51 protein-coding genes (2 of these 51 only partly in view) are annotated in these 57,671 nt (G+C 63.0%); 22 read left to right on the top strand and 29 right to left on the bottom strand.

Translation table 11 applies throughout. The features are described 5' to 3' along the window. On the bottom strand, positions 1-664 hold the 5' portion of the coding sequence (locus ASD99_RS20075; RefSeq protein WP_056594799.1) for a sugar phosphate isomerase/epimerase family protein. The gene continues 224 nt to the left of window position 1, outside the view; 664 of the gene's 888 nt are visible here — the first part of the coding sequence; the start codon lies at positions 662-664; the stop codon falls past the left edge of the window. 399 nt (positions 665-1,063) lie between these two features. Here ASD99_RS20075 and ASD99_RS20070 point away from each other — a divergent pair, with 399 nt between their 5' ends. The 3 genes from ASD99_RS20070 (at position 1,064) to ASD99_RS20060 (ending at position 4,344) form a co-directional block, all read left to right on the top strand. Next, positions 1,064-2,119 (top strand): sugar phosphate isomerase/epimerase family protein, encoded by a 1,056-nt coding sequence (locus tag ASD99_RS20070; protein ID WP_056594805.1) that lies wholly within the window; start codon positions 1,064-1,066, stop codon positions 2,117-2,119. Positions 2,120-2,268: 149 nt separating this feature from the next. Next, positions 2,269-3,456 carry a Gfo/Idh/MocA family protein gene (locus ASD99_RS20065; RefSeq protein WP_056594807.1) on the top strand — a complete coding sequence of 396 codons (1,188 nt, stop codon included), beginning with the start codon at positions 2,269-2,271 and terminating at the stop codon, positions 3,454-3,456. A gap of 33 nt (positions 3,457-3,489) precedes the next feature. Continuing rightward, positions 3,490-4,344 (top strand): sugar phosphate isomerase/epimerase family protein, encoded by an 855-nt coding sequence (locus ASD99_RS20060; protein WP_056594809.1) that lies wholly within the window; start codon positions 3,490-3,492, stop codon positions 4,342-4,344. Between the two features lie 71 nt (positions 4,345-4,415). Here ASD99_RS20060 and phnE (ASD99_RS20055) read toward each other — a convergent pair whose 3' ends face one another. From phnE (ASD99_RS20055) to phnG, 13 genes are all read right to left on the bottom strand, one after another. Further along, positions 4,416-5,957, bottom strand: coding sequence for a phosphonate ABC transporter, permease protein PhnE (gene phnE, locus ASD99_RS20055; protein WP_056594812.1), 1,542 nt, complete (start codon positions 5,955-5,957; stop codon positions 4,416-4,418). A gap of 4 nt (positions 5,958-5,961) precedes the next feature. Next, a complete protein-coding gene (gene phnE / locus ASD99_RS20050) occupies positions 5,962-6,936 on the bottom strand; it encodes a phosphonate ABC transporter, permease protein PhnE (RefSeq protein ID WP_057144672.1) in 975 nt (324 codons plus the stop codon). Between the two features lie 75 nt (positions 6,937-7,011). Further along, positions 7,012-7,920, bottom strand: coding sequence for a phosphonate ABC transporter substrate-binding protein (phnD, locus tag ASD99_RS20045; RefSeq protein ID WP_056594816.1), 909 nt, complete (start codon positions 7,918-7,920; stop codon positions 7,012-7,014). Positions 7,921-8,004: 84 nt separating this feature from the next. Continuing rightward, positions 8,005-8,862 carry a phosphonate ABC transporter ATP-binding protein gene (phnC, locus tag ASD99_RS20040; RefSeq protein ID WP_057144671.1) on the bottom strand — a complete coding sequence of 286 codons (858 nt, stop codon included), beginning with the start codon at positions 8,860-8,862 and terminating at the stop codon, positions 8,005-8,007. A 111-nt stretch (positions 8,863-8,973) separates the two neighbouring features. Continuing rightward, complete coding sequence (locus ASD99_RS20035; RefSeq protein WP_057144670.1) at positions 8,974-9,690, bottom strand: DUF1868 domain-containing protein; 717 nt, start codon at positions 9,688-9,690, stop codon at positions 8,974-8,976. A gap of 86 nt (positions 9,691-9,776) precedes the next feature. Then, positions 9,777-10,394, bottom strand: a complete 618-nt coding sequence (locus ASD99_RS20030; RefSeq protein ID WP_057144669.1) for a DapH/DapD/GlmU-related protein — start codon at positions 10,392-10,394, stop codon at positions 9,777-9,779. Next, positions 10,391-11,098, bottom strand: coding sequence for a phosphonate C-P lyase system protein PhnL (gene phnL / locus ASD99_RS20025; RefSeq protein WP_056594831.1), 708 nt, complete (start codon positions 11,096-11,098; stop codon positions 10,391-10,393). The genes ASD99_RS20030 and phnL overlap by 4 nt, the downstream gene beginning before the upstream one ends. A 2-nt stretch (positions 11,099-11,100) precedes the next feature. Further along, positions 11,101-11,877, bottom strand: a complete 777-nt coding sequence (phnK, locus tag ASD99_RS20020) for a phosphonate C-P lyase system protein PhnK (RefSeq protein WP_057144668.1) — start codon at positions 11,875-11,877, stop codon at positions 11,101-11,103. Beyond that, positions 11,874-12,755: an alpha-D-ribose 1-methylphosphonate 5-phosphate C-P-lyase PhnJ gene (locus ASD99_RS20015; RefSeq protein WP_057144904.1), complete on the bottom strand. Its 882-nt coding sequence runs from the start codon at positions 12,753-12,755 to the stop codon at positions 11,874-11,876. Before ASD99_RS20015 ends, phnK begins: the two co-directional genes overlap by 4 nt. 5 nt (positions 12,756-12,760) lie before the next feature. Further along, positions 12,761-13,024, bottom strand: a complete 264-nt coding sequence (locus ASD99_RS33535; RefSeq protein ID WP_162256713.1) for a hypothetical protein — start codon at positions 13,022-13,024, stop codon at positions 12,761-12,763. Next, positions 13,021-14,133 (bottom strand): carbon-phosphorus lyase complex subunit PhnI, encoded by a 1,113-nt coding sequence (locus ASD99_RS20005; RefSeq protein WP_057144666.1) that lies wholly within the window; start codon positions 14,131-14,133, stop codon positions 13,021-13,023. The genes ASD99_RS33535 and ASD99_RS20005 overlap by 4 nt, the downstream gene beginning before the upstream one ends. Before the next feature lies 1 nt (position 14,134). After that, positions 14,135-14,746, bottom strand: coding sequence for a phosphonate C-P lyase system protein PhnH (phnH, locus tag ASD99_RS20000; protein ID WP_057144665.1), 612 nt, complete (start codon positions 14,744-14,746; stop codon positions 14,135-14,137). Continuing rightward, positions 14,746-15,207, bottom strand: coding sequence for a phosphonate C-P lyase system protein PhnG (gene phnG / locus ASD99_RS19995; protein WP_057144664.1), 462 nt, complete (start codon positions 15,205-15,207; stop codon positions 14,746-14,748). Before phnG ends, phnH begins: the two co-directional genes overlap by 1 nt. Positions 15,208-15,339: 132 nt before the next feature. Here phnG and phnF point away from each other — a divergent pair, with 132 nt between their 5' ends. Further along, entirely contained in the window at positions 15,340-16,089 is a 750-nt protein-coding gene (gene phnF, locus ASD99_RS19990; RefSeq protein WP_056594846.1) for a phosphonate metabolism transcriptional regulator PhnF, read from the top strand. 154 nt (positions 16,090-16,243) lie between these two features. On the opposite strand, the gene ASD99_RS19985 is transcribed toward phnF, so the two are convergent. From ASD99_RS19985 to ASD99_RS19960, 6 genes are all read right to left on the bottom strand, one after another. Next, positions 16,244-17,263 carry a zinc-binding alcohol dehydrogenase family protein gene (locus ASD99_RS19985; protein ID WP_056594848.1) on the bottom strand — a complete coding sequence of 340 codons (1,020 nt, stop codon included), beginning with the start codon at positions 17,261-17,263 and terminating at the stop codon, positions 16,244-16,246. Positions 17,264-17,337: 74 nt separating this feature from the next. Then, positions 17,338-18,303 (bottom strand): ABC transporter permease, encoded by a 966-nt coding sequence (locus ASD99_RS19980; RefSeq protein WP_056594850.1) that lies wholly within the window; start codon positions 18,301-18,303, stop codon positions 17,338-17,340. Then, positions 18,300-19,853, bottom strand: a complete 1,554-nt coding sequence (locus ASD99_RS19975; RefSeq protein WP_057144663.1) for a sugar ABC transporter ATP-binding protein — start codon at positions 19,851-19,853, stop codon at positions 18,300-18,302. Before ASD99_RS19975 ends, ASD99_RS19980 begins: the two co-directional genes overlap by 4 nt. Before the next feature lie 157 nt (positions 19,854-20,010). After that, the gene (locus ASD99_RS19970) at positions 20,011-21,003 is read right to left on the bottom strand and encodes an ABC transporter substrate-binding protein (protein ID WP_013529529.1); all 993 of its coding nucleotides are present in this window, start codon (positions 21,001-21,003) and stop codon (positions 20,011-20,013) included. A 338-nt stretch (positions 21,004-21,341) separates the two neighbouring features. Then, the gene (locus ASD99_RS19965; protein WP_057144662.1) at positions 21,342-22,340 is read right to left on the bottom strand and encodes an aldo/keto reductase; all 999 of its coding nucleotides are present in this window, start codon (positions 22,338-22,340) and stop codon (positions 21,342-21,344) included. Positions 22,341-22,400: 60 nt separating this feature from the next. Then, entirely contained in the window at positions 22,401-23,906 is a 1,506-nt protein-coding gene (locus tag ASD99_RS19960) for a UxaA family hydrolase (protein ID WP_056594861.1), read from the bottom strand. Between the two features lie 229 nt (positions 23,907-24,135). Here ASD99_RS19960 and ASD99_RS19955 point away from each other — a divergent pair, with 229 nt between their 5' ends. The 6 genes from ASD99_RS19955 to gndA all read left to right on the top strand — a co-directional run bounded on the left by ASD99_RS19955 (position 24,136) and on the right by gndA (position 30,055). Further along, entirely contained in the window at positions 24,136-25,038 is a 903-nt protein-coding gene (locus ASD99_RS19955) for a GntR family transcriptional regulator (protein ID WP_057144661.1), read from the top strand. A 193-nt stretch (positions 25,039-25,231) separates the two neighbouring features. Further along, positions 25,232-25,588, top strand: coding sequence for a DUF2946 family protein (locus ASD99_RS19950; protein ID WP_057144903.1), 357 nt, complete (start codon positions 25,232-25,234; stop codon positions 25,586-25,588). 97 nt (positions 25,589-25,685) lie between these two features. Next, positions 25,686-26,225 carry a copper chaperone PCu(A)C gene (locus ASD99_RS19945; protein WP_057144660.1) on the top strand — a complete coding sequence of 180 codons (540 nt, stop codon included), beginning with the start codon at positions 25,686-25,688 and terminating at the stop codon, positions 26,223-26,225. Positions 26,226-26,266: 41 nt separating this feature from the next. Beyond that, positions 26,267-26,785, top strand: a complete 519-nt coding sequence (locus tag ASD99_RS19940; protein WP_057144659.1) for a YcnI family protein — start codon at positions 26,267-26,269, stop codon at positions 26,783-26,785. 52 nt (positions 26,786-26,837) lie between these two features. Continuing rightward, positions 26,838-28,475 carry a copper resistance CopC/CopD family protein gene (locus ASD99_RS19935; RefSeq protein ID WP_057144658.1) on the top strand — a complete coding sequence of 546 codons (1,638 nt, stop codon included), beginning with the start codon at positions 26,838-26,840 and terminating at the stop codon, positions 28,473-28,475. A gap of 152 nt (positions 28,476-28,627) precedes the next feature. Further along, on the top strand, positions 28,628-30,055 hold the full coding sequence (gene gndA / locus ASD99_RS19930; protein ID WP_056594871.1) for an NADP-dependent phosphogluconate dehydrogenase: 1,428 nt from the start codon (positions 28,628-28,630) through the stop codon (positions 30,053-30,055). Positions 30,056-30,079: 24 nt separating this feature from the next. Here gndA and ASD99_RS19925 read toward each other — a convergent pair whose 3' ends face one another. Beyond that, the gene (locus ASD99_RS19925) at positions 30,080-31,135 is read right to left on the bottom strand and encodes a LacI family DNA-binding transcriptional regulator (RefSeq protein ID WP_057144657.1); all 1,056 of its coding nucleotides are present in this window, start codon (positions 31,133-31,135) and stop codon (positions 30,080-30,082) included. 395 nt (positions 31,136-31,530) lie between these two features. Between ASD99_RS19925 and ASD99_RS19920 the strand changes: the two genes are divergently transcribed. From ASD99_RS19920 to mgrA, 7 genes are all read left to right on the top strand, one after another. After that, a complete protein-coding gene (locus ASD99_RS19920) occupies positions 31,531-32,769 on the top strand; it encodes an ABC transporter substrate-binding protein (RefSeq protein ID WP_056594875.1) in 1,239 nt (412 codons plus the stop codon). A gap of 81 nt (positions 32,770-32,850) precedes the next feature. Next, positions 32,851-33,744, top strand: coding sequence for a carbohydrate ABC transporter permease (locus ASD99_RS19915; RefSeq protein ID WP_056595232.1), 894 nt, complete (start codon positions 32,851-32,853; stop codon positions 33,742-33,744). Continuing rightward, the gene (locus ASD99_RS19910; protein ID WP_056594877.1) at positions 33,737-34,666 is read left to right on the top strand and encodes a carbohydrate ABC transporter permease; all 930 of its coding nucleotides are present in this window, start codon (positions 33,737-33,739) and stop codon (positions 34,664-34,666) included. The genes ASD99_RS19915 and ASD99_RS19910 overlap by 8 nt, the downstream gene beginning before the upstream one ends. 5 nt (positions 34,667-34,671) lie before the next feature. Beyond that, entirely contained in the window at positions 34,672-35,772 is a 1,101-nt protein-coding gene (locus ASD99_RS19905) for an ABC transporter ATP-binding protein (RefSeq protein WP_082583388.1), read from the top strand. A gap of 53 nt (positions 35,773-35,825) precedes the next feature. Continuing rightward, positions 35,826-36,572 carry a sugar phosphate isomerase/epimerase family protein gene (locus tag ASD99_RS19900; protein WP_056594882.1) on the top strand — a complete coding sequence of 249 codons (747 nt, stop codon included), beginning with the start codon at positions 35,826-35,828 and terminating at the stop codon, positions 36,570-36,572. 11 nt (positions 36,573-36,583) lie between these two features. Beyond that, on the top strand, positions 36,584-37,726 hold the full coding sequence (locus tag ASD99_RS19895; RefSeq protein ID WP_056594884.1) for a Gfo/Idh/MocA family protein: 1,143 nt from the start codon (positions 36,584-36,586) through the stop codon (positions 37,724-37,726). Positions 37,727-37,835: 109 nt separating this feature from the next. Continuing rightward, entirely contained in the window at positions 37,836-38,882 is a 1,047-nt protein-coding gene (gene mgrA / locus ASD99_RS19890) for an L-glyceraldehyde 3-phosphate reductase (protein ID WP_056595234.1), read from the top strand. Between the two features lie 76 nt (positions 38,883-38,958). Here mgrA and ASD99_RS19885 read toward each other — a convergent pair whose 3' ends face one another. Together ASD99_RS19885 and ASD99_RS33940 are read right to left on the bottom strand one after the other, a co-directional pair. Next, positions 38,959-40,056, bottom strand: a complete 1,098-nt coding sequence (locus ASD99_RS19885) for a S1 family serine peptidase (protein ID WP_057144655.1) — start codon at positions 40,054-40,056, stop codon at positions 38,959-38,961. 114 nt (positions 40,057-40,170) lie between these two features. Then, complete coding sequence (locus tag ASD99_RS33940; RefSeq protein WP_162256712.1) at positions 40,171-40,521, bottom strand: hypothetical protein; 351 nt, start codon at positions 40,519-40,521, stop codon at positions 40,171-40,173. Here ASD99_RS33940 and ASD99_RS19880 point away from each other — a divergent pair. Continuing rightward, a complete protein-coding gene (locus tag ASD99_RS19880; protein ID WP_244497826.1) occupies positions 40,520-41,500 on the top strand; it encodes a trypsin-like serine peptidase in 981 nt (326 codons plus the stop codon). The genes ASD99_RS33940 and ASD99_RS19880 overlap by 2 nt on opposite strands. A gap of 149 nt (positions 41,501-41,649) precedes the next feature. Further along, on the top strand, positions 41,650-43,482 hold the full coding sequence (locus ASD99_RS19875) for an MORN repeat-containing protein (RefSeq protein ID WP_057144653.1): 1,833 nt from the start codon (positions 41,650-41,652) through the stop codon (positions 43,480-43,482). Between the two features lies 1 nt (position 43,483). Here ASD99_RS19875 and amrB read toward each other — a convergent pair whose 3' ends face one another. The 5 genes from amrB to ASD99_RS19850 all read right to left on the bottom strand — a co-directional run bounded on the left by amrB (position 43,484) and on the right by ASD99_RS19850 (position 51,627). Next, entirely contained in the window at positions 43,484-45,187 is a 1,704-nt protein-coding gene (gene amrB, locus ASD99_RS19870) for an AmmeMemoRadiSam system protein B (protein ID WP_244497823.1), read from the bottom strand. Continuing rightward, positions 45,184-48,162, bottom strand: coding sequence for a caspase family protein (locus tag ASD99_RS19865; RefSeq protein WP_082583387.1), 2,979 nt, complete (start codon positions 48,160-48,162; stop codon positions 45,184-45,186). The genes amrB and ASD99_RS19865 overlap by 4 nt, the downstream gene beginning before the upstream one ends. Positions 48,163-48,212: 50 nt before the next feature. Then, positions 48,213-48,920 (bottom strand): hypothetical protein, encoded by a 708-nt coding sequence (locus ASD99_RS19860; protein ID WP_056594894.1) that lies wholly within the window; start codon positions 48,918-48,920, stop codon positions 48,213-48,215. Beyond that, a complete protein-coding gene (locus ASD99_RS19855) occupies positions 48,917-49,297 on the bottom strand; it encodes a hypothetical protein (protein WP_056595238.1) in 381 nt (126 codons plus the stop codon). Before ASD99_RS19855 ends, ASD99_RS19860 begins: the two co-directional genes overlap by 4 nt. A gap of 125 nt (positions 49,298-49,422) precedes the next feature. Further along, positions 49,423-51,627 (bottom strand): caspase family protein, encoded by a 2,205-nt coding sequence (locus ASD99_RS19850; RefSeq protein WP_057144651.1) that lies wholly within the window; start codon positions 51,625-51,627, stop codon positions 49,423-49,425. Between the two features lie 246 nt (positions 51,628-51,873). On the opposite strand from ASD99_RS19850, the gene ASD99_RS19845 reads away from it, so the two are divergent. Together ASD99_RS19845 and ASD99_RS19840 are read left to right on the top strand one after the other, a co-directional pair. Further along, positions 51,874-52,278, top strand: coding sequence for a Fur family transcriptional regulator (locus ASD99_RS19845; RefSeq protein ID WP_056594898.1), 405 nt, complete (start codon positions 51,874-51,876; stop codon positions 52,276-52,278). Between the two features lie 272 nt (positions 52,279-52,550). After that, entirely contained in the window at positions 52,551-53,711 is a 1,161-nt protein-coding gene (locus ASD99_RS19840; RefSeq protein WP_162256720.1) for an alpha/beta hydrolase family esterase, read from the top strand. 135 nt (positions 53,712-53,846) lie between these two features. Here the strand turns inward: ASD99_RS19840 and polA are convergent, their stop codons facing one another. Next, on the bottom strand, positions 53,847-56,804 hold the full coding sequence (gene polA / locus ASD99_RS19835; protein WP_057144649.1) for a DNA polymerase I: 2,958 nt from the start codon (positions 56,802-56,804) through the stop codon (positions 53,847-53,849). A gap of 421 nt (positions 56,805-57,225) precedes the next feature. Between polA and ASD99_RS19830 the strand changes: the two genes are divergently transcribed. Then, positions 57,226-57,671 carry the beginning of a dipeptidase gene (locus ASD99_RS19830; RefSeq protein ID WP_057144648.1) on the top strand. The gene runs 940 nt beyond the window's last position, so only the first 446 of its 1,386 coding nucleotides appear in the window; its start codon is at positions 57,226-57,228; its stop codon lies beyond the right edge, outside the window.

The raw sequence follows: 57,671 nt of genomic DNA, 5'->3' as shown, positions 1-57,671 counted from the left end.
ACGTAGCGACGATCTTAGGCCAGTCGATCTGGCCAAGGCCGGCGGCAAAGCGGTTATTGTCGGCGACGTGGAAGTCGAACAGGCGCTTTCCGACCTGCCGGATCGCATCATAGACGTTAAATTCTTCCATGTGGATGTGGTAGGCATCGAGGCAGACACCGCATTCGGGGCTGACCGCGTCGGCCAGTGCCAGGGCCTGGGCGCCGCGATTGAACAGGTAGGTTTCGAAGCGATTGAGCGGCTCGACGGCGATCTTGACACCGACCTTCTTGGCATGGGTGAAGCATTCACGCGTGGCGTCGACAACCCACTTCCATTCCTCTTCCTCGGTGCCGTCGGGCACCACCTTGCCGACCGTCGCGGGAACCAGCGTGATGATCTCGCCATCGAGTTCGCTGACCATGGTCAGCACGTCCTTGACATATTGCACGGAGCGTTCGCGCTGGCCCTGGTTCCTGGCGGCGAGGTTGCGCTCGCCCAACATAAGCGTCACCGCGCCCCAGCAGCGGATGCCATGCTCCTTCAGCAGCGCCCGCGTCTCCTTGGTCTTGTACTGCTCGGGCTCGCCGGAGATCTCAATCGACTCATAGCCGAATTTCTTGATGCGCTTGAGCGTCGTCTCCAAAGGTTCCGCGCGCATCCAGTTGTGCGTCGAAAGATGCATCGTCTGTCCTTCCCAATCGTCTCTATGGTTCGCCTGCGACATGCATCGCCAAAAGGCGACGCAACGGTTCCTCCCCAAGGCATCCCCAGCCTTTTCTCTCAAACTGGTTCGACCAATTGGGCCTGAAGGGAGGTCTACAGCAAATTCTGCGGGACGGCAAGAAGTGCGGGAATGCGACTTTGTGCACGAATTACTTCTTTGATTATATTGAGATATATATCCCTATCTCGTGTGATCGTGGGGCCTTGATGATGCATCGCCAGGCTTGACCAAATTCGCATATTTGGTAATACCAGAATAGTGGCGCCTGCAAGCGCCCATTGGGAAAAGACCAAAGTGGCTGGCCCTGCTTCCAATCGGCGCTATGCTCGGTCGCGAGAACAATGAGGGAGGATGCCGATGCCGACGACAATGAAGGGCCCTGGACTGTTTCTGGCGCAGTTCGCGGGCGACGCCGCGCCGTTCAACTCGCTGGAGTCGATCACGAAATGGGCTGCCGGTCTCGGCTACAAGGGCGTGCAGATCCCGACCTGGGACGCGCGGCTGTTCGATCTCGAGAAGGCAGCTTCTTCCAAGGCCTATTGCGACGAGGTAAAGGGCATCTGCGCTGACGCCGGCGTCGAGATCACCGAGCTGTCGACGCATCTGCAGGGGCAGTTGGTGGCGGTGCATCCGGCCTATGATGCGCAATTCGACGGCTTTGCGCCCGCTTCGGTGCACAACAATCCGAAAGCACGGCAGAAATGGGCGGTCGAACAGATGAAGTTCGCCGCCAAGGCGTCGAAGAACCTCGGCCTGAAGGCCTCGGTGAGCTTCTCCGGAGCGCTAGCCTTTCCCTATCTCTACCCGTGGCCACAGCGGCCGGCCGGGCTGATCGAGGAAGCCTTCGCCGAACTCGGCAAGCGCTGGAAGCCGATCCTCGACGTCTATGAAGACAATGGCGTCGACGTCGGCTACGAGATCCATCCCGGCGAGGACGTGTTCGACGGCGCGACCTTCGAGATGTTCCTCGATGCGGTCGGCGGCCACAAGCGCTGCAACATCAATTACGATCCGTCGCACTTCCTGTTGCAGCAGCTCGACTATCTCGAATTCATCGACATCTATCACGAGCGGATCAAGGCGTTCCACGTCAAGGACGCCGAGTTCAATCCGACCGGCCGGCAAGGCGTTTATTCCGGCTATCAGAACTGGACCAACCGCGCTGGCCGCTTCCGTTCGCTGGGCGACGGACAGGTGGATTTCGGCGGCATCTTTTCCAAGCTGACACAGTACAATTATGATTCCTGGGCGGTGCTGGAATGGGAGTGCTGCCTGAAGCATCCGGAGGATGGTGCGGCAGAGGGCGCACCGTTCATCGAGCACCACATCATCCGGGTGACCGAAAAGGCATTCGACGATTTTGCCGGTGGCGCTACGGACAAGAAAGTGCTGCGCGCCATGATGGGTATCTGACGCGGTCTTCCCTCCCCTCGAGGGGAGGGTGGCCCGAAGGGCCGGGCGGGGTCGGTTCACGCCGCGCTCTACGCCCGGCAACCCCACCCGATCCGCTGCGCGGATCGACCTCCTCTCAAGGGGGGTGAGCAACAACGAGGGAGAAAGACATGGTCGGCGCATCGAAGGCGGAAACGGGAGGCGGCCCGATCCGCTACGGCATGGTGGGCGGCGGGCAAGGCGCCTTCATCGGCGCGGTGCACCGGATCGCGGCGCGCCTGGACAATGACTTCGTGCTGGTCGCCGGCGCGCTGTCATCGGACCCCGCTCGTGCGAAGGCTTCAGCGGCCGAACTCGGCCTCGATCCGAGCCGCAGCTATGCGTCCTATGCCGAGATGGCCAAGGCCGAGGCCAAGCGCCCCGATGGCATCGAGGCGGTGGCCATCGTCACGCCCAACAATGTGCATGTACCGGCGGCAAAGGCTTTCCTCGAGGCCGGCATCCACGTCATCTGCGACAAGCCGCTGGCAACCACACTGGCCGAGGCGAAGAAGCTGGCCGCCGTGGTCGAAAGGACCGGCAAGGTGTTCGTGCTGACGCACAACTACACCGCCTATCCGATGGTGCGGCAGGCGCGGGAGATGGTCGCCAAGGGCGTGCTCGGCGACATCCGCATCGTGCAGTCGGAATATCCGCAGGACTGGCTGACCGAGGACCTGGCTGCTACCGGCCAGAAACAGGCCGCGTGGCGCGGCGATCCGAAACAGGCAGGAGCCGGCGGCGCGCTGGGCGATATCGGCACGCATGCCTACAACCTCGCCCGCTTTGTCTCCGGGCTGGAACTGGATTCCCTTTCAGCCGATCTCGACGCTTTCGTGCCGGGGCGCCTACTCGATGACAACGTCAACGTCATGCTGCGTTTCAAGCCTGCCGGCAAGACGCATCCCGCCAAGGGCATGATCTGGGCAAGCCAGGTGGCGCCGGGCCACGAGAACGGCCTGAAGCTGCGCATCTATGGCTCCAAGGGCGGGCTGGAATGGGTGCAGGCCGACCCGAACTATCTCTGGTACACGCCGTTCGGCCAGCCGAAGCAATTGATCACCCGCAATGGTGCCGGCGCGCTGCCAGTGGCGGGCCGTGTCAGCCGCGTGCCGTCGGGCCATCCCGAGGGCTATCTCGAAGGCTTCGCCAACATCTACCAGGAGGCCGCTCGGGCCATCCGGGCGGCGCGTCGCAAGGGCGGCAAGCCGGCCAAGGATGTTGTCTTCCCGACCATTCACGACGGCGTCGAAGGCATGGCCTTCATCGAGGCCTGCGTGAAGTCGTCGAAGAAGAATGGGGCGTGGACGAAACTCTAAAAATCCGGGGGGATCCAAGGGGAGGGGGCGTCGATGAAAATCGGCATGTGCATGTTCTTGTGGACGACGGCGGTGTCGAAGAAGCACGAGCCGTTGCTGCGCGACATCAAGACGACCGGCTTCGATGGCGTCGAGATACCGATCTTCGGCGGCACACCGGACGACTATAAAAGGCTCGGCGAACTGCTCGACCGCATCGGGTTGGAGCGGACCGCGGTTTCGGCAATGGGCGATCCGGCGATGAACCTGATCTCAGCCGATGCGGCAACGCGCAAGGCCGGTGTCGACTACATGAAATGGGCGATCGACTGCGCCAATGCACTCGGCGCCAGCACGCTGAGCGGCCCGCTGCATTCGACGCTCGGCGCCTTTTCCGGCGCTGGGCCAACGGCCGCCGAGAAAAAGCGCTCGGTCGCCTCGCAACGCGCCATCGGCGACCATGCCGGCAAGAGGAACGTCACCATCGGGCTCGAGGCGCTCAACCGCTTCGAATGCTATCTCCTCAACACGATGGCAGATTTGTCGGAGCATATCGACGCCATCGACCGGCCGCACATCAAGGCGATGTACGACACCTTCCACGCCAATATCGAGGAGGCCGACCCGATCGGCGCCTACATAAAACACCGCCGGAATGTCGTGCATATCCATATCTCTGAGAACGATCGCGGCGTGCCCGGGCGCGGCAACATTCCGTGGAAGGAGACATTCTCCGCCATCCGCAAGAGCGGCTATGACGACTGGCTGACGATCGAGGCGTTCGGCCGCTCGCTCAAGGATTTGGCGGCGGCGACCAAGGTGTGGCGCGATTTTTCCGAAAGCCCGGAAGCCGTCTATCGCGACGGCTACAAGCATATCAGGAACGGCTGGAAGAAGGCCGGTGCCTGAGACGCAAACCAACGGGCGGCGAAGCAAAACCGGTTCCACCTTTGCTTCGCCGCCTTCGGTTCGGGATTGGTCTAAGCCACCGGCAGCAGGCGCACCGGCCGCTCGTCATTGCCGTTTCCGACGGTCCCCATCAGTTTGCGGCGGAGATAGTTGGAGATGGTGTCGAAGACAAAAACCACAACCAAGATCAACAGTACCATGTAGAAAACATTGGCCCAGTTGGTTCCGGTGCGCATGGCTTCCCATAATTTGAGACCGATACCGCCGGCGCCGACGGCGCCGATGATTGTCGCCGAGCGCGTGTTCGATTCCCAGAAATACAGGGATTGGCTAAGGAACACCGGCAGAACCTGAGGCAGCACGCCGTAGCGCTGCACCATCGTTGGCGTGGCGCCCACCGAGCGGATGCCCTCGCGCTGCTTGTCGTCGATGTTCTCCAGCGCCTCGGAATAGAGTTTGCCCAGGGTTCCGGTGTCGGTGAAGAAGATAGCCGACATGCCGGCCAGCGGCCCCGGACCAAAGCCGCGGGTAAAGAACAGCGCCCAGATCAGCATGTCGACCGAGCGCTGGAAATCAAAATAGCGTTTGGTCGTCTGGTTGGCTATCCGGCTCGGCGTTATGTTGCGGGCAGCCAGGAAGGCGAGTGGAAAGGCGACGACCGAGGCCAGCACCGTGCCGACAAAGGCCATGACGATCGTCTGCAGCAATTTCAGCCAGACGTCGCCATGCTGCCATTCGGCGTTGTTTGCGATGTTGTCCCAGGCAAGTGCAGCGTTTGATCGCTTCGGGTCGATGCGTGCCCCGGAGGCGATCAGCGAAGCCACCTCGCCGAACGGTTTCCCCCAGAAGGGAGAATTGGTGTCGAACACAAAATTCGCCCAACCTAGGAAACGCCGCCAGGCAATGACTTCGTCACTTTGTATTTCAGCACGGCCAAAGAAGCCGAACGAGATGTAGGCTGTGGAGCCGGGCCTGCGTTGCTCGATCCAGTCAGGCAGCGGCGTCCGCGGTGTGACGGACTTGTCCCTGGCGATATCGAAGACGATGCTTTGCGCGCCGCGCGTCACCGTGACGAGTTTTGGCGTGATGGCGATTCGGCCGTTGCCAAAGACAATGTCGGCCGTAACGACGGTTTCTTTGCGCACCGTTTCGGGCGCGGCTGGAAGCGATTGCTGCGGCAAGGTAGCCGGGTTGTCGGCAGTCGGAGCACTGGCGGCCATGAACGAATCGTGCGACGATTTGTCGGATGCGACCGCCGGTGCCATTTTTTTTGCGTCTGCACGCTGCTCGACCACCGCGGTTTGCTTGACCACCCATTCCGGATTGGGGTTGGACCCCAGCTTGGAAAAGCGGGAGTAGTTGATCTCCAGATAATTGTCCTTGAATTCGATGTCCGGGCGAATTTCGTAAGATACCCAGTCCGCGAGATAGGCGCTCGCGAGATTCCAGTTCGCCTTTTCGAGAACGATGCCGATCGAGAAGAACCACCAGCAATAGAAACTATAAAGAATGCACAGGAGGATGCCGATGGGGGTGGCATAGCGCCTCCATGCCGATCGCCGAAACGCGTCCGGATGGCGGGCAACAATGTCGTTGATGGCAGCGGTCTCCATTGCGTTACTCTCCGCGTCCGTATGTGAACGCCTGTCTCCCGACAAGGCGATGCCTCAGCCATGCCGAAAACTGGTCGACGACGACAATCGTGCAGAACAGCAAAAAGACGATGGCGATTGTCTTGGCCTCATGACCCCGGCTGATCGAAAGGCGCAGGGATTCACCGATGCCGCCCGCGCCGACGGCGCCGAGAATGGTCGAAGCGCGCACGTTGATCTCGAAGCGAAGCAGAAAATAGCTCATGAAGTTAGGGAGGACTTGCGGCACGATGCCGAACCATACCCTTTCTACCCAGTTGGCGCCGACAGCCCGCAGGCCTTCGTCGGGCTTCATGTCAGCGTTCTCGACAACTTCGAAGAACATTTTTCCGAGTGCGCCCACGGTATGGATACTGACCGCCATGATCGCGGGAATGGGGCCAAGCGAGAAGATCGCCAGAAAGAAGCCGGCGATGACGATTTCGGGGAAGGCGCGGACAATCTCTAGGAAACGGCGGGTGGTGAAGCGCAACCAGCGACTGGCCGTAATATTGCTTGCGGCGGAGAAGCAGAGCAGGAAACCGAATGTGGAGCCGACCAGCGTTGAAAACAGTGCAATGTTCAGCGTCTCGACCATCCGGTAGAAATACTCCGGAATGTAGATGCTCTGGGTCAGGTAGACCCGGCCTTCCGGGTAGTCGAATTGCAGGCTGCCATCGTCATAGGGCGACGGCAGGTCGAACAGCGCGCGTACGGGTTCGAACCAGTCGCGCGGCTTCATGTCGATAAAGAAGTCGGCGATGTAAGGCAGGCGGTCGAAGAATTTCCCGGCGTTGGTTTCGTTGGCGAACCATAGCGAGCCAGAGAGTGCGAGCAGCAGGAAAAGCAGGCCTCCCACCGTGTAGAGGCGCCGCCGCGCGGCGAGGTCGCGCCAGTGTCGATCGACTATGGCTGCCTCCGGTGAAAGCGCGGGCGCGCGGTGGACGTCGGTCGCGCTCATCGATGATTTCCCAGCCCCTTGATGCGGCAACGCCGCCGGTGGCACACGGCCCCCGGCGGCGTCATGATACTCGGCCTACGAGCCGATCTTCGCCTTACGGGCGTCGATGATTGCCTGATAGAATTCTGGAGTGACCGGCGCAAAGCCCGTGAAATCGCCGCCCTCGACCGCCGAGAAGCAGGCCGGATCTGTTTGCGGAAGCTTGGTCAGGAAATCGGTGATCTTTTGCTTGACGCCGGCGTCGAGTGATGTGCGCACGACCAGCGGGCCGTTCGGAATCAGCGGCGATTGCCACAATTCAACGAGGTCGTCCATCTTGAGGACGCCCTTCTCGACCATCTTGCGCAGATTGCCCGAGGTATAGCCGTCCTTGAAGTCGCCGACGCCGGAAGCCCAGGTGGTGCCCGCGTCGAAGGTGCCCTTCAGCACTTCAAGCACGAGCTGCTCATGGCCGCCGCCGAAACCGGTCGAGGCGAAATAGCCCTTGACGTCCATCCCGATGTCCTTGGGCAGCGCAGTCACCGGGATCAGATAACCCGAAGTCGAATCCGGATCGGCGAAACCGAGCTTCTTGCCCTTCATGTCGGCAAGCGTTTTGATGCCGGAATCCGCCCGGGCGACCATGACCGAGTGGTAGCCCATGGAACCGTCTGTCTGCACCGTGGTCAGGATCGGCTGAACCGCGTCCTTGTTTTCGAGATACACCTTGGCGTAGCCGGAAGCGCCGAGTTCGGCATAGTCGAGCGTGCCACCGAGCAGGCCCTGGATAACGCCATCATAATCGGCGGCGGGGAACATCGAAACCTTCTCCACACCGAGGACCTGCTTGATGTGATCGGCGAAGCACTGGTAGTTGCGCAGACGGTCCGCTTCATTCTCACCGCCGAGAATGCCGATGCGGAATTCCTTTAGGTCCTGTGCTTGTGCCGCGCCAATCGCTATGGTCATGGCGGAAACGGCACCGAAAAATATCTTTCTAAACATTTGGCGTCTCTCCTGTTGATTCCGGCATCGCGCCGGCTGCGTTGGGATACGATGCCCTTGACGCGGGCTGGCGATCCAGGTCGCTCAGTAACCAGGAAAGGCTGGCTCAAGCGGTCCGGCGGATGCGGCGATTTTTTGCTTGATGACGACACTGGTCGAGGTGATGGCCTCGGAGATTTCGCCGCCGCTGCTGTCGGCGCCGTAGACCATGCGCACGGCCTCGCGGTTGAGGTCCTCGGGCGGGCCGTCGAAGACGACCTTGCCGGCGGCCATGCCGATGATGCGGCTGCAATAGGTGCGGGCGGTGTCCAGCGTGTGGAGATTGGTGACGACGGTGATGCCTTCGCGCAGATTGATGTCCTGCAGCGAGTCCATCACCACCTTGGCGTTAAGCGGGTCAAGGGAAGCGATCGGCTCGTCGGCAAGGATCACCTTGGGTTGCTGCATCATGGCGCGAGCAATCGCGACACGCTGCTGCTGGCCGCCCGACAGGGTGCCGGCTGGCTGCAGCGCTGTGCGTGCGATGTCGAGACGTTCCAGTGCTGCCATTGCCTCGGCCCGTTCCTCCCTGGAGAAGATGCCGAGCAGGTTCACCATGGTCGAACGGTGGTTGAGCTTGCCGAGCAGCACATTGGTCAGCACGTCGAGGCGCGGCACCAGGTTGAACTGCTGGAAGATCATGGCGCAGTCGCGCTGCCAGCGCCGCAGCGGCGAGCCGCGCAACTGGGAGACCTCGGCGCCGTCAAAAAAAATCGACCCATGGCTGGGATCGATGAGACGGTTGATCATGCGCAGAAGGGTTGATTTGCCGGCGCCCGAACGGCCGATAATGCCAACCATCTGACCCTGCGGGATCGCGATGTTGATGTCGCTGACGGCAGTGTTCTTGCCAAATCGTCGGGTGACACCGCGTATTTCGAGCGTGGCAGAGGTTGCTGGCATGGCGGCAGATTCCAGTCCGGACCATTGATCGTCAGGCTCTCGCCTAACGCAGCCACATGAACCTGCCGTGTCGCGATGATGTCAGTTTTGTTACGCTCCACAGGTGTGGAGCTACGGCCGGCCGAGGACCAGCAGTTCCTCGAAGTGCTCCATGTCCCTGAAGCTGCAGAAGGCCGGCGCCTTGATTTCGATCACCGGAGCCTGTCGCTGGAAAAGCTCCAGGCAATCGTCGAACAGGTCCTGCCATGCGGCTGCCCGATCGTCGGCCAGACGCTGGATCTGGTAGGCGAAGGTGATGTGGAAGACGTAAGCGTCGTGATCGGGATGCCGGTAGCCGAACGGCACGGCCAGCGCGTCGCGCCATTGACGCATGATGCGCACGTCGTCGTCGGTCGCGCCGGCAACGGTGAGGCCGGTCGGCAGAACTTCGACGACCTTGATGTTGAATGGGCCGAAGCCCTCGAAGCCTTTCAGCCGTTCCAGATAGAGGCGGGTCATGGCGTCGATGCTGGTGTCGAGAGGCACGTCCTGCGGCCAGTAGGGTAGTCGCCGGCGATATTCGATGATGCCCTGGAACAGCGTCATGTGCAGGCTGGAGACGGGCGTGAAGGCGAGCCGGTCGGCGTCCGGCATCGCCAGCATGCGGTCGCGCACCGCAAGCATCACAGCTTCCGATGGCGAACCGCTGACGAGATGACTGACGACCGTGTTGCCGGGCTCGATCAGGAAATTGCCTGATGTGTCGTAGCGCGTGCCCAGATGAACCGGCGGCTTCGGATTTGAGCCGGCAAAGAATGCGGTGAGCGAGGGTTTGACTGTGTCGAGCATTGCGATCTCCTGGGAAAGGCCGGGTCCTGCCTCGGAGATGTGTCAGGGATATGAAACAGGTTCGCCCATGACGATGATGTGATGGCTTATCCGCCGTATTTTTCCAGAAAAGCCTCAGCCTCAAGCGAACGAAAATCATCCAACGCGGCACGCAGCCTTGCATGGTCCCAGTCCCACCAGGCGAGCGCCTGGTAGCGTTCGGCGGTGCGGCGGTCGAAGCGCTGACGGATCGGCTTTGCCGGCACGCCGGCGACGATGGTGTAGGGGGCGACATCCTTCGAGACGACTGCACCGGCGCCAACCGCGGCGCCATCGCCGATGGTGACGCCGGGCAGGATGGTCGAGCCATGGCCAAGCCAGGTGTCGTGGCCGATAGTAACCCGCCTGGCGCGGCGCTGGGCGAAGAACTCGCTCTCGTGCTCGGCGTCGTCCCAATAGTCGGAGGCGCGATAGGTGAAATGGTGCAGCGTCGGCCGCCAGGTCGGGTGGTTGGTGGCGTTGATGCGCACGCTGGCTGCAATGTTGGAGAACTTGCCGATCGTTGCGCACCAGACTGCGCAATCCTGCATCATGTAGGAATAGTCGCCGAGTTCGCTTTCCGAGACCCGGCTGCGGTCGGCGATCTCGGTCCAGCGGCCGAGCGTCGTGTTCTGCACCTCCGCCGTCGGGTGGACCAGCGGTGTCTCCGACAATTTCCTCGTCATGCGGCGATCTTTCCGGGAGCGAAAGCGGTGACGTCGATGACGCGGTCGGCAACCGCCTCGCGCACGTCGTGGTCGTGGAAGATACCGAGCAGGGCGACATCAGCCGCCTTCTTGGCGGCGATGAGTTCGATCACGACATCGCGATTCCTGGCATCGAGCGAAGCGGTCGGCTCGTCGAGCAGCAGGATCGGGTGCTCGGTGATGAAGCCGCGCGCGATGTTGACGCGCTGCTGCTCGCCGCCGGAGAAGGTCGCCGGCGGCAATGCCCAAAGTTTCTCCGGCAGGTTGAGCTGGGCCAGCAAGGCGCGTGCCTTGCCTCTGGCTACTTCGCGGTCCTCGCCGCGCTCGACCAGGGGTTCGGCGACGACATCCAATGCCGAGACGCGCGGCACGGTGCGCAGGAACTGGCTGACATAGCCGATCGTTTGCCGGCGGACCGCAAGCACGGTGCGCGGACTGGCGGTGGCGAGGTCGATCAGCCCGTCATCGTGCGTGACGATGATCTGGCCTTCGTCGACGGCGTAGTTGCCGTAGAGCATCTTCAGGATCGAGCTCTTGCCGGCACCGGAGGGACCGCCGAGCACGGTGCATTCGCCGGCCCTGATCGAGAACGAGACGCCGGAGACAACGGGCAGTCTGATGCCGTCGCGCAGATGCATGGTGAAGCTCTTGGCGACGTCTGAGACAACAAGGGGCGTCGCCATGGTTAAACCTGCAAGATGGAGGAGACGAGGAGCTGGGTGTAGGGCGCGCGCGGGTCGTCGAGCACGCGGTCGGTGAGGCCGCTTTCGACGACGCGGCCGTCCTTCATCACCATCATGCGCTGCGACAACAGCCGCGCCACGGCAAGATCGTGGGTGACGACGATCGCCGCCAGACCAAGATCGGTAACCAGACCGCGCAGCAGGTCGAGCAGGCGCGCCTGCACCGAGACGTCGAGGCCGCCTGTCGGTTCGTCCATGAACACCAGCCTTGGCCCGGTGACGAGGTTGCGGGCGATCTGCAGGCGCTGGCGCATGCCGCCGGAAAAGGCGCGCGGCTCATCGTCGACGCGGTCCTCGTCGATCTCGACGCGCGACAGCCAGTCGACGGCCGTGGCGCGGATCTTGCCGTAGTGGCGATCACCGACCGCCATCAGTCGCTCGCCGACATTGGCACCCGCCGATACCGTCATGCGCAGGCCGTCGGCCGGGTTCTGGTGGACAAAACCCCAGTCGGTGCGCATCAAGAAGCGGCGCTCGGCCTCGCTCATGCGGTAGAGCTCGCGGAACTGGCCGTCGCGCATGCGGTAGCTGGCGGTGCCGGAGGAGGGTATCAGCCGCGTCGACAAGCAGTTGAGCAACGTCGTCTTGCCGGAGCCGGATTCGCCGACGACAGCCAGGACCTCGCCCGGCCAGAGGTCGAAGGAGACGTTGTCGCAGCCGACGCGCGAGCCATAGAACTTGGACAGCGCCGAGACGCGCAGCAGCGGTTCGTCGGTCATTGCGCCGGCTCCATGGTCTCTGGTGCGAGGTGGCCGCGATGGCCGTCCGCCCGCCGCTTCTCGCAGTGATCGGTATCGGAGCAGACGAACATGTGACCGCCATGGTCGTCGAGGACGACCTCGTCGAGATAGACATTCTCGGCCGCGCACAGTGCGCAGGGCTGGTCGAAGGTCTGCACCTCGAAGGGATGATCCTCGAAGTCGAGGCTGACCACTTCGGTGAAGGGGGGCACCGCATAGATGCGCTTTTCGCGCCCGGCGCCGAACAACTGCAGCGCCGGCGAGCGGTGCATCTTGGGATTGTCGAATTTCGGCGTCGGCGACGGGTCCATTACGTAGCGGCCCTCGACCTTGACCGGATAGGCATAGGTGGTGGCGATGCGGCCGTGCTTGGCGATGTCTTCGTACAGCTTCACATGCATGAGGCCGTATTCCTCCAGCGCATGCATTTTTCGCGTTTCGGTCTCGCGCGGTTCGAGGAAGCGCAGCGGCTCCGGGATCGGCACCTGATAGACCAGCACCTGGCCCGCGGTGAGCGGGTGTTCGGGAATGCGGTGGCGGGTCTGGATGATGGTGGCGCTGGCGGTATCGGTGGTGACAGCGACATTGGCGACCTTCTTGAAGAAGGCGCGGATCGAGACCGCGTTGGTGGTGTCGTCGGCGCCCTGATCGATCACCTTCAAGACATCGTCGGGACCGATGATCGAGGCGGTGACCTGGACGCCGCCCGTGCCCCAGCCATAGGGCATCGGCATTTCACGCGAAGCGAACGGCACCTGATAGCCGGGAATGGCGATGCCCTTGAGGATCGCCCGGCGGATCATCCGCTTGGTCTGCTCGTCGAGGTAGGCGAAGTTGTAGGTGGCGATGTCGGTCATGGCGATCACATCCGCATTGTACTATTGAATTGGCGTCCAAGACGCGGAAACAGGGCCGAATTCAGATGGCCCCAACCGGATGGATGCATCTCGGAGTTTTGCTGCTGGTGTTCGCCGGCGTCGTTCTCTTTTTCCTTCGGCGCATGTTTCTGCCCGCGCCAAAAGAAAGTGCGAGCGGTGAGACCATTGCTGGCAGCAAAGGGTTCAACCAGGCGCATAGTGGCCACTACAGCGCAGGTCATGGTGGCGGCGGAGACGGCTGAAATCATTCCGCGGCCTCCCGCTTCTCTTCGACCTTCGCGGGGGTTTCGCGCGCTTCGTATTCGGCACGCATGCGGCGCACGAGGTCGAGTTCGGCCTGGAAGTCGACATAATGCGGCAGCTTCAGATGTTCGACGAAGCCGGTCGCCTGGACGTTATCGGAATGAGAGATGACGAACTCTTCGTCCTGGGCGGCGGCGACGACATCCTCTCCGAGTTCGGAAGCGCGCAGCGCCCGGTCGCAGAGCGCCATCGCCATCGCCTTGCGCTCGCTCTGGCCGAAGACCAGTCCGTAGCCGCGGGTGAATTGCGGCGGCGCCTTGACCGATCCTTTGAACTGGTTGACCATCTGGCATTCGGTAACGCGGACAGTACCGAGCGGCACAGCGAAGGGCAGTTCCGGTACGTCGAGTTCGAGCTCGACCTCGCCGACGCGGATCTCGCCGACGAAGGGATGGTTGCGGGCATAGCCACGCTGCGTGGAATAACCGAGCCCCAGCAGGAAACCCTCGTCGCCGCGCGACAGCGCCTGCAGGCGGATGTCGCGCGCCATCGGGAACTCCAGCGGTTCGCGGGTGATGTCGCCGGGGACATGGTCTTGCGGCATGTCGCCGTCCGGCTCGATCAAGCCTTCGCGGGCGAGGATCGCCGAAACGCGCGGCATGGCTTGCGCCTCCGTCTCGCGCTGCAACGGCTCGGCAACATCGCCGCCGGCGGCAAGCTCGGGATCGAGCAGCCGGTGGGTGTAGTCGAAGGTGGGCCCGAGCAACTGGCCGCCGGGCAGGTCCTTGTAGGTCGCCGAGACGCGCCGCTCGACCAGCATGTTGGCGGTATCGATCGGCTTGGTGTAGCCGAAGCGCGGCAGCGTCGTGCGATAGGCGCGGACCAGGAAGATCGCCTCGATCATGTCGCCGCGCGCCTGGGCGATTGCCAAGGCAGCCAGCTCACGGTCGTAGAGCGAGCCTTCGCTCATCACCCGGTCGACGCCGAGCGCCAGCTGCTCGATGATCTGGTCGAGGCGAAGGGCCGGCACCGAACGGTCGCCGCGCCGGCGGTCGGCAAGCAGGCTGTGGGCATTGGCAATGGCCGCTTCGCCACCTTTTACCGCAACATACATCTTACGCCTCCATCGTCTTGATGCGAGTCGTGCGCGACAAGCAAGCAATGCCATCAGCGGTGGCGAGGATGATGTCGACGCCGCGCGGAAAGCGCTTGATATTCTGCTTCCACTGTTCGACGAAATGGCGCGGCATCTGCGCCGGCGCAATCGTGGCGCTGGTTTCGATGCCGGGACCTTCGAGCAACAGCGGCGTGCCGGAGACGAGATCGCTGACCTGCAGGATCAGCGTGGTCGAGCGGTCGGGGTAGTCCTGCGTGCCCTGCGAAAAGCCGTCCAACGACATCATCTCGGCCGGCGTGGCGATCAGAGCGAAATGCGCATCGGCTGGCGTGTTGGCCAATGGCGCGCCGGTGTGGAAACCAAGCCAGGATTTGATGGCAGTGGAAGCCTGCAAAGCAGGGTCGAGCCACAGCGGTGTGTCGTTGTCGCAAAGCGCCAGCGCGATGGCGCAGGCGCTTGCCGAGAGCGGCGCCGGCGGGCGGGCGAGGGCCGGCAGCGGCTGTACGCTGCCTGGCCGCGCCATCGCGTCCATGACCGCCCGGAACACGGTCTGGGCATTGAAGACCGGATCGGCGAAACCGCCTTCGATCGATTGCGCCGCAATGTCCATCAGTCTTCTCCGCGAACCATGGTGAAGAAATCCACCTTCGTTGCCGCCGTCTCGGCGCGGCGTTTCTCATGTATCGCGGTCAGAGCCGACCGCAGGGGCGCTATCAGCCCGGTCTCGACTTTGGCGCGGTGGCCAGGGTCCTGCCACAGTGCGTCGGCGATGGCCGCCAGCTTCGCCTTCTGCTTGTCCCGGCCAAGGGCATAGCAATGGCCGACCTGTCCGGACGGCAGGCGGACCGTGGCGCGGGTGACGGTCGCCTCGCCGACATTGAAGGGCGCGCCGCCACCGCCGATGCGGCCGCGCAAGGTGACCAAGCCTGTCTCGGGGCCGCGCAGCAGTTCAGCGTCCGAAGGCAATCCGGCCTCGTTCCAGAACCGCACGATGTCGTCGCCGCTGGATTGCGCCAGCGTCGCCATGGCGGCCTTGCGTTCGACCTGGTCGCGGGCTTCCTGTCCTCGCATGAGCAATAATCCTTGTGGCTAAATTTGTCTATTGATATAGACAATTATACAAATTATACCTATTATCTAGCGCGTGTCCATGACGGGTGGATGACGGTAGAAGACCGCGCGCTAGAAGGCTGGGGGCAATCAATGGTCGGGCGGCTGGCAGCGGACAGCATCGAGCGGCGCAGCGGCGTTTCGCTGTGGCGGCAGATCGCCGACAAGATCCTGCATGCGATCGCCATCGGCGATTTCGCCGAAAATGCCCCGCTGCCGCCTGAGGTGGCACTGGCTGAGCGGTATGGCGTCAATCGCCACACGGTGCGCAGCGCCATAGCAGCGCTTGTGCAGGAAGGCGTGCTGCGGGCCGAGCAGGGACGCGGGACTTTCGTGCTGTCGCGCAAAAGGCTGTCCTATCCGATCGGCGCGCGCACACGCTTTTCGACAGGCCTGCAAGGGCAGACGACGGAAAGGCACATCGTCCTGCTCGCCTCGTCGGTCGAGCCGGCCAGCCAGCGCGTCGCCGAGGGCCTTGGCCTTGCCAGGGGGGCTGAGGTGATCCGTCTGGAAACACGTGGCGAAGCCGATGGACGGCCGGTGTCGCGCGCTGCCGGCTGGTTCGATGCCAGGCGCTTTGCCGGTATCGATGCCGCGATGGCTGAGACCGGCTCGATCACCGCGTCGCTGGCGCGGTTCGGCATAGACGACTATCTCAGGCAATCGACCGTGCTGTCGGCGCGCCATGCCGATGCGGCCGACCTTGCCGATCTCGATCTGCAGCCGGGCGCCATCGTGCTGGTCACCGTCGCCGTCAACGTCACGCCGGACGGCCAGCCGATCCAGTTTTCCGAGTCGCGCTTCCCAGCCGAGCGGGTGGAACTCAAATTGTCGGCGCTGTAGGGAGTGCCGGCCTTGTACGAGACCGTGATTATCTGACCCACGCTGATATCAGACCAACTCGGTCGCGCTCACTTGTCAGCGTCTTGGCGTTTGAGGGCCGCCTTCGACCTGGGCGGGGCGTCGTCAATTCGGGCCGGGTTCACCGCCTGCCATGTTATGACCCCACCTCGATCACAGCCTTGATCAGGCCGGATTTCTCATGCGCCCAGTGAGCGAGATCGCGCGGCGTGTCGGAGAGCGTGGTGCGGTGGGTGACGAGCTTGGCCATCGGCACGGCGCCGTTGCGGATCGAGGCGGCGACATGGTCGAAGTCGGCGCGTAGCGCGTTGCGGCTGCCGATCAATGTCATCTCGCGCTTGTGGAATTCCGGATCGGAAAAGCTGATGTCGTCCTTGACGACGCTGACCAGCACCAGTGTCCCGCCATGCGCGACATGGGCGAAGGCCGACTGCACCGACTGGGTGTTGCCGGTGGCGTCGAAGACCACATCGAAGCCTTCGCCTGATGTCGCCTCCCTGACCAGATCGGGTGCTGAGCCGCGTGAGCCGTCGAGGGTCTGGAAACCAAGCGCATTCGCGGCGAAGGCGAGCCTTTCGCTGCTCATGTCGAGCAGCATCACGTCGAGCCCGGCGATGCGGGCGAAGATGGCGGTGCCAAGCCCGATGGGGCCGGCACCGATGACCAGGGTGCGGGCGCGGGGATCGGCGCGGGCACGCCGCACGGCATGCGCGCCGATGGCCAGGAATTCGACGGCAGCGGCGTCGGCCAGCGACAGGCCGTTTGCCGGATAGAGATTTTGCGCCGGCACAAGGATGCGTTCGCACATGGCGCCGTCGCGATGCACGCCGAGCACCTCGATCCTGACGCAGCAATTCGGCTTGCCGTGCCGGCAGGCGACGCACTTGCCGCAGGAAAGATAGGGGTTGATGACGACCGGCTCGCCAACGGCCAGATCGACGCCTTCGCCGGTCTCGATGATCGTTCCAGACACCTCATGGCCCATGATGCGGGGATAGGCGAGGAACGGGTGCTTGCCCTCGAAAATGTGGTAGTCGGTGCCGCAGATGCCGACATGGCTGACCGCCACCAGCGCCCAGCCGGGAGGCGGTGAGTCCGGTGCGGGACGGTCTTCCAGGACAAGGTCGCCGGGCGAACGGCAGACAACGGCTTTCATGCTTCAATCCAGTCTGTAGTGAAAATCGCCGGCCCGGCAGTCATGTCGGGCCGGCGATTGATTGCGGGGTTGGCTCACTTGCCGCGGCGGCGCAGGCCATCGAAATAGACAATGATGATGATCAGCGCGCCGGTGATGATGCGCTGCCAGAACGAGTTGACGTTGAGCAGGTTGGCGCCGTTGTTGATGGTGGCCAGGATGAAGGCGCCAAGTAGCGGTCCGTGCACCGAGCCGACGGCGCCGAACAGCGAGGTGCCGCCGATGACCGACGAGGCGATCGCCTGCAGTTCCCAGCCCTCGGCCTGGGTCGGATTGCCGATGCCGATGCGGGCGGCCAGCAGCACGCCGACGAAGGCCGCGCACAGGCCCGACAGCGTGTAGGCCATGTAGATGGTGCGCTGGACGTTGACGCCGGACAGGCGCGAGGCCTCGGCGTTGGAGCCGACCGAAAACAGATACCGGCCCCAACGGCTATGATGCAAGAAGACGTAGGCCGGAATGCCGACCAGGATCACCATCCAGAACAGGTTGGGGATGCCGATAAAGGAATTGCGCGAGAACGCGGTGAAGGTGTCGCTGTTGATGTTGATCGAATTGCCGTTGGTGATCAAAAGGCCGATGCCGCGCAACGAGGTCAGCGTCGCCAGTGTGATGATGAAGGGAGGCAGGCCCATCTTGACGATGCCGAAGCCGTGGAACATGCCGATGGCAACTCCAACCAGCAGCGTCACCAGTATGGCGAGCCAGATGGGGAAGCCGGCATTGATCATCATGGCGACGACGACGGTGGCGAAGCCGACCACTGCGCCGACCGAGAGGTCGATGCCGCCGGTGATGATGACGAAGGTCTGACCGACCGCCATGATGGCGATCATCGAGCCCTGGCGCAAAAGATTGGCGATGTTGTTGCCCGAGGCGAAGCTTGTTGTGGCCAGGGAAAGCACGATCCACAGCAGCACCAGCAGCGCCAAAAGCGTCAGCCCAAACAGGACGTTGTAGTTGCGCTTCGGTTTTTCGACAGCAATCGCCTCGGTGCTCATATCTGTCCTCCCAGCCTTTCTTGTTTCTCGGCTAGCGCCTGCGTGAGAATGTCCTCGTGGCTGGSGGCGCGGAAACCGTGCGTCGCCACCAGTTTGCCGCGCCGGAACACATGCAGCGTGTCGGCGAGTTCGTAGACTTCCGGCAGATAGGACGAGATCAGGATGATGCCGGCGCCCTTCGACAACAGCGCGCCGAACAGGCGGTAGATCTCGGCCTTGGTGCCGACATCGACCCCGACCGTCGGCTCGTCGAAGATGAACAGCTTGGCGCCGTGGGCCAGCCATTTGCCGATGACGATCTTCTGCTGGTTACCGCCCGACAGGCTGGACGCCAGCGCGCCGCGTGTCGGCGTCTTGATGCGCAGATCGGCGATCTGGCGATCGGCCTGCGCCTTCTCCTGTGCGCCCGAAATCAGCAGATTGTTCGAGATGCGCTTGTAGATCGGCAAATTGAGGTTGAGGCCGACCGGCAGGTTGAGGCAAAGCCCCTGGTCGCGGCGGCTCTCCGGTGCCAGCGCCATGCCGAGCTTGATCGCGTCATGTTCGGACTTGACCTGAACATCCTTGCCTTCCCACAGAATCTGGCCGGCGGATTTGCGGTGGCGGCCGTAAAGCGTGGTGACGAACTCGCTGCGCCCGGCGCCGATCAGGCCATAAAGCCCGACGATCTCGCCGGCGCGAACCGTCATCGAGACATCCTCGAAGCCCTTGCCGGACAGGTTCCTCGCCTCGATGATCGCGGCACCCGGCGTGAAATGCTCCTTGTGGTAGACCTGCTCGATCGAGCGGTTGATCATCATCTTGACCAGTTCCGCATCGTTGGTCTCCGCGATGTTGCGGGTGCCGACCAGCGTGCCGTCACGCAGCACGGAAACACGGTCGGCGAGTTCGAACACTTCCTCCATGCGATGGCTGATGTAGATGATCGTCACGCCTTCGCCCTTCAGCCGGCGGATCAGGGTGAAAAGCTGGTCGGCCTCCTTGCGGGTGAGGTAGGCGGTCGGCTCGTCGAAGATCAGGAATTTGGTGCCGCGCACGGTGGCGCGGGCGGCTGCAATCAGCTGTTGCTGGCCGATGGTGAGGTCGCCCAGCGTGACATGCGCCGGCAAGTCGAAGCCGAGATCGTCGATGATCTTCTGCGCTTGCCTGACCATGGCGCGCTGCTGCAGGATGCCGAAGCGCGAATTCTCCTCGCCGAGGAACATGTTGGCGGCGACCGTCAGGTGACGGCACAGCACGACCTCCTGGTGCACGGCATTGATGCCGAGCGCCATCGCCTCATGCGGCGTCGCCAAGGCAGCCGGCTGGCCCTCCCAGATAACCTCTCCGGAGGTGCGCGGCATCACGCCGGTCAAAAGCTTGATGAGCGTGGATTTGCCGGCGCCGTTCTCGCCGACGATGGCGTGGATCTCGCCGGATTTGAAAGCAAGATTGACCGGCTTCAGCGCGTGCGTGCCGGGATAGCGCTTCTCCAGCCCGCGTAGTTCGAGGATAGTCCGCCCCGATTCCAGCACGGGTGCCGGATGCAGTTCCTGCGCCGTCGAAATCATGACAATCCTCCCAGATTGGCCGCACGATTGGCACGCGGCGAGGCAAGGATATGCCTCGAAAACAGCCTAGCTTAAGCTTGTGGATTGCCAAGCCGTTTGTGCTGGCAGCTTAGTCTCCGGGGCGCGGTGCCCCGGAGACGGTTTCGGATGCGACGGCTTAAAGCTTCGGGTTGAGCAGCGCGTCGATCTTGGGGTCCTTCATGTTGTCCTTGGTCACCAGATTGGCGCCGGTGTCTACATTGGCCTCGACCTTTTCGCCCTTCGAGGCGGCAAGCGCGGTCTTGATGCCGTCATAGCCCATCCGGTACGGATCCTGGACGACGAGCGCGGAAATGACGCCGTCGTTGAGGAACTTGATCAGCTTCTCGTCGCTGTCGAAACCGACCAGCGCCAGTTTGCCGCCAAGGTTGTTTTCGGCGACAGCCTGACCGACGCCCTGCGCCATGATCAGGTTGGAGGCGAAGATGCCCTTGAGGTTCGGGTTGGCGGTGATCAGGTCGGTGGCGATGTTGAGGCCGGTGGTGGCCTGGCCATCGGCATATTTGTCGGCAACCAGCTTGAGGCCCGGATATTTGGCGGCCAGCTGTTCGGTGAAGCCCTGCTTGCGCTGCTCGAGCGAGCCGGCGCCCGGAGCGTTGGTGATCAGGGCGACGTCGCCCTCGATCTTGCCGCCGTTTGCGGCGCCGATGGCGGCCGCGAGGCCGTCGGCAGCGACGCGACCGCCCTGCACATTGTCGGTGGTCAGGAACGAGGTGAAGGCCTTGGAGTCGGCGCCGGAATCGATGCCGATAACCTTGACCTTGGCAGCGGCTTCATCGATCGGCTTGCCAAGCGCCTTGAACTCGGTCGGCGCAATGACGATCGCCGCCGGGTTGCTGGCAACGGCATTCTCGAGGATCGAGACCTGGCCGTTGACGTCGGTTTCAGCCTGGGCGCCGAGTTCCGGCACGTTGACGCCGAGATCCTTGCCGGCCTTGCGTGCGCCGGCCAGAACGATCTGCCAGTAGAAGGACGTGGTGTCCTTGACGATGATCGGAATGGTCACGTCCGCCGCCGAAACCGGCGCCGAATGCATGACGCCGGCGAGCATCGAAGCTGCTGCCAGCGCCATGACGGCACGGCGGTTGAGAATGCTGGTCACGAATTTCATGAGGTTCCTCCCTAAGTCGCCCGGTGAACGTTACGGAAGCTCCGTCCGGATAGGCGTGGCCCAAACAGAACTTTATCAATAAAAAACAGTTGCCTTGTTTTGATAGTGCATCGATCCAGCCGATGCAAGCGGTGTTTGACGCCAGTCCTGCCGAGGTCTGGGCAGGGGAAGATCGTGCGCCGCTACTCCCGTGCCGTCGTCAAACGCTCCCGTTCCCGTTCCGCGAGCATACGGAATATTAATTCCACAAATCAGTCAATATGGAATGTTCATTCTTTCTGTGGGATCGCAAGAATGTGAAGCCTGGGTCACCGTTCACCGCGGGGTGGATACGCGTTTCACGCCAGCTCCTGCACCAGCGTGTAGGGGCGATATTTGGCGTATTCCGTCTCCGGCACGTCGATGTCGAGCAGTTCGAGGTTGCGCGTCAGGTTTGCCAGCTTGGCGGTGCCGGTCAGCACGGTGGCGACCGCGGGTTCATGCAAGGGGAACTGGAACGCAGCCGCCGCCAGCGGATGGCCGCCCTCGGCGGCGATCCGCTCCATCGCACCGACGCGGTCGAGCACGTCATGGCTGGCAGGACGGTAATCGAAATGCGCGCCTTGCACCGGCCCGGTCGCCAGGATGCCGGAGTTGAAGACGCCGCCGATGACCAAGGACGTCTGTTGCGCGCTGCATAGCGGCAGCAACTCCGCTTCGGCGCTGCGGTCGAGCAGCGAATAGCGGCTGGCAAGCAGGATGCAGTCGAGCGGCGCCTCGCGCATCACGTCGAGACAAATCTGCACCTCGTTGACGCCGAGCCCATAAGCGGAAATGACGCCGGACCGTTTCAACTCTTCGAGCGCCTTGAGGCCGCCATCCATCAGCTCGCGAAAATGCAGCTTGGTCTTCTCGACACCATGTGTGTAGACGCCGATGTCGTGGACAAACAGGATGTCTATCCTGTTTAGGCCAAGCCGCGCATAGCTGAACTCGACCGACCGCATGATGCCGTCATAGGAATAATCGTAGTCGAGCGCGAAGGGTAGCGGATCGACATAGGAGTGATCGGGAACCTGATCGTCCGGTACCGGGCGGAACAGGCGGCCGACCTTGGTGGAAAGCACATAGGAATCGCGCGGCTTGTAGCGCAGGAAGTCGCCGAAGCGGCGCTCCGACAGGCCGAAACCGTAGAAGGGTGCGGTGTCGAAATAGCGCAGGCCGGCTTCCCAGGCGCCCTGCAGAGTCTCCATCGCCGCTTCGCGAGAACAAGCGCGGTAGAGACCGCCGATCGCGGCACCGCCGAAGCTGACCTCGGTGACCTCGAGCGCCGTCCTGCCAATGCGGCGTTTTTGCATGTAAACCTCCCCGGTGCCGGCCGTTGCACGGCTCGGCAGTCTACTCGATATCCGTACAATCTAGAGCGTTGCGCCAAGATGCCAGGGCACGAACTCGTTGTCGCCGTAGCCGAAATCCTCACTCTTGGTCTTGCGGCCGGAAGCCGTCTCGACGATCAGTTCGAAGATCTCGCGGCCCATGCCGGCGATGGTCTTTTCACCGGAGGCGATGACGCCGCAATTGACGTCCATGTCCTCTTCCATCTGGTGATACATGGTCGAGTTGGTGGCGACCTTGATCGATGGCGTCGGACGGCACCCAAAGCAGGAGCCGCGGCCGGTGGTGAAGACGATGACGTTGGCGCCGCCCGCCACCTGGCCGGTGGCCGAGACCGGGTCGTAGCCGGGCGTGTCCATGAACACCAGGCCACTGCCAGTGACTTTTTCGGCGTAGCCGAAGACACCGTTGAGCGGCGTCTGGCCGCCCTTGGCGACCGCGCCGAGCGACTTCTCCAGGATGGTGGTGAGGCCGCCGCGTTTGTTGCCGGGCGAGGGGTTGTTGTCGATCGAGGCGCCATGCTTGGTGACGTGCTCCTCCCACCACTTCACGAAGCCGTCGAGCTTCTGCGCGATCTCCGGCGTTGCCGCGCGGTAGGCAAGCAGATGTTCGGCACCATAGATTTCCGTCGTCTCGGAGAGGATGCCGATGCCGCCGACGCCGGCCAGGATATCGACAGCCGCGCCCAGCGCCGGATTGGCTGTAATGCCCGACATGCCGTCGGAGCCGCCGCATTGCAGGCCGACGACGATCTCGCTGACCGGGATCGGCTCACGCTTCAACTGGCCGACTTCCTCCGCGATCTCAGCCAGCACGCCCATCGCCTTTTCCACCGATTTGCGCGAACCGCCGGCGTCCTGGATGTTGAAGTGGCGTTTGCCGGCAGCGACGCCCTTCTGGCCGTAGAGGGTGAGCTGGTTGACCTCGCAGCCGAGCCCGACCATCAGCACACCGCCGAAATTCGGGTGGCGGGCATAGCCGGCAAGCGTGCGGTGCAGCACCATCATGCCGTCGCCGGTGCCGCTCATGCCGCAGCCCTGGCCGTGCACGATCGGCACGAAGCCGTCGATGCCGGGATATTTGGGCAGCAGCGTCCGGTTGGCGGTGTCGGCGATGGAACGGCAGACGGTCGCCGAGCAGTTGACGCTGGCGACGATGCCGATGAAATTGCGCGTGCCGGCGCGGCCATCGGCGCGGCGATAGCCCATGAAGGTGCGGGCGCGGTCGGCCTCCGTCGCGTGCTCGGCCTCGCTCGGCGGCACGACCGGCAAGCGGCCGGATTCGAAAACCAGATTGTGCGAATGAACGTGCTCGCCCGCTGCAATATCCTGCGTCGCGCGACCGATCGCCTGGGCGTATTTGACCACGGCTTCGCCGGCGGCGATCGGCTTGATCGCCACCTTGTGGCCGGGCTCGATCAGCGCGCTGGCGACGGCACCGCCCGGCAGCGCGGTGCCGATCTCGATGCGGCCGTTGGCGACTGCCACGTTGTCGGCGGGGGACAGAAGAATGCAGTTGGAGGGGTTCACGGGCGGTTTCCTGGGTGATCCTGGGATGCGCGGGCGGATTGACACGCGCCTGTTTAGAGATAATGTCTTTTATCGTGAAAAAACAGTTTTGCGTCAATTGTTTTTTCGTGGGGAGTTCCGCATGTCCTTGGGGTTGTTCCGCGAGGCGATTTCGCTTTTCAGGGTCATGGGAACGTCATATTGCGCTTCAAACCGGCCGCCGCAAGCGACGGCGTGCAACGGGTCAGGAATGTCGAAGAGCAACAACGTCTACAAGGATGCCTATAATCGCTGCCTGCGGCTGCTCGACGAAACGCGCAGCCTGCCTTCGGAGCCGGAACTGGGTACTCTGCTTGGCGTCAGCCGCACCACGGTGCGTACCATTCTCGCGCGCATGGAAGAGACCGGGCTGATCGCCTGGAACAAGCGTGCCAAGACGGTGCTGCGCGAACCGCGTCCGGATGATTTCTTCCCCGAGGAAGAGACCGACACGCTCGCCGAGATAATCGAGCGGTCGTTCATGCGCAGGCTGCTCGCCGGCGGCGCCGAAGCCGGCATGCAGATCAACGAACTCGAACTGGCGCGCGAGATCGGCGTCGGCACCACCAGCGTGCGCGAGTTCCTGATCCGCTTCTCCCGTTTCGGCTTGATCGAGAAGCGCCGCAACAGCCATTGGGTGCTGAAGGGTTTTACGCGCGCCTTCGCGCTGGAGTTGACCGAAATCCGCGAAATGTTCGAACTTCGCTCGGCAGCCGCCTTTGCCGCATTGCCACAGGACAGCGCGGTGTGGACCGATCTCGACCGCCTGGAAGACGAGCATCGCCAGTTGGCAAGCGAGATCGTCACCCGCTTCAACGAATTCTCCGAGCTGGACGAGCGCTTCCATCGGCTCATCCACCGGGCATCGCATAACCGCTTCATCGTCGATTTCTACGATGTCATTGCCATGATCTTCCACTACCACTACCAGTGGAACAAGGCGCAGGAACGCGAGCGCAACGAAGTCGCGATCGGTGAGCATCTGGTCTATATCGACGCGCTGAAATCGCGCGACCTAGGCAAGGTCGACGCCGCCTGCCGCAAGCACCTGAAGTCGGCGCGCCAGACATTGCTGACCTCGATCCCGGAAAGCCGGTTGCCACAAAAATCCTGAGCCGCGTCGCGGCTCGGATTTTTGTTTCATGCATGTCGTTATCCCAAAATCGCCGCGCATTTTTGGGCGACATGCATCGTGCCGCGTTGCCGCAGCGGCGATTTGGCGATTTTCCACCCGCCAGCCCCGTGCTAGGTATGGGGCGTTGCTGCGAAGAGGCAGGGCTTTGGGCGTATCGAGAAGACGGTGGAGCATACCGGTCGCGCTTGTCGCGGCCTATCTGCTGTTGCTCCAGTCGACACTTGGTGCCTTCGCCTTCGGCTCCGGTCCCAACGCGTCGCAGCTCGATGCCTTTGGCAACGTCATCTGTACCCACGAAGGCGCAACCCAGCTTCCCGGCGGCAACCAGCCGCCGTCCCATCTGCCCGCATGCTGTGTGCTCGGCTGCAGCATGTTTTCGCCGGCCTTTGCGCCGCCGGCGGATGCCGGCCTGGCGCTGGGCAGTCTTTCCTATGAAACGGTCGCCTTTGTCTTCCCGGCGGCCATCCATCTCAACTTCGCGCGTGAGCGCTCGCCGTCGAACCCGCGCGCGCCGCCGGTGACGGCCTGAGCCTAGTTGCCCGGCGGAACCTTTCGTAGGCGTACCCATCCAAAGATCAAACTGCTCGCGACCGGCAACGGCGCGACCATCACTTCATGGAGCAACCATGACCCATTCTTTCCGTATAGCGGCGAGCGATATGCCCGGCCGCATTCTGTCACGCTTCGAACAGCGTCTTGGCGTTGCCGTGCTGGCTCTTGTGCTGTCGTTCGTCGGCGCCCAGTCCGTCTTTGCGCATGAGTTCAAGGTTGGCGATCTCGAGATCGGCCACCCCTGGTCGCGTGCCACGCCGGCCGGCGCCAAGGTGGCCGGCGGCTATTTCACCATCACCAACAACGGCAGCGCGCCGGACCGGCTGGTGTCGATTTCCTCCGATGTTTCTGAAAAGGCCGAGCTGCATGAGATGGGCGTCAAGGACGGCGTCATGACCATGCGTCCGGTTGCCGGCGGCCTCGAAATTCCGGCTGGCGGCAAGGTCGCCCTTGCACCTGGCGGCTATCATCTGATGTTCATCGGCCTGAAGCGGCAACCCAAGCAGGGTGAAGAGTTTTCCGCCACACTGACCTTCGAGAAGGCCGGCGCCGTCAGCGTCGATTTCGCTGTCGAAGGCATGGGTGGTGGCGCCATGGACGACCACGCCAATTGATCGCGCCAGCTAGACAAATTTTGAAGATCTGAGGGACCATCATGAACAAGTATCTTCTGGCGGCCGCAGCACTTTTCGTGCTCGGGACAAATGCCGCCTTAGCGCATATCACGCTCGAAACCCAGGAAGCGGCCGTCGGCTCGACCTACAAGGCGGTTCTGCGTGTGCCGCACGGCTGCGACGGCAAGGCGACGACTGCCGTGCGCGTGCAGATCCCGGAAGGGGTGATCGCGGTGAAGCCGATGCCGAAGCCGGGTTGGACGCTGCAGGCCAAGAAGGGCAAGTACGACAAATCCTACCAACTCTGTGGTCAGGCGGTGACCGATGGAGTCAAGGAAGTCGACTGGAGCGGCGGCAGCCTGCCGGATGAATTCTATGACGAGTTCGTCTTCCGCGCGACGCTGACGGGGGACCTCCCGGTGGGCCAAAGACTTTACTTCCCGGTGGTGCAGGAATGCGATGACACTGCCGATCGCTGGATCGAGATCCCGGCAGTCGGTCAGGATGAGGACGCGCTGGAAAACCCGGCGCCCGGCATCAAGCTGTTGCCGAAGAAATGATCGTTCGGGCGGCGCGCTCTCAAAAGCGCGCCGCTATTCTCCTGGTGGTGGCATGAGCACGACGTCCTTCCTGCAGACGGTTTCCATGACCGGCCAACGCGCCGGCCGGCTTGTCGTCGGCCTGTTGGCCATGATCGTGTTTCTTGCCAGCATTGCCGTGCCAGATCAGGCCTTTGCCCATGCCGCGCTGATCAAGACCGATCCGGCCGACGGCGCGGTGCTGGAACAGGGGCCGGCACAGTTCTCGCTGACCTTCAGCGAGCCGGTGTCGCCATTGGTGCTGACCTTGGTGAAGCCCGACGGCACGCCGGTTCCGCTGACCGCCTTCCGGCTCAGCGACCAGACGGTCGAGATCGACAATCCGCAGCCGCTCAAATCCGGCACGCATGTCTTGAGCTGGCGTGTCATCTCTGCTGACGGTCATCCCGTCGGCGGATCGCTGCTGTTTTCCATCGGCTCGCCCAGCGCGCCGCCTGCCGTGTCCGAGGCCATCGACTGGCAGCTGCGGTCCGCGATCTGGCTCGGCAAGGTCCTTCTCTACATCGGCCTTTTCCTCGGCGTCGGCGGCGCCTTCGCTCTCGCTTGGCTGGCCGGGGACGGACAGGCTGGCCGGCGTTTCGTCATCGCTGCAATCCTGAGCGGGCTGGTCCCGGCACCCTTGTCGGTCGGCTTGCAGGGGCTGGACGCACTCGGGGCGCCGCTATCGCATCTGGCGCAGGCGGTCATCTGGCGGACCGGGCTCGGCACCAGTTTCGGCTGGACGGTGCTGGTCGCCCTGATCGCCATGGGGCTTAGCCTGCTGTCGCTGGCCGGCCCCCGCGCCACCGCCAAACCATTTGCGGTGGCCGGGCTGGCCGGGGTGGGGATTGCCCTTGCCGCCAGCGGCCATGCCAGTGCCGCCGAACCGCAATGGCTGACACGGCCGATGGTGTTCCTGCACGGCGTCGGCATCGCCTTCTGGGCCGGCGCGCTGGTGCCTCTCGGTCTGGCGCTGAAGGGGCAATCGGCGGAGGCCGCGCCATTCCTGCGGCGGTTTTCTCGCATGATCCTGCCCGTGGTGGCCGTGCTTGCCGCTGCCGGCATCGTGCTTGCCGTCATACAGGTGCAGACACCCGAGGCATTGGTCGACACCGCCTATGGCCGGCTGCTGCTGATCAAGCTGGGGTTGCTGGTCTTTCTGTTCACGCTCGCCGCCGTCAATCGCTGGAAACTCACCGCATCGGCCGAGGCCGGATCGACGGAGGTGCAACACAGGCTCTCCCGTTCGATCGGTGTCGAATTGCTGATCGTGTTGGCCATCTTTGGCGTTGCCGCGGGCTGGCGCTTCACACCGCCGCCACGGGCCTTGGCGATCGCGGCCGCCCAACCGGTCTCGGTCCATATCCACGCGCTGCAAGCGATGGCGGATCTCAGCATCACCCCCGGCCATGCCGGAACGGTTGCCGCCTCGATGATCATCATGAGCGGCGATTTCGGCCCGCTCGACGCCAAGGAGGTGACGCTGGTGCTGTCGAAGCCCGATTCCGGCATCGAGCCGCTGACGCGCGCTGCGACCAAGCCCGGCGACGGCAGCTGGCGTGTCGACAACCTCGTCATCCCGGTGCCTGGCAGATGGACGGTGCGCATCGATATCCTGGTCTCGGACTTCGAGATGGTGAAGATCGAAGCGCCAGTCGACATCAGGCCCTGACCGGCCGATGTGATGCCGTCGTCGAAGAGGCTGCAACTGCGGGCGGCTGCAACACAATTCGGAGAGGCGGTTGACGCGGGCTCGAAGGCCCGTCAATCATCCGCGCAAATCGCGAGCTCGAACCAACAAGATCCGAAAGCAGGGAAGAAACGATGGAAAAAGCCGAAATCGGTCTGATCGGCCTTGGCACGATGGGCTCCAACCTAGCGCTCAATATCGCCGAGCACGGGCATCGTATCGCCGTCTTCAACCGCACCAAGGCGCGCACCGACGCTTTCGTCGAGAATGCCGGCGCGCTCAGGGATATGGTCGTGCCCTGCTACAGCCTGGAAGAGCTCGCCGCCGCGATCCGGCCGCCGCGTCCGATCATCATCATGGTGCTGGCCGGCAAACCGGTCGATGAACAGATCGCGGCGCTACGCGGCGTGCTGTCGGCCAACGACATCGTCATCGATGCCGGCAACGCCAATTTTCGCGATACGATGCGGCGCTTCTCCGAGCTTTCCGGCTCGGGTCTCACCTTCATCGGCATGGGCGTGTCCGGTGGCGAGGAGGGCGCGCGCCACGGCCCGTCGATCATGGTCGGCGGGACGGAGGAGAGCTGGAAGCGCGTCGAGAAGGTGCTGACCGCGATCTCGGCCAAGTTCAAGGACGAGCCCTGTGCGGCGTGGCTCGGTACCGACGGCGCCGGGCATTTCGTCAAAACCATCCACAACGGCATCGAATATGCCGACATGCAGATGATCGCCGAGATCTACGGTATTCTGCGCGACGGGCTCGGCATGGGCCCGAAAGAGATCGGCGCAGTGTTTGCCAACTGGAACAAGGGCCGGCTCAATTCCTACCTGATCGAGATCACCGCCAAGGTGCTGGCATCAGACGATCCGAAGACCGGCAAGCCGGTGGTCGACATCATCCTCGACCGCGCCGGCCAGAAGGGCACCGGCAAATGGTCGGTCATCGAGGCGCAGCAGCTCGGCATCCCGGCCACCGCGATCGAGGCGGCGGTGGCGGCGCGCGTTCTGTCGTCGATCAAGGACGAGCGGCTGGCGGCGGAAAAAGCCTATGGCAATATCGGCGTGACGAAGATTTCCGGCGACAAAGACGCGTTGCTGCATGATCTCGAACTGGCGCTGTTCGCCGGCAAGATCGCTGCTTATGCACAGGGTTTTGCGGTGATGAGCGGCGCCTCCAAGGAGTTCAACTGGAGCCTGCCGATGCCGACCATCGCCAGGATCTGGCGCGCCGGCTGCATCATCCGTTCGCAGATGCTCGACACCATGGCGGAGGCCTTCAGCAAGGGCGGCGCCTCAACCAACCTTCTGATGGCGCCGGCCTTCATCGCGTTGATGCAGGAGGCGCATCCTTCGCTGAGGCGCATCGTGGCAAGGGCATCAGAGGCCGGCTCACCGGTGCCGGCGCTGTCTTCCGCGCTTGCCTATTTCGACAGCTACCGCCAGGGCCGCGGCACTTCGAACCTAATCCAGGCGCAACGCGACTTCTTCGGCGCGCACGGTTTCGAACGCATCGACGAATCCGGTGCGTTCCATGGGCCATGGGGAAGTGGCGCGGCTGGCTAGTAAAGCCAGCCCATGAGCCATGCTTTAAGCGAGCAATGGCTGGGTTAATGCCTGGACGCCGCTGGCCACGACCAGGCTCTGCAGAGAGCCCGGCGCGGCGCCGCCAATCCATCCGAGCACCGAGCGGGCAAGGTCGGAGCCGGCCAGCCGGAAGTTCTCGTTGACGACGAGCAATTCCGGCCGGAATAGGTGCAGCAGGTCCGACGACTGCTTGGACACCACATCGACGTCGCGGCCGAGCTTGAGGCCGGCATCCTCGATGCCGGCAACGATGGCCAGTGTCGCGGCGGCAGCGCTGCTGACGAAGCCGTCCGGCCTGACGTCGCGGCGCATCACCTGCGCGGTCCTCATCCTGATCTGCTCGATCGTATGATCGATCGAAACGGTGTTGAACGGGATTTCGTTGGCGCCGACCTCGCTCAGTGCGTCGGCAAAGCCGTTCAGCGTATGGCCGTAATAGGTCAGCCCGGGCGGCGGCGACAGAAGCGCCAGCCTGCGCCGGCCCATGCTCGCCAGCCGGCGCACGGCTTCCATCGCGAAAGCATGGTTGTCGAAGTCATGATAGGGATGAACGAGACCCATGTCGGTGCGCCCATGCGTGGCAAAGGGCATGCCGTGCTCCAGCATGTAGCGGGCGCGCGGATCGTTCGGCTGGGTGCGCGAGATGATGACGCCGTCGGCCGAACCGGTCTCGACGAGATAGCGGATCGGCTCCATCGGATCCTGAGAGCGAGAATAGGGCGTGACGATCAGGTGATAGGGCGTTTCGGCGAGCACTTCCGAAACGCCGTAGATGATGTCCGAGACGAAGCTCATGATCTCGCGATCGGTGTTGAGCACGAGGCTGATGACATTGGTTCTGCCTGTGCGCAGGCGTACGCCGGCGCGGTTCGGCCGGTAGCCGATCTGTTTGGCGACGAGCTGGACGCGACGCCTGGTCTCGGCGCCGATTTCCGGGGCATCCTTCAAGGCGCGCGACACGGTGGTCACGCCGAGCCCGGTCATGAAGGCAAGCGTCTTCAACGTCGGCCGCCCTTGTGCCGATGTCTCCTCGTTCTTGTCCGTACGCTGTCTGTCCATTCATCCCGCCCGTCAGGCGCATAGCAGCCGCGCGCCGGGCCGGCAATCGCCACCATTGCGATACGATCTGCGCTCCAGCCCCGGCAAAATCTCAATATACTGAAACGTTACAGATGCCAATATCGCCACCGCGAAGCGCCCCAGTCCGTGATTTTGGCGAGGGGTCTCGCGGCCAACAGGGCCGTGCAACCAAACGTGACCTGGCAGGGTTTCTTGCGCTGCAGCGTGATTTCGCATCGCAACAATGATGTCCGTGCCATGCTTGCCAGTTTTTGAGCAAGGAATTTGTTCGCGCCTCGAAAAAATATCGGACCGCCTTTGCCCGAGGGGTTGCGCAGCCCGCGCAATTGCCGTATCGAAAATCTGTAACGTTTCAGATTCTGGGAGGAGCCGAAATGCGATACAAACTTTTGACCGCTGCGCTGGCAGCAACGGCTGCGCTGCAATTTGCCGGGCCGGCCGCCGCGACGGACCTGGAAGTCACCCATTGGTGGACGTCGGGCGGCGAGGCGGCGGCGGTTGCGGAACTTGCCAAGGCATTCGATGCGACCGGCAATCACTGGGTGGACGGCGCCATTGCCGGCTCCGGCGGCACGGCGCGGCCGATCATGATCAGTCGCATCACCGGTGGCGATCCGATGGGCGCCACGCAATTCAACCATGGCCGGCAGGCGGAAGAGCTGGTGCAGGCCGGCCTGATGCGCGACCTCACTGACGTCGCCACCAAGGGCAAGTGGACGGAAGTCGTCCGGCCGAAGAGCTTGCTCGACAGCTGCACCATCGACGGCAAGATCTATTGCGTGCCCGTCAACATCCATTCCTGGCAGTGGCTGTGGCTGTCCAACGAGGCCTTCGAGAAGGCCGGCGTGCCGATGCCGAAGGACTGGAATGAATTCGTGGCGGCAGCGCCCGCGCTGGAAAAGGCCGGCATCATTCCGCTCGCCGTCGGCGGACAGGCCTGGCAGTCCTCCGGAGCCTTCGACGTGCTGCTTGCGGCAGTGGGCGGCACGGATACGTTCCTCAAGGTCTACAAGGACAAGGACGCCAAGTTCGCCGCCGGGCCCGAAGTCGCCAAGGTCTTCAAGGCCGCGGACGATGCCCGCAAGATGGCGAAGAACACCAATGTGCAGGACTGGAACCAGGCGACCAACCTGGTCATCACCGGCAAGGCCGGCGGCCAGATCATGGGCGACTGGGCGCAAGGCGAATTCCAGGTTGCCGGCAAGACCGCGGGCAAGGATTATACCTGCCTGCCGGGCCTTGGGCTTAACGAAGTCATCGCCACCGGCGGCGACGCCTTCTACTTCCCGGTGCTCAAGGATGCCGACAAATCCAAGGCGCAGGATGTGCTGGCCGAGACGCTGCTCGATCCCAAGACGCAGGTCGCCTTCAACCTCAAGAAGGGTTCCCTGCCGGTGCGCGGCGACGTCGATCTCAATGCGGCGAACGACTGCATGAAGAAGGGCCTCGCCATCCTCGCCAAGGGCGCCGTCATACCGTGGACGGACCAGCTGCTTTCGCAGGACACCCAAAAGCAGAAGGAAGATCTCTTCGCCGAGTTCTTCGCCAAGCCGGAACTGACCGTCGAAGAGGCGCAGAAGCGCTTCGCCGACCTCATCGCTTCGGCAGACTGACGTTGGAGACAACCCACCTTGCTCCCGGCCTTGCGAATGCAGGGCCGGGAACGCACCGCCCTTACCCAGCCGGCTGACGAGATGAGCAAGAGCGAACGTCCCAACCCGCTGTTCCGCAACCTCAATGCGAAGGTCGCGTCGATCCCGATGATCCTCACGGCAGTGGTGGTTTTCGTCGGCGGCACCCTTTGGACGGTGCTCTACTCCTTCACCAATTCGAAGCTCTTGCCGCGGCTGAATTTCGTCGGGCTCGACCAGTATTACCGGCTGTGGGCAACGCCGCGCTGGCTGATCTCGATCGAGAATCTATTGATCTACGGCGCGATCTCGCTGGTGTTCTCACTGGTCATCGGCTTCCTCCTTGCCGCGCTGCTCGACCAGAAGATCCGCTTCGAGGACACGTTCCGCACCATCTTCCTCTATCCTTTCGCGCTTTCCTTCATCGTCACCGGCCTGGTCTGGCAATGGCTGCTCAATCCCGATTTCGGCATCCAGCACGTGGTGCGGGACCTCGGCTGGACAAGCTTCAGCTTCGACCCGCTCTACAATTCCAGCATCGTCATCTACGGCATATCGATCGCGGCACTGTGGCAAGGCACAGGGCTCATCATGTGCCTGATGCTGGCCGGCCTGCGCGGCATCGACGAGGATATCTGGAAGGCGGCGCGGGTGGATGGGATTCCGATGTGGAAGACCTATCTGTTCATCGTCATTCCGATGATGCGGCCGGTCTTCATCACCACGCTCGTCATCATCGCGTCGGGTATCGTCAAGGTCTATGACCTCGTCGTGGCCCAGACCAGCGGCGGCCCGGGCATCGCCTCCGAAGTGCCGGCCAAATATGTCTATGACTATATGTTCTTCGCCCAGAATCTGGGCCAGGGTTTTGCCGCCTCGACGATGATGCTGCTCTCGGTGGTGATCGTCATCGTGCCTTGGGCCTATCTCGAATTCGGAGGCAGGAAACGTGTCTGACAAAGCCGTTTCCATTGCCGCTGAGGCCAACAGGCTCAATGCGTCGGGCCCGCACGGGCCGAGGCCGCGGCACACCCTCTCGCGCCGCAACATCTTCCTCTATGGCACGCTGATCGTGATGGCGGTCTACTACCTTCTGCCGCTCTACGTGATGGTCGTCACGTCGCTCAAGGGCATGCCCGAGATACGGCTTGGCAACATCTTCTCGCCGCCGCTCGAAATCACCTTCGAGCCATGGGTCAAGGCGTGGTCGTCGGCCTGCACCGGCCTCAACTGCGACGGGCTTTCGCGCGGCTTCTGGAATTCGGTGCGCATCACCGTGCCGTCGGTGCTGCTGTCGATCGCCATCGCCTCGGTCAACGGTTACGCGCTGGCCAATTGGCGCTTCAAGGGCGCCGATACGTTTTTCATCATCCTGATCGTCGGCGCCTTCATTCCCTACCAGGTGATGATCTATCCGATCGTCATCATCCTGCGCGAGATCGGCCTCTATGGCAGTCTCAGCGGCCTGGTGATCGTCCATTCCATTTTCGGCATGCCGATCCTGACGCTGCTGTTCCGCAATTATTTCTCCTCGATGCCGGAAGAGCTGTTTCGGGCGGCGCGTGTCGACGGCGCCGGCTTCTGGGGCATCTTCCTGCGCATCATGATGCCGATGTCGCTGCCGATCTTCGTCGTCGCCATCATCCTGCAAGTGACCGGCATCTGGAACGATTTCCTGTTTGGCGTCGTCTACACCCGCCCCGACACCTATCCGATGACGGTGCAGCTCAACAACATCGTCAACTCGGTGCAAGGCGTGAAGGAGTACAACGTCAACATGGCCGCCACCATCCTGACCGGGCTTGTGCCGCTCATCGTCTACTTCATTTCCGGTAAGCTTTTCGTGCGCGGCATCGCCGCCGGTGCGGTGAAGGGGTGATGGCGATGACGGCAGCCAACGGCACCAGTGTTTCGATCCAGGATCTGTCTCTCAATTTCGGCGCGATTTCGGTGCTGCAGACCCTCAATCTCGATGTTGCCGAGGGCGAGTTCATCGTGCTGCTCGGCCCCTCCGGCTGCGGCAAGTCGACTTTGCTCAACTGCATTGCCGGCCTGCTCGACATCTCCGAAGGCTGCATCTTCATCAAAGGCAAGAACGTCACCTGGGAAGAGCCCAAGGACCGTGGCATCGGCATGGTCTTCCAGTCCTACGCGCTCTATCCGCAAATGACGGTGGAGAAGAACCTGTCCTTCGGCCTGCGCGTTGCCGGCATACCCAAGGACGAGATCGCCAAGCGGATCGCGCGGGCGGCCGAAATCCTGCAGATCGAGCCGCTGCTGCAGCGCAAGCCGGCGGCATTGTCCGGAGGCCAGCGCCAGCGCGTGGCGATCGGACGAGCGCTGGTGCGCGACGTCGACGTCTTCCTGTTCGACGAGCCGCTCTCGAATCTCGATGCCAAGCTGCGCGCCGAACTGCGCGTCGAGATCAAGCTGCTGCATCGCAAGCTGCAGAACACCATGATCTACGTCACCCACGACCAGATCGAGGCGATGACGCTGGCCGATCGCATCGCGGTGATGAAGGGCGGCGTCATCCAGCAGCTCGATGCGCCGCAGACCATCTATAACAGACCGGTCAACCGCTTCGTCGCCGGCTTCCTCGGCTCACCCGCGATGAATTTCGTTGATGGAGAGCTGCAGGCTGGCGCTGGGCCAGTGTTCAAGACCGATGGTGTTGTGGTGCCGCTCGACCGCTACGCCTTCGACGGCACGGGCCGTCCGACCGGTGCTTGCGTGCTCGGTATCCGGCCCGAACACATAGCCTTTGGCGACGCGGCAAGGTCGATGCCGTTTTCCGCCAGCGGTTCCGTCGAGATCGTCGAGCCGATGGGCTCGGACACACTGGTGTGGACGAAGCTCGGCGGCCGCAACCTCTCCTTCCGTGTCGAGGCGGAAAGGACGCTGCGCACTGGCGACCCGATCCAGATCGGTTTCGATCCGGTGCGCGCCTCGCTGTTCGACGCCGCGACCGGCAATCGCCTGTAACGCTCTGAGAATCATCCCCCAAAACCTACCACCAAGCAAAACGGACAGAGACGATGAACTGGTCATTCCAACTTTACAGCGCCCGCAATTTCCTGCCCTGGGAAGGGGTGCTCGCCACGCTCGGCAAGCTCGGCTACACCCAGGTCGAAGGCTTCGGCGGTGTCTATGACGATCCCAAGGCCTTTCGCACTGAACTCGACAAGAACGGCCTCGCCATGCCGACCGGGCATTTTTCGATCGACGCGCTCGAGAACGATTTTGACGGCGTGCGCAGAACAGCCGACACACTCGGCATCACGCTGCTCATCTGTCCTTTCCTGATGCCCGACCAGCGGCCATCCGACGCCGCCGGCTGGCGCGGCTTTGGTGAGCGTCTGGCAAAGGTCGGCGCCGCCGCGAAAAAGGCCGGCTACGGCTTTGCCTGGCACAACCATGATTTCGAGTTCAAGAAACTTGCCGACGGGTCGGTGCCGCAGGATCTCATCCTGTCCTCCGCGCCCGACATCAGCTGGGAGATGGACGTCGCCTGGGTGGTGCGCGGCGGCGACGATCCGCTGCCGTGGATCGAGAAATATGGCAAGCGTATCAGCGCCGTCCATGTCAAGGACATGGCCAAGCCCGGTGAGGGGCTGGACGAGGACGGTTGGTCGGATGTCGGCCATGGCACCATCGACTGGGCCGGCCTGATCAAGGCGCTGCGCGCCAAGAGTGCTGCCCAATACTACGTCATGGAACAGGACAACCCCAACGACATCGAGCGCTTCGCCCGCCGATCGATCGCAGCCGTCAAGGCCTACTAGGAGCAATCAGCATGGCAAAGAAACTTGGGATCGGCGTCATCGGCTGCGGCAACATCTCGAAGGCGTATTTTTCGCTGGCGCCGCTGTTTCGCGGCATCGAGATGCGCGCCTGCGCCGACATCAACATGGAGGCGGCCAAGGCGCGGGCGAAGGAGTTCAAGCTGCGCGCCGAAACCGTCGAAGACCTGCTCAAGGCCGACGACATCGACATCATCGTCAACCTGACCATCCCGGCGGTGCACTACGAGGTATCGAAGCAGATCCTCGACGCCGGCAAGCACGTCTATTCGGAAAAGCCGTTCGTGCTGTCGGTCAAGGAAGGCCAGGATCTCAAGGCGCGGGCGGAGAAGAAGGGGCTGCGCATCGGCTCGGCGCCCGACACGTTCCTCGGCGGTGCGCACCAACTGGTCCGTGAGCTGATCGATGAGGGGAAACTCGGCAAGATCACCAGCGGCACCTGCCACGTGATGGGCCACGGCATGGAGCACTGGCACCCCAATCCGGACTTCTTCTTCCAGCCAGGGGCAGGCCCGGTGCTCGACATCGGACCGTATTACATCACCAATCTGATCCAGCTGATCGGGCCGGTGAAACAGGTCGCGGCCTTCGCGACGACGCCGGCCAAGGAGCGCACGATCAGCTCAAAGCCGCGTGCGGGTGAGAAGATACCGGTCAACACGCCGACGACCATCCATGGCCTGCTGGAGTTCGAGAATGGCGCCGTAGTGACGCTCAACACCAGCTGGGACGTCTGGGCTCACGGCCACGCGCCGATGGAACTCTATGGCGAGACGGGCACGGTGTTCGTGCCGGATCCGAATTTCTTCGGCGGCGATGTGCGCTTCACGCAAGACAGCAAGCCGGTCAAGAAGCTGCCGAAATGGAAGCACCCGTTCGGCGTTCCCAACGAAATGCATGGACAAGGCATGATGGCCAACTACCGCACATCAGGCCTCGCCGACATGGCGGTGGCGATCACGGAAGGCCGCCCGCACCGCTGCTCGATGGAGCTGGCGCTGCATGCCGTCGACGTGATGACCGGCCTGTTGCGCTCCGGCGAAACCGGCAAGTTCGTCGCCATGCAGACCACCTGCGAACGGCCGGCCGCACTGGGCGTCAAGGAAGCCAAGGATCTCTTGGCGAAGAAGAAGTAGACACCTCAACCCTCTCCCCGTTCCGACGGGGAGAGGGTAAGGGTGAGGGGCGGAGCCCACTCGCCGCGCTGACGCGATGCCTGGCTCGCTTCCATTTGAGGATTTTCCGATGCCCTATAGTCCCGCCGAAAACCGCTACGAGAAAATGATCTACAATCGCTGTGGCCGCTCCGGCCTGAAGCTGCCGGCGATCTCGCTGGGGCTGTGGCACAATTTCGGCAACGACACGCCGCACAAGACCAAGCAGGCGATCGCGCGCAAGGCCTTCGATCTTGGCATCACGCATTTCGACCTCGCCAACAATTACGGTCCGCCGCCCGGCTCGGCCGAGACCGCTTTTGGCGAGATCCTGCGCACCGACTTCGCCGCCTACCGCGACGAACTGATCATCTCGACCAAGGCCGGCTACGAGATGTGGGCCGGTCCCTACGGCGAATGGGGCGGGCGCAAATACATGCTGGCCAGCCTCGACCAGAGCCTGAGGCGGATGGGTCTCGACTATGTCGACATCTTCTATTCGCACCGTTTCGATCCCGACACGCCGCTGGAAGAAACCATGGGCGCGCTCGACCATGCCGTGCGCTCGGGCAAGGCGCTCTATGCCGGCATCTCGTCCTACAATTCGCAGCGCACGCGCGAGGCCGCCGATATCTTGAAGCAGCTTGGCACGCCTTGCGTCATTCACCAGCCGAGCTATTCGATGCTGAACCGCTGGGTCGAGGAAGACGGCCTGCTCGACACGCTCGAAGGGCTCGGCGTCGGCTCCATCGTGTTCTCGCCGCTGGCGCAAGGCATGCTCACCAACAAGTATCTCGGCGGCATTCCCGACGGCAGCCGTGCTTCCCAGGGCAAGTCGCTGAAGACAGCGTTTATCAACGACAAGACCATCGCCAACATCAAGGCGCTCGACGCCATCGCCGGCAAGCGCGGGCAGACGCTGGCGCAGATGGCGCTGGCCTGGGTGCTGCGCAGGGGCAGGGTGACCTCGGCGCTGATAGGCGCCAGCCGGCCGGAGCAGGTCGAGGACTGCGTTGGCGCGCTCAAGGTGCTCGACTTCAGCGATACCGAACTCGCCGAGATCGACACCTATGCGCGCGAGTCCGACATCAATCTGTGGGCGGCTTCGGCTGAACGCAAAGGTCCGCCAAGGAAATAAGCCCTGTCGATAAGCCGGCAAACAAAAACGGCGGGACCTCCCGCCGTTTTTCATGTGAAGGCGAAATGGCCGTGGTTCAGGGCGTCTTCGGCTTCTGCGCCGTGCCCAGTCCCGGCTTGGGTTTGGCAGGCGCCGGAGCAGAGGTTTTCATCTTCGTCTCGATCCAGCCGGTGTAGTTGGCCAGCCGCGTGTAGATGCCGTAGGCGTCCTTGTGACCGCAGGCCGCACTGCCGTCCGCCGGGCCTTCGCCCCAGCTGACGACGCCGACCTGGACCGGCCCGTCGGCGCCGGTCATGAACAGCGGGCCGCCGCTGTCGCCGTTGCAGGCGTCGCGCACGCCGCTGGTGGTGCCGGCGCAGATCATGTTGCCGGTCAGCGGGTCGGTCATATCGGCGGCGATCGCATTGGCGGCTGCGTCGATGCCCTTTTCTGAATAGCGCATACGGCGGGACAGATCGCCAAGTGCCGCCTTCAGATCATGTGCATAGATGGCCTTGATGCCGGTGTTGCAGGCCTGGTTCGGCTGCAGGTCGAGGTCGGCAACCATCAGCGTGGTCGGGAAGGTGCCATCCTGCATCTTGCCCCAGCCGGTGACCGTCGTCTTGCCGGTGTCGGGCGTTGCGTCATGGGTGACCTTGATGGTCGGCGCACCGGCCGGCTCGGCAAGCCGGAGCAGGCCGAGGTCGTTGTCGAGCGTCTGCTCGCTGTAGCCTTCGTTGACGATGACCTCCACGACCTTGTGGCGTTTGCCCTCGCTGAGGTCGGTGGCGCCGGTCAGCACGGTGACGCTCTCAGGCGAAATCGGCTGGCCCTCGTCGTTAAGGCAGTGTGCTGCCGTCAGCACCCATTGCGGAGCGATCAGGCTGCCGCCGCAGAACTGTGCATTGGCCTGTGAGGCTGGGTTCTCGTCCAGCCTGTCGGTGGTGAGCAGCGCGACCTGGAACGGATAGGCGCCTTTTTCGGCCTGGTTGCCGCCATAGACGCGGTCGGCGCCGTCGGGGTTCTCCGCCGCAGCCTTCGCCCTGGCTTCCGTCACGCGCTTCATTGGCGAGACCGCTGCCTCCGGTCGGGCGGCACCTTCGTCCCCCTGGGCAGTGTTGGCGGCCGCAAGGGCCGCAGCGATGCCGAGCAAAGACGCGGCGGCGATCGGTCTGAACCGATGGATGATGTGCACCTGAAATCCTCCTGAGACACGTTCCCGAACGAGCCAGCCCCGGCGCATCATCAACGAAACAGTCGCCGGCAAGCAGGCGTTGCTTCGCGGATCGCGTTCCCGTGCGGAACCCACTCAAAACCCTATAGCCCCCCACGGGCTACGTGGAAGCGATTTGTCATTCCAATGTTGTATTAATTTAGGCAATATATCCGCGCGGGTGTCTTTGGCGGGGGCCTTCGACAGACCGCATGGGGTGATGGTCAGGTTCAGGTGCTGGTAACCAAACTCATTTTTCGACTTCACCACGATCTCGACAATATTTCTGTATTTTGATCCAGTCCTTGCTGACTTTTGGGAGAGTCTCACCATGACAAAACTGACAAACGCACTTATTGCGTCCGCATTGCTTTCCACCGCGATGTGGGCGGTCCCGGTTTTTGCCGCCGATCCTGGCTCCGCCAGTGCAGGCAATGGTGAAAGCATGCGGGATGTGACTTCAGGCGACTACAAGCCCGGGCGGGCAAAGCCAATCGCACCGCCGAAGCTGACTGACGAAGACAGCCGCGCCGCGCCGCTTGCTGACGAGGCAACGGCTGTCAAATCCTACGGCATCGTCGGACGGTCCGCCGATGGCAAGGAGATCAAGATCGAGCCCAGCGAAGCGCTGCGGGACCTTATCATCAAGGAACTGAATGCTCCGGCCACTGGAAAAGACGGGGCTGAGCGCAAGACCGATGATCCGGACCTCGGCGAAGGCGAAGCCGGCCGCCAGGTTTTCGGCACCGACGATCGCGAGCAGGTCAAGAACACCAAGACTTATCCGTTCTCGGCAATCGGCTATCTCGAAGCCAAGTCGCCGAAGACGGGCAGCTTTGGCAGCTGTTCGGCAACGCTGATCGGCCCGCGCACGGTGCTCACCGCGGCGCACTGCCTCTACAGCCATGAGGACAAGGACTGGCTTTCTGACTATCTGTTCGTGCCGGGTCTCAACGGCAGCACGGCCGACGACGCACCGTTCGGCGCCTTCAGCTTTGAAAGCGCCTATGTGCTGCAAGGCTTCATCGACAACTACCAGGGCTATTATGGTTCGGTCCTCCTGTGGGATCTCGGCATCGTCACGCTGAAGCAGGATGTCGGTACCAACCTCGGCTGGCTGGGCTATGCCAACTATGACGATCTCGGCGACTTCACCGCCAACCTCGTCGGCTACCCCGGCGACAAGCCGATGGGCACGATGTGGAAGGCAAATTGCGAAGTGCATGCCGAAAACATCGCTCCGGAATATTTCCAGTATGACTGCGATACGTTCCCGGGGTCGAGCGGCAGTTCGGTCTATGCCTACGACAACAAGGCCAAGCAGCGCATCATCACCGGTGTCAACGTGGCGGAAAGCCCAGACGCGAATACCGCCGTGCGGCTGAACGCTGCCAACGTCCAGTGGATCAACAGCCTGTATAAATAGTCGCTGCGCATTCGCGGTGGAGACAAGGGCGGCGGAGCAATCCCGCCGTCTTTTTCTTGGCGGGCACTTCCTTTGCGGTTCTCTTGCACGAGGCCGGCTCGCCGACTACGCTTGAACGGCCAAGGGGTTGGCATCCAAAGGGGTTTGGGATGGCGCGGGCAAAGGCAGTGTTGGGGATCGCGGCGGGGTCGATGCTGGCTGCACTGATGTTTTCGCCGGCCTTCGCCGATCCTGCGGCCGCACCTGCCGGTGGCGCCTGGGCGGAACGGGTGCAGATCGTCTACCACGCGGACACGCGCTCGGTGCTGCGCAGGACGGTCCGGGTGTGGGACTTCCATCCGGAAAAGAACCTTGACTTCGTCTGGGAGCCGGCGGCGGGCCAGTCACCCGACCGGACGATTGCCGAAGACGGCACCATCAACGGCAAGGGCAGGCTTGTGTGGCGGGTGCGCGGCTCGGCGAGCTACGATCCCAAAACCATCTATTCCAGCTATTTCGGTGACATCAGGAATGGCCGACCCGACGGGCAGGGCCGGCTCGAACTGCGCTCGGGCGAGGTTTTCGATGGGCATTGGCTCGCCGGGGAACTCAACGGAAAGGGCATCCATATCGATGCCGACGGCAACCGCTATGAGGGGCAGTTCGTTGCCGGCGTGCCGAACGGCGCAGGGCGGATGCTGTCAAGGACCGGTGAGATCTTTGCCGGCTCATTTGTCGACGGGTTGAAGAATGGCAAGGGCCGCACCCGGCTTGCCGGCGGCACTGTTTACGACTCGCAATGGACAATGGGCAAGGAGGTCGGCGGCTCGCGCCCCGACGTGCTGGCCGATGCCAGGGTCAGCGGGCTCCTCAAGGCGCAGACCGGCGGTGGCGACGCCGACAAGGTCGAGATCGGCGTCGCGGTCGACCAGCGCATGACCCAGCAATCCGACATTCAGTATCAGCATCTGGTGCGTGACGAAGACATCGCCATCTATCCGCAGTCCGACCAGTACAACGACGCTTGGAACGGCACCGGCCAGGTCGCCACCGGCAACGTCTATGAAGGTATGGACTGGGAGGCAGCGCCGGCCTTTGCCGAGGTCGATCTCAAGACGTCGGACCGGACCAAGGTCAAGCTCGACAGCCTGGAGATGAAGGTCGCCGCCAGCGATGCCTATCGCAAGCCGATGCTGTCGATATCTGAGCATTTCGGCTGCGTCGGCTTCCGGCCGGATTTCTCGATCGTCAACAATGGCTGGGGCGACGCCAAGGACATGAAGATGTCGATCCAGTTCACCGCGGTCGACGACGAGGGCAACCCGACCGGTGAGCCAAGCCGCATGTACAGCAAGGACATCGGCAATTTCGGTGACGGTGTCGACGTGTCGGTCAAGAGCGTGCTCACCGAAGCCGGCGTCGACACGGCGAGCCTCGAGACGGGACGTTTTCCCTGTCCCTCGGTGGACAGTCTCAATGTCTGCCGCAGCCAGCTGACCAACAAGATCAAGTTCGGCGAGGTCGGCGACTATCTCGGCAACATGCAACAGGCGATGACGCTGAATGCGATCGGCAAGTTCGACTATTCGTGGGCGGATGACGAAGGTCATGTCTACCAGCAGAGCGAGCCGTTCCGCACCTCCATCACCATGGCGGTCTTCGAGACGCCGGAATCGATGGCAGAATGCGGCGACGGCGGCGGCGGTACACCGGAAGCCATGCGCTACCAGAACATCGAGTTCCCGATCGGCAAGCATGACTACACCATCGCCATGCCGGTGCGCGGCAACAAGAAGATCAGCGCCTACACAGCGCGGCTGAAGATGTGGTCGTCAATGTCGTCAATCCACAGCTTCAGCATCGCCGCGCATTTTGCCGACGGCAGCGTGCGCGAGAGCAAGCCGGTCACTTTCTTCTATTTCCGGCCGAAGCAGTCGCTGTTCGAGACCAAGACCGAGCCGGCGGCCTGCTATCTGCCGCGCGACATGGTCGGTTGCGGATAGGCTATTTCCTGCCCATCTCGAAATAGTTGGGCAACGGAATGAGCCTGGTGAAGATCGTGCCCTGGGCGAAGACGCGCAGTTCCAGCATCGATCCGGACGACCGTTCGGCGCTCTGGTCGAACAGGAAATTGCCGAGCGAATAGAGCTCCGCCACGTCGCCGCCGGCCAGCGGGACGATCGTTTCGCTCGACACATGTGGGTGACTGCCAACGATGGCTGAAGCACCGCGCAGCCGCATCTGGTCGGCAAGCATGCCTTCACGCTCCGACGGTCCGGTCTTGTACTCGCGGCCCCAGTGAACGAAGGCGACCACCGGCCGCCCGGCATCCTCGTGCAGCAGCCGGTCGAGCAGGGCAGGGGTGATCAGGTCGGTGTTCCTGGAGCCGTTGGTGTCGATGTCGGTCAGGCCGACAAGGTCGAGATCGGCAAGCGCCAGCGCCTCGCCCTGGCCGAAATGCGGGATGCCGGCTTGATCCAGCGCGCGCAGCGTCTCCGCATAGCCTGACAGTCCAAGATCATAGGCGTGATTGTTGGCGAGCCCGACGCCGGCAACATGCAGCCGTTTCAGCATGTCGACAGCCAGGCCTTGCGGCATCGCCAGCGTCATGTCGTCGATCGCTTCCGGCACGTTGGGCAAGATGACGCCTTCAAGGTTGACGATCAGCGGCCGCGACCCGGTCAGGGCCAGGACGCTGTCGACGATCCGGTCGGCAACGCCGTCGCGGACCAGAATCTTCTTCATGGCACGGCCGAAATTCACATCGCCGGCGAGGTAGTAGATCCTGTCCTTTGGCCGTGCCGGATTGTTGAAGCCGGGGCCGAAGGCGCCGAACAGCGCCACCACATAGCTGGTGGTCCGCTCGACATAGTCCGACGTGTGTTCCTGCGAATTCTCGTTGGCGACGACCAGCGGCTGGGCGCCGAACAGTTCCCGCTGCAGCCTGGTCTGGAGGTAGAGCGCACCAACGGAATCGGCATGATCGGGTTGGCGCAGCGCCGCAATGCCGTCGAGCCACCCGGCGGCCAGCATGTTCAGGGATTGCTGGTCGAAGCGCCTGGAATCGTGCTGCGGCAGATAGTGCGAGAAGTCGGTGGATTCGACGATCAGCGTGTCCTGGTCGACAATGGATTTGAGAGCCGCGGCCAGCCTGTCCCAATCGCCGCGGCGCGCCTTGACCGACATCGCCACCGGCACGATTTTCGCCTCGGGAAAATAGTGATGCAGGAAGGGCAGCATGGCGCGCACGCCATGCTCCTTGTCGAACAGGCAAGACTCCTCGACCATGTCGCTGTTCGTCTCGAGATGGCGTACGGCATCGGTGTCGGCGGCGACCGCGCCAAGCACGGTGTCGAAGCCGCGCAATGAGGTGGCGTACAGTCTGTGCGTCTTGTGGAAGTGGTCCGGCGACAGGATGACGATGCGCTTGTAGCGGAAGCCGGACGCCGCCCGGAATCCCAGTGCCACCAGGTCGGCGGCTAGAAGATGGTGCGGCACGGTGATGCCGGTCAGCCGCTGGTTGGATGGCTCGACATCTGCGACGCTGGCGATGGCATCCTTGAACAGCGTGGCGTCGTCGTAGAAGGGCGGGAAGCTCTCTGTGCCCGGCGGGCAGACGACGGGGGCGGCGAAGCTGGGGACGGGGAGCGCGAGAAGAAATAGCAGGACTACAGCGATAGCCGGGCACAGCCGCGCGAGCCTCCTCACGGCTCGGCCAACACAATGTTCTCCACACCGCCGACATAGTAGAACGGCTTCTGCTTCGACGATGTCAGCCGCACCACCTCGCGCGAAATATAGTCGGCAAGGCCGAACAGTGTGACGCCGCCGTCCGACGTCCTAGCCTTGCCGCGCAAGCCTTCCAGGATCGAATAGGTGAAAACGCCGTGGCCGAGTTCCGGCAGTTCGGCGGCGGTGTTGTTGGCGGCGGTCGCCGAAAATACGACGATGCGTGCGTCCTGCGCGTCCTTTTCCAGGCGTGGATTGAAGGCGTTGGCGGCATGGCAGGTGTCGAGCAGCATGAAGCGCATGCCTTTTGCACGCTCGACCGACTTCTGGATGTCCGACCAGTCGACAAGCGAGGAGCGTTTCCAGCGCTCGGCATCCTGCTTGCGGCCGTCGGTCGGGATGAAATAATAGTCCTCGTCGATGTTGATGCCGTGGCCGGCAACGAAGATGATGGTGGTGTCGTGCTCGCCCGGCCGGTCGAGGAAATCGGCGAGCTGGTCGTCGATCGTGTCGGAGTCAGGTTCCATGATGGCGTCGGCACTGGCGACGGCGTAGGTCAGCTTGGCCTTGTCGGGGCTCTCGTCGAGCGCCTCGCGGTTGACCAGAACCAGCGTCTCCATCGATGAGAACAGCGGTGCCGATTTCTGCGAGATCACCTTGAGAAACTCGGTCGCGTCATCGACGGGGTAGCGCAGGTCGCAGGCGCGGCCCGAGCAGGCATCGGTCAGGAACGGATACTTGTCGACGCCGATGACCGCGACATAGAGCTTGCCCTTGGCCTCGGCCTTCTCGGTCTTTCTCGCCAGTGCCGTCACGCTGCGTTCGGTCAGATAGCCGAATTCGTTGGTGCCGGTGATGCGGATGATGTTCTCGCCATTCTCGACCGGTATCTCGACAATGGTGCTGTTGCCGTCCACCGAGCGGGCCGTGACATCGCCGACATTACGGCTGTTCGACAGAATCGAGAAGCCGGCGACATCCGTTCCCGCTTCTTTGGCGCCCGATATCTCGACGGCGACATAACCGTCGCGGACCTTGCTCTGGTCGTCGGCGAGGCGGATGGCGAACTCCGGCGGCTTGCGGTGCAGCAGCTTCTGCAACTCGTTGTCGACGCCCGGCCGCATTTCCTTGACCGCCTGTTTGGCGCTGCGCAGGGTGATTGCCCGGCGCACCATTTCCGGGCTCCAGAGGTATTTCTTCAACTGGCCGGCGCGGATGAAGCGGCCTTCATGGTCGCGGCCCTGGTTGACCTGCCAGCCGATCAGCTTGTCGCCCTCGTCGGAGGAATAATAATAGCCCTGCGGCATCCAGACGATCCATTGCGAGCCGGCAAAGAACATCGACACGATCAGCTCATGCGTCTTCAGATCCCACAGTCTCAGCGTCTGGTCGGCGCTGCCGGTGACCAGCAGGCCGGCCTTCTCCGAGGCAACCATGGCGTTGATCTCGCCGGTGTGGCCGGTGAATTCGCCCGACACTTTCGCGGTCGCGGTCCGGTATTCGATCAGCGTGCCATCATTGCCGCCGGTGATCAGGCCAAGGCCCTTGTCGATCAGCGTGTAGGCGGAGTGGACAAAGCCGTTGGTGGCGTCGTTCTCGATGCCGCGCACCACCTTGCCGCCATTGGCGATCTCCAGCACGGCGTTTTCCAGCGCGTCCTTGCCGCCAGGCGCGGCGCGCAGCGACCACTGGCCGCTGGCCAGAGCGGCGCGCGCAAACGAGCCCGGCTCCGTCAGCGGCTGCGGGTCCTCGAAGAAACGCTCCGTGGTCGGCAACGCCAGCACTTTGTCCAGCGCGCCCTGTTGTTCAGGGCAGGCCACGCGATCGGGGCAAGGGTTGGTGTTGCCCCAGGCGATGACGTCGTTCGCCGCATCGATACCGACCGCGGTTACCGGTTCGCCCACGCCCTGCAGCAGCGCCTTGCGCTCGCCGGTCGCGGGGTCCCAGACCTGGATGGCGTTGCGCGTGCCGCCGGCGGTCGCCACCTGCGAGCCATCGGCATTGGCGGCGCTGGCATAGACCGTGCCGTCATGGCCGGTGTAGTCGAGCACCTTCTCGCCGGTGTCGGTGTTCCAGACGATGGAACGGCGCTTGTCGGCGCAGCGATAGCCACAGGAGGCGACCAACCGCGATCCCTTGGCAAAGGTCAGCGAGCCAATGAGGAAATCCTGCGCCGGCATGGCGCGCGCCAGCTTGCCGTCAGCAGCCCGCCAGAGCTGCACCAGCCCATCCTTGCTGCCGGTGGCAAACAGGCTGCCGTCCTGCGAAACGGCCAGCGCTGTGACGCTGATGTCCCGCAGCGGCTCGGCTTCGTCAGGCAGTGCGATCTCTTCGCCCTTCACGACGTCCCAAAGCCGGATGCCATTGTCGGTGGTGGTCGCTGCCAGCCGGGTTCCCGCGGCGGCGAAAGCGAGCTTGTCGATGTGCCAGGAATCGGCGTCGAGCTTCTTGTCCAGCGTCCAGCCGGTCGCGGATTTGTCGTCCAGCCGCCAGAGATAGACGACGCCGTCGGCGCCACCGGCAGCCAGCGTCTTGCCATCGGGAGAGAAGGCGAGATCGTACGTCGCGTAGTCGGCGGCCCTGAGCACCGCCTTCATCTTGCCGGTGGCGAAGTCGAACAGCCTGATGTCACCATAGGGCGGCTTGTCGCCAAGGCTGGCGCCGAAATAACCGCCTGCGGCGATGGTCTTGCCGTCGGGCGAGACCGCGACCGCGAAGATCTTGCCGTCGCTGCCATTGCCGATATAGCCGCGGATGGTGCGCAGCGTCACTCCGCTATGCCAGTCCCAGACGCGGATGGTCTTGTCGTTTGATGCCGAGACGATGTCCTCGCCGTCGGGTGTGAAGGCGAGGTCGGTGACCTGCGCACTGTGCCCACCGGTATCGAGATCGAGGTGAAAATCCGGTGCGTCCTCGGCTCGGGCAACCGAACTCGCAATCAAAGCCCCGGCCATGGCCAGCCAGCGACAGGTACGTATCAGGCGGAGGCCGGGTTTTGCCATCGCTATTTGGCTTCGGCCGCGGGCGGCCCATTGCGCACATAGGTCTCGATCGCCGAGGCGAAAGTGGGTGACCCAGCCTTGCGCTGCTTGTCGACATAGCCGGCAAAATAGCTCCAGAAGGAGACGGCATAGTCGCGGAAATAGGCATCGGTCACTTTGCGCGAACACAGGTCGCCGTCGACGCAGAAGGACAGGCGGTTGAGGAAATAGACGATGCGATCGAAATTCTCGCTGAAATCGGCGAGCGGCATATCACCACCGGAGGCGGTCATCGCCTCGATGCCGATCCGTTGCCGGAACACCTGCTCTTCGGTCGGCGAGGGGTTGGCGCTGAGCAGATTGTCATATTTGGCGTTGAGGGCCGTCAGTCGATCCTTCAGGGCACGCTGCGCCTGCTGGTAGTCTTTGGTTTCCCAGAGTTCGACCAGCGACATGGTCTGCTCGACGCGCTTTTGCTCCTGGTTGGCCAGGAACTGATAGACCGAGAACATCAAGGTGAAGATGATGGCGAGACGAACTGCCATGCCCGACCAGGCATAGACCAGCATGCGCCAGTCGCGGTCGGTGAAGGGATTGCTCTCCTTCTTGATCTCGTGGCTGCTTGGCCACGGGAAACCTTCGGTGGTTTCCGGCAGCGCCGGTCTGCCGGCCGGCGCCTTTGCGGGTGCGGCGGCAGCCGTCTGCCGGGTGTTGCCCGCCGGTTTCTTCATCCGCAGGTGTCCAGTTCGATGGTGGCGGAGGGATCCAGCACGATGCCCGGCGCCTCCAGCTTCTTTTTCAGGCATTGCAACTGCAGGCGCGAAATCATGAACTGTACGTCGGGCTCCGCCGCCCCCTTGTTCGGTGACGGCAAGGCTTCGACGACGCCGCGCGAGGCGCAGTTGCTGAGATCGACGACAACGGCGCCGCTGCCGCCTTTGGCGATCTGGTCGTACTGATCAAGAAAACACGTCGCCAGTTCCGAATTGGTGACGATCTGCTTGACGCACAGGCCGCAGGCCTCGTCCGCCGAAGCGTTGGCGATCAGCAACAGGCCGCCGGCAAGGCCGGCCACCGTTCCACGCCAGGAAAACACAGAATTCTTCACAATCGATCCTATCCGTTTCATCCGGCCGTCATGCGCCAAGGCTGCGGCCGGGAATGTTCTCACATCGCGCCGATCGCGCAAGAGCCGGCGCAACAGAGCCAAGAGGCTTTGGCGCCGGGGTTCGTTCAGGCGCGCGGCACCGTCTCCATGGGGAAAATCATCACCGCGCCCTTCGGGCCACTCCTGTCGGCAAGCCGCATCACCGAGCGAGTTGCCGGGGCCATGCCGAGATCGGTCAGCATGTCGGAGAAGCCGGCGGAGCCCGTTCCGCGCGTCGCCGAGGCAACGCCGTCCTGCGCCAGGAAGCCCAGATCCTCCTTCTCGCTCTCCGGCGGTGCCTCGGTCAGAACCGCGATCATCCGTTCCATGCCGAAGCTGGTGTCGGTAAAGGCCAGCAGTCCCTCCTCGAGCGTGGCCTGCGGGGCGAGGCGTTCGGCAACGATATGGGTGATCGAATAGTCGCTACCGACATAGAGCACGTTGATGTCGACCAGAAGGTCCGAGCTGTTCTTGGCCAGCACATGCACTTCGTCGCCCGGTGAGACGCGCGGCACAACCGAAGCCTGCAGCGGTTCGAGGCCGTCCTTGTCGCGACGTTTGACCTGGAACTGGACGTCGACGTCTTCGGGCTTGTAGTCGGAGGCTGCCGCCAGCCGCGAAAGCCCGGTGGCGCGGAAGATGGTGCGCAGGTTCCTGGCCGTTGCATCGACCAGCTTCTGACGGTCATCCAAGTGGATGATGATCAGCGGTGGCTTGCTGCCGTCCGTCAAGGTCACGTCGCCCGACGCCGGCAGGAACCACAGGGCCGGCTTGTCGGTCGCGTCCTTGGCGGCGCCGGGAACAGCATTCTCGCGCATCACCGCGAAGCGGAGCTCGGCACTTTTGCCGGACTCGACCAACTCAATGTTGAAACCCGTCTCCTTGGCTGTGGCCAGTTGGTCGAGAACCGAATTGACCAGAGCGGTTTCCTTCTCAAGTCCCTTGGTGGCAGCCGGACGCGCCACGACGAGCTTGTAATCGACGGCGATCTCCGCCACCCGCGCATAGGCATTGGCGGGAATGTCGGCGAGCTTGAGCGCCGGCTTCTTGTCGAACTCGACCGACTTGACGCGGCTTTCCAGGTTCTTGGCCGACTGCACTTCCAGAAATCCGACCGCGTCGGAAAGCGGCGACAGCGCCGAAGGCAGGATGGCGAGCTTGCTGCCGGGAGTGAGGCGATGCAGCAGCCCGGCGCCGATCGTCGCCTCGCCGTCCTTGATGACGAGAGGCCACTGCATGACCGCGTCTGTCTTGTCGGTGCCGAACACTCGTGCGTCCAATTCACCCTCGAACAGCGGTGTTGGCCTAGTGCGGCTGTCGGCTGAATATTGCTGCAGCACGGCCTGGCCAAGCTGGCGATAGGTGACGTTGGGGTTTTCGGCCAGTTTCGACAGGATGGTGAAGGTGAACAGGCCGAAGCGCGGCGCATCCGCCATGCCCTTGGGCAACGGCATTTCCGGTGTCGTCTCCACCGTCTGCGCGGCATAGAAGGCGACCAGCTTGCCCTTGGCGATCGGTTCGCCGCCGGTCGGGATCAGGCTGAAGGCAGGCTTGCGTGTGCCGTTGTCGTCGACGCCGCGCGAGCCGGCGGCCGAAATCACCTCGTCATAGGCCTTGATCGCGGCGGCCCGTTCGGCTTCGTTGCCGCCGACCAGGTCGGCGAACTCGACCTTGCGCTCCAACTCGTCGTCGACCTCGACGGCGCGCGTCGCGGTGCCGGAATGGCAGCAGTCGAACACCACCCAGACGAAGGCGCCCTTGTCGCGGATGGCATCGAGTGCTGCGCCGATTTCGTTGTCGACCAGCGCATTGGGCACGCCGGCGTCGCGGTTGATCCATTTTTCGATATCGACGGGCAGGAAGATCTCGTCGAGGCCGTCGGTCTCGTCGCCCTTGACCATCTGCGGTTGCTGGGCGCCGTGCCCGGACAGATGCAGATAGACGAAATCGTCGCGCTGAACCTTGGCGGCAAGATCGGCCAGTGCGGTCTTGATCGCCGCATGGGTCGGCAGGCCACTGGCGCCGGGGACATCCTTGGCGAGCAGCGTGACGTTCTCCGGCGCGAACCGCACCGGATCGGGCACGCTCTTCAGGAGATATTCGTGGACGAGGCTGGCATCGTTCTTCGGCCCGATCAGCCAGTTCCTCTGCGGCAGAGCAGGATATTCGGTGCAGGCGATCAGCAGCGCATGGTAGGTGCGCGATGCGGCCATGGTCCGGAACGACACCATGCCGGCCATCGTCATCGCGGACGTGCCGACCAGCAGCGTCCGCCGCGTCAATTTGATCATGATTGCTTCCCCAAGCCCGATCGAATTTCCAAGCGCGGCGACTCTTGCCGAAGATCTTGTCAGTATTTTGAATGTTGCGTCGGAGAGCAACCTGCCTGTTATCCCAATCCGGTCGATGATAGCGGTCTCTTCCATGCAGATGTGGGAAACAGTAGCAAAAATGGCTGTTCGTCGCTATCTGGGTGAGACAGGGATCGTTTGCGCGGACATGATGCGCGAGCGACGCAAGACGAGTGGATCAGGACCATGGCGGCAAGGGATGTGCTGACGAAGAACCAGTTGTGCGTGCTCGAGAAACTCGAGACCGCCAGCGGACCGCTTAGCGCCTATACCTTGCTCGACCAGCTGCGCGAGAGGGGCTTTCGCGCCCCACTGCAGGTCTATCGCGCGCTCGACACGCTGGTGAAGTCCGGCTTCGTGCATCGGCTCGAAAGCATCAACTCCTTCGTCGCCTGCGCCGAGCCGCACGACCACAACCATTCGATGACCGCCTTCGCCATCTGCGACACGTGCGGGCAGGTGACCGAAATGTCCGACCACGATGTCGGCCACCAGCTGGACGAATGGGTGCGCTCCACCGGCTTCGCCGCCAAGAAGGCGGTGATCGAGTTCCGCGGGACGTGTGCCAAGTGCCTGGCCGAGGCCGCCTAAGATCGTCTTCCGAGACGAGCAGCCCTGACGGTCCCGCGCCATGCTCTGCCCCGTCGCCATCCGGGTTGGCCGACGGGGTTCTCGTCTGCAGCCCCCCTCGGCGCCATGCCAAAATTCCTATCGATTGCGGGAAGCTCACTTGAGGACAATGAGTGGTTCACACCGCTCCTGCGTTGCCCCTGCGTAAATTTGCTATTGTGCAGTGCAACAACGATGTTGCTGATTGTGCACTGTGCTCGAACTTCGCCACCCCGGCAGTCAAGGATCTCGTTTTGCGGAATATCTCAGATACAATCACTCGCCTGAGCGCGATGAGGGGCCAGACAGGCCGACAAAGCCACCATGACAATTTATCCGACATGGGGGCATTCGGGTCCAATCCAGGCGCCTTGCGTGCGCGCTTCCACGTTGCTGACAATCTGCCGCGCGGAGCTGCACTGGTGGTTGTCCTGCACGGCTGCACACAAACCGCAGCTGGCTACGATCACGGGTCTGGGTGGTCACGCTTGGCAGCCGAGAAAGGGTTTGCGGTGCTGTTCCCGGAACAACAACGTGCCAACAATGCCAATCTCTGCTTCAACTGGTTCGTGCCCGAAGATGTCACGCGCGATCGCGGTGAAGCACTCTCCATCCGCCAGATGATCGAAGCCATGGTGACAAAACATGGCCTCGACAGCCGGCGCATTTTCATCACCGGGCTTTCGGCCGGCGGCGCCATGACGGCAGCGATGTTGGCCACATACCCGGAGGTTTTCGCCGGCGGCGCAATCATTGCTGGCCTCGCTTATGGCAGCGCTGCAACGATCCCGGAAGCGTTCGATCGCATGCGTGGCCATGGCGGTCCATCCAGAGCGGAACTCCAGCGGCGCCTGGCAGAGGCCTCGCCCCACAACGGGTCATGGCCGACGATTTCAATCTGGCAAGGCACGGCCGACAATACGGTGGTGCCGTCCAACGCGGACTCCATCTTGGCCCAATGGCAAGGGGTTCATGGTTTGGGTACCAGCCCTGATCGAAACGAAATGGTCGATGGACAAACTCGGCAGGTCTGGAGCGACGCCGATGGCAACGTCTTGATCGAGAAATACACCGTTGCCGGCATGGCTCATGGCACCCCCTTGAAGACGGTCGGTGATGACGGCTTGGGCAATGCCGCGCCATTCATGCTGGACGTCGGAATATCGTCAACACGCCGCATGGCGGCCTTCTGGGGGCTCACAAGCCAGGATGCACGAAATGAAGCGAGCTTCCAGACTGCCCCGAGCCCGCTCGCTGCAACCACGGCTTTGCGGACATATGTAGCTCCGGAAAAGTCCAGGCCAGCTCGTGTTGGCCTCGTCGAAGATCCGCGTCCGGATGATTTACGCAGTTCCATAAATGGCATTGGCAAGGTGATCGAAGACGCTCTTCGCGCAGCCGGGTTGATGCGTTAGCTAGCGCATTCTGCGCTCAGCAATGACCGATACCCCCGGTCCCGCGCCACTGGTCACGGTCACGGTGGCGATCATCGCGGATAAGAGCCTATCCATTGGCTTTCACGAGGGAAGTGTCCCTTTGGTGCGGCCGTGCTAATGCGCCTCGTCCCAGTTGTTGGCGGCACGCGCGTCGACATGCAGCGGCACCGACATCGAAACCGCCGGCATCGCCGCATTCTCCATGACATGACGCACCACCGGGATCGTCGCCTCGACTTCGCCCTCGAGGGTCTCGAAGATCAGTTCGTCATGCACCTGCAACAGCATGCGTGCTGAAAGGCCAGCTTTTTCCAGCGCCTCCTCCATGCGGATCATGGCTCGGCGGATGATGTCGGCGGCGGTGCCTTGGAGCCGGGCATTGATCGAGGCGCGCTCGTTGAACGCGCGGACCGAGGGGTTGGACGATCTTATGTCCGGGTAATGGATGCGGCGCCCGAAGATCGTTTCGACAAAGCCGTGCTCGCGGGCATAGGCCTTGGTCTCCTCGATATAGTCGCGGATGCCGGGGAAGCGCTCGAAGTATTTCTTGATGTAGTTGCTCGCCTCCTCGCGCGGGATCGACAGCTGGTTGGCGAGGCCGAAGGCCGAAATGCCGTAGATGATGCCGAAATTGATCGCCTTGGCGCGGCGGCGGACTTCCGAAGGCATGCCTTCGACCGGCACGTTGAACATCTCCGACGCAGTGATGGCGTGGATATCGGCGCCGTCGGCAAAGGCCTGCCGCAGTTGCGGAATCTCGGCGACGTGGGCGAGGACGCGCAACTCAATCTGGCTGTAGTCGGCCGAGACCAGCCGATGGCTCTTGTCGGTGATGAAGGCAGTCCTGATCTTGCGGCCTTCGGCGGTGCGCACCGGAATGTTCTGCAGGTTCGGGTCGGAGGACGACAGCCGGCCCGTCGTCGTCGCGGCCAGCGCGTAGGAGGTGTGGACGCGTTTGGTGTCCGGGTGGATGAAGCCCGGCAGCGCATCGGTATAGGTCGATTTCAGCTTGGTCAGCTGGCGCCAGTCGACGATCTTGCGCGGCAGTTCATGGCCTTCGGCGGCGAGGTCTTCGAGAAGCTGCGCCGAGGTCGACCACTGGCCGGTCTTGGTCTTCGAGCCGCCGGGTAGGCCCATACGCCCGAACAGGATATCGCCGAGCTGTTTTGGCGAGCCGATGTTGATGCGCTCGCCGATGAGTTGGTAGATTTCCTCTTCGAGGCGAGCGGCGCCCTGGGCCAGTTCGCCCGAGAGCCGCGACAGGATCTGACGGTCGACCGAGATGCCGCGCTGTTCCATGCGCGCCAGCACCGGCACCAGCGGCCGTTCCAGCCGTTCATAGACCGACACCAGCCCCTTGGCGGCAAGCCGTGGCTTCAGCACCAGCCAGAGCCGCAGCGCCATATCGGCGTCTTCGGCGGCATGAGCGGTCGCCTTGTCGATGTCGACCTGATCGAAACCGACGGAGCTTTTGCCGGAGCCGGTGACGTCCTTGAGCTGGAGAGGGGTATGACCCAGCCATTTCTCGGCAAGCGAGTCCAAGCCGTGACCATGGGGCGTGCCGGCATCGAGCACGTAGGAGATGAGCATGGTGTCGTCGAACGGCGCGACATCGATGCCATAGCGGCTCATGACGACAAGATCGTATTTCAAGTTCTGCGCGATCTTGAGGACCGATCTGTCTTCCAGCAGCGGTTTCAGCAGGGCCAGCGCCTCGCGAAGAGGGATCTGGTTTTCGACCATTCCGCCACCGAGCAGGTCACCGTTGCCGCTCTTGTGGGTGAAAGGAATATAGGCGGCGCGGCCGGGCCCCGTGGCGATGGATATGCCGATCAACTCGGCTTGCATCGGATCGGCCGACGTTGCCCTGACATCGAAAGCGGCAAGGCCGGTCCCGGTTGCCTCGGCGACCCAGGCTTTCAAGGTCGCGACGTCGCGGATGCAGTGATAGGCTGATGTATCGATCTTGCGGGTGGCCGCACTCTCCAGCCGCAGCGCGGCGAGCAGGGAAGGGGTGTCGCCGCTGGTGGGTTTCTCGGCGCCCGGCACCTCGTCTGCAGCGCCGACTTCGCCGGTCCCGGCGGGTCGCGCCTCGCCGGAAGCTCCCGCGCCGACATCGGGGCCATGCGCGTTATCGGCACGTTCGACGGTCACTGCGACAGCCTGGACGTCACCGACCTCGGTGCTGGTCGCCTCAGCCACGCGGCGGGTTAGCGAGGTGAATTCCATGGTCTTGAGGAAGCCGATCAGCTTCGGTCCGTCCGGCGCATGCAGGACGAAATCGTCCAGCCCCTCGGCCACCGGGACGTCGTTCATCAGCGTCACCAACTGACGCGAAATGCGCGCCTTGTCGGCGTTGACGATGATGGATTCCCGTCGTTTGTCCTGCTTGATCTCGCCGGCGCGGGCCAGCAGCGTGTCGAGGTCGCCGAATTGTTCCAGCAACTGCGCCGCCGTTTTCGGGCCGATGCCAGGCACGCCAGGCACATTGTCGACCGAGTCACCGGTCAAAGCCTGCAGGTCGACCATTTTCTCCGGCGGCACGCCCCATTTCTCGATCACCTCCGGAATGCCGATCTGGCGGTCCTTCATCGGGTCGTACATGCCGACCGTGGCGCCGACCAGCTGCATCAGGTCCTTGTCGGAGGAGATGATGGTGGTGTCGCCGCCTGCCTCACGGGCCAGCCTGGCATAGGTGGCGATGAGATCGTCGGCCTCATAGCCTTCGATCTCGATGCAAGGCAGGTTGAACGCCCTGGTCGCCTGGCGGATCAGGCCGAATTGCGGGATCAGGTCTTCAGGCGGGGCCGAGCGGTTGGCCTTGTATTCGGGGTAGAGGTCGTTGCGGAAGGTTTTCGACGAATAGTCGAAAATCACCGCGAAATGCGTCGGCACAATGCCTACATCGGTGTTGCGGGCGTCGAGCATCAGCTTCCACAGCATGTTGCAGAAGCCGGAAACGGCGCCCACCGGCAGACCGTCGGATTTGCGGGTCAGCGGCGGCAGCGCATGATAGGCACGGAAGATGTAGCCGGAGCCGTCGACAAGGAAGAGATGATCGCCTTTTTTCATGTCGGCAGGGATAGCGCGGCGCGGCGGCTTGGTCCATGCCAAAGGCACCGGCACCCACCGGTTCCGGCAACACCCTGACAGACCGCTGACAGGCCACCCCGCTCACGCCCATGTTACAAAAGTGTAATGCTCGTGCCCTTGAATCGCCACGTTCAAAGACACAAATACAGGTCATCGGCAGTTTTCGCCGAGTCCGGAGCAAGGCCCGTCCCCCGCCTATCCCGGACACCTGCGGCAGCCTATCCCCCCTCTCCGGGCTGCCGCATCGTTTCGAGTAGAAGGCCGCCGTGGTTCCCCCTCCACCACGGCGGTCTTTTTTTGCCTCGGACGGACATTTGCAGGCCGTGGTCCAATGATCGCGGGCTTTTCGTTTTCCTGTCCTGCCTTTACGGTTCCGGTTCTGAATCGAAAGGCTTCACACATGTCCGCAGTTTCCTCCGTCCTTGACCGTCTCGACAAGAACCTCGACCAGAGCCTCGAACGCCTGTTCGGCCTGCTCAGGATCAAGTCGATCTCCACCGATCCGGCCTATGCCGCCGACTGCCGCAAGGCGGCGGAATGGCTGGTAGGCGAACTCAAGCTGATCGGCTTCGACGCCAGCGTTCGCGACACGCCCGGACACCCGATGGTGGTCGCCCATCATGACGGACCGGCCGGTGCGCCGCATGTGCTGTTCTACGGCCATTATGACGTGCAGCCGGTCGACCCGATCGAATTGTGGGAAAGCGACCCGTTCGCGCCGGCGATCAAGGAGGTCGGGCCGGATCACAAGGTGATCACGGGACGAGGCTCGGCCGACGACAAGGGCCAGTTGATGACCTTCGTCGAGGCCTGCCGCGCCTGGAAGCAGGTGCATGGCAATCTGCC

Origin of the sequence: Mesorhizobium sp. Root695 (assembly GCF_001428185.1) — a bacterium.
GTDB lineage: Bacteria > Pseudomonadota > Alphaproteobacteria > Rhizobiales > Rhizobiaceae > Mesorhizobium.
Note: the sequence above shows the minus strand (reverse complement) of the source record. Positions and strands in the feature narration are given on the sequence as shown.

Bases quoted from the DNA above. Each gene is read 5' to 3' on its own strand.
- ASD99_RS20070 (WP_056594805.1), top strand. From the start codon at position 1,064: ATGCCGACGACAATGAAGGGCCCTGGACTGTTTCTGGCGCAGTTCGCG.
- ASD99_RS20065 (WP_056594807.1), top strand. From the start codon at position 2,269: ATGGTCGGCGCATCGAAGGCGGAAACGGGAGGCGGCCCGATCCGCTAC.
- ASD99_RS20060 (WP_056594809.1), top strand. From the start codon at position 3,490: ATGAAAATCGGCATGTGCATGTTCTTGTGGACGACGGCGGTGTCGAAG.
- phnE (WP_056594812.1), bottom strand. From the start codon at position 5,957: ATGGAGACCGCTGCCATCAACGACATTGTTGCCCGCCATCCGGACGCG.
- phnE (WP_057144672.1), bottom strand. From the start codon at position 6,936: ATGAGCGCGACCGACGTCCACCGCGCGCCCGCGCTTTCACCGGAGGCA.
- phnD (WP_056594816.1), bottom strand. From the start codon at position 7,920: ATGTTTAGAAAGATATTTTTCGGTGCCGTTTCCGCCATGACCATAGCG.
- phnC (WP_057144671.1), bottom strand. From the start codon at position 8,862: ATGCCAGCAACCTCTGCCACGCTCGAAATACGCGGTGTCACCCGACGA.
- ASD99_RS20035 (WP_057144670.1), bottom strand. From the start codon at position 9,690: ATGCTCGACACAGTCAAACCCTCGCTCACCGCATTCTTTGCCGGCTCA.
- ASD99_RS20030 (WP_057144669.1), bottom strand. From the start codon at position 10,394: ATGACGAGGAAATTGTCGGAGACACCGCTGGTCCACCCGACGGCGGAG.
- phnL (WP_056594831.1), bottom strand. From the start codon at position 11,098: ATGGCGACGCCCCTTGTTGTCTCAGACGTCGCCAAGAGCTTCACCATG.
- phnK (WP_057144668.1), bottom strand. From the start codon at position 11,877: ATGACCGACGAACCGCTGCTGCGCGTCTCGGCGCTGTCCAAGTTCTAT.
- ASD99_RS20015 (WP_057144904.1), bottom strand. From the start codon at position 12,755: ATGACCGACATCGCCACCTACAACTTCGCCTACCTCGACGAGCAGACC.
- ASD99_RS33535 (WP_162256713.1), bottom strand. From the start codon at position 13,024: ATGATTTCAGCCGTCTCCGCCGCCACCATGACCTGCGCTGTAGTGGCC.
- ASD99_RS20005 (WP_057144666.1), bottom strand. From the start codon at position 14,133: ATGTATGTTGCGGTAAAAGGTGGCGAAGCGGCCATTGCCAATGCCCAC.
- phnH (WP_057144665.1), bottom strand. From the start codon at position 14,746: ATGGACATTGCGGCGCAATCGATCGAAGGCGGTTTCGCCGATCCGGTC.
- phnG (WP_057144664.1), bottom strand. From the start codon at position 15,207: ATGCGAGGACAGGAAGCCCGCGACCAGGTCGAACGCAAGGCCGCCATG.
- phnF (WP_056594846.1), top strand. From the start codon at position 15,340: ATGGTCGGGCGGCTGGCAGCGGACAGCATCGAGCGGCGCAGCGGCGTT.
- ASD99_RS19985 (WP_056594848.1), bottom strand. From the start codon at position 17,263: ATGAAAGCCGTTGTCTGCCGTTCGCCCGGCGACCTTGTCCTGGAAGAC.
- ASD99_RS19980 (WP_056594850.1), bottom strand. From the start codon at position 18,303: ATGAGCACCGAGGCGATTGCTGTCGAAAAACCGAAGCGCAACTACAAC.
- ASD99_RS19970 (WP_013529529.1), bottom strand. From the start codon at position 21,003: ATGAAATTCGTGACCAGCATTCTCAACCGCCGTGCCGTCATGGCGCTG.
- ASD99_RS19965 (WP_057144662.1), bottom strand. From the start codon at position 22,340: ATGCAAAAACGCCGCATTGGCAGGACGGCGCTCGAGGTCACCGAGGTC.
- ASD99_RS19955 (WP_057144661.1), top strand. From the start codon at position 24,136: ATGTCGAAGAGCAACAACGTCTACAAGGATGCCTATAATCGCTGCCTG.
- ASD99_RS19945 (WP_057144660.1), top strand. From the start codon at position 25,686: ATGACCCATTCTTTCCGTATAGCGGCGAGCGATATGCCCGGCCGCATT.
- ASD99_RS19940 (WP_057144659.1), top strand. From the start codon at position 26,267: ATGAACAAGTATCTTCTGGCGGCCGCAGCACTTTTCGTGCTCGGGACA.
- ASD99_RS19935 (WP_057144658.1), top strand. From the start codon at position 26,838: ATGAGCACGACGTCCTTCCTGCAGACGGTTTCCATGACCGGCCAACGC.
- gndA (WP_056594871.1), top strand. From the start codon at position 28,628: ATGGAAAAAGCCGAAATCGGTCTGATCGGCCTTGGCACGATGGGCTCC.
- ASD99_RS19925 (WP_057144657.1), bottom strand. From the start codon at position 31,135: ATGGACAGACAGCGTACGGACAAGAACGAGGAGACATCGGCACAAGGG.
- ASD99_RS19920 (WP_056594875.1), top strand. From the start codon at position 31,531: ATGCGATACAAACTTTTGACCGCTGCGCTGGCAGCAACGGCTGCGCTG.
- ASD99_RS19915 (WP_056595232.1), top strand. From the start codon at position 32,851: ATGAGCAAGAGCGAACGTCCCAACCCGCTGTTCCGCAACCTCAATGCG.
- ASD99_RS19905 (WP_082583388.1), top strand. From the start codon at position 34,672: ATGACGGCAGCCAACGGCACCAGTGTTTCGATCCAGGATCTGTCTCTC.
- ASD99_RS19900 (WP_056594882.1), top strand. From the start codon at position 35,826: ATGAACTGGTCATTCCAACTTTACAGCGCCCGCAATTTCCTGCCCTGG.
- ASD99_RS19895 (WP_056594884.1), top strand. From the start codon at position 36,584: ATGGCAAAGAAACTTGGGATCGGCGTCATCGGCTGCGGCAACATCTCG.
- mgrA (WP_056595234.1), top strand. From the start codon at position 37,836: ATGCCCTATAGTCCCGCCGAAAACCGCTACGAGAAAATGATCTACAAT.
- ASD99_RS19880 (WP_244497826.1), top strand. From the start codon at position 40,520: ATGCGGGATGTGACTTCAGGCGACTACAAGCCCGGGCGGGCAAAGCCA.
- ASD99_RS33940 (WP_162256712.1), bottom strand. From the start codon at position 40,521: ATGCTTTCACCATTGCCTGCACTGGCGGAGCCAGGATCGGCGGCAAAA.
- ASD99_RS19875 (WP_057144653.1), top strand. From the start codon at position 41,650: ATGGCGCGGGCAAAGGCAGTGTTGGGGATCGCGGCGGGGTCGATGCTG.
- ASD99_RS19865 (WP_082583387.1), bottom strand. From the start codon at position 48,162: ATGGCCGGGGCTTTGATTGCGAGTTCGGTTGCCCGAGCCGAGGACGCA.
- ASD99_RS19860 (WP_056594894.1), bottom strand. From the start codon at position 48,920: ATGAAGAAACCGGCGGGCAACACCCGGCAGACGGCTGCCGCCGCACCC.
- ASD99_RS19850 (WP_057144651.1), bottom strand. From the start codon at position 51,627: ATGATCAAATTGACGCGGCGGACGCTGCTGGTCGGCACGTCCGCGATG.
- ASD99_RS19845 (WP_056594898.1), top strand. From the start codon at position 51,874: ATGGCGGCAAGGGATGTGCTGACGAAGAACCAGTTGTGCGTGCTCGAG.
- polA (WP_057144649.1), bottom strand. From the start codon at position 56,804: ATGAAAAAAGGCGATCATCTCTTCCTTGTCGACGGCTCCGGCTACATC.